Below are 47,835 nucleotides of genomic sequence, written 5' to 3' on the forward strand. Positions count from 1 at the left end.
ATAACCTGGCCAGAAGGAGGCAATATCAATATGATGCACGGCGACAGCAGGGTGATGGTGGTGGTGTGTTTGGAGACAGCCAGTTTACCAGCACCCTGTCTGTCAACTTCCACTTCCCCAAGATCCCGCGAAGAACCAAAAAAAAGGGAGGGAAAGGAAGAAACAGGAAGGCAACAGAGAACAAAGAGAGAGGCGCCTGTCACCCTGGGCCGCCCTCAACAGCAGAACACCGGCGCAAGGCCGGTGTTCTGAACAGCATGGCGGCGGGCCCGACGGGGCGCGCGGTCAGGGCGGCTTAGGCGTAGAAAGCCTCGACGGTGCCCTTGACGGTGATCAGCATGGGGTTGCCGTAGCGATCCTTGGCCTTGGGGGAGGGGATCTTCACCCAACCTTCGCTGATGCAGTACTCCTCGACATTGGTGCGCTCCTTGCCGTTCACGCGAATGCCGATCTCGTGCTCGAAGCACTCCGCCACATGGTGCGGGCTGCGCGGGTTGGCCGCCAGACGGTCGGGCAGTGCAGGTTTGTTGTCGCTCATTTTATAGACCTGAGTGTGATAAAAAGTGGGTCATTGTAGGCAATGCCCGTCATGGGCTCAAGGCTGGGTTGCGTCCCATGGGGGGGGACTAGGTCTGGCTACAGTTGCAGCTCGGGCAACAGCGTCGCCTGCGCCTGAAAATGGTGGCAACGGTGCTCAACGTCGTCTCTGTAACGTGCCAGATAAGCCAGCTCGGCGGGATTGTCTGTCTCAACCAGGGCGATGGCGGCATCAAGCTGATGCAGTATGTCGCTGGCCATCTTGTGCAAGGTCTGCTGCAACAGGCGTTTGGGCAGCTCGCATGCCTCGGCCATCTCCAGCAACTGCCATGCGTTGACCGCCTCGGGAGCAAACTCGTCGCCTATGGCCATGGCCAGATGCTGGTTGAACTCGGGGTAAAGCCCCACATTGACCAGATCGTACCAGGGGGTGGGCATCAGCCCTGCTTTTGATACGAAGAAGCTGTAGTTCTTGCCGTGGGCATCGTGATTGTTGACACAGAGGTTGAAGAGCAGCCATTGCAGCATGTCCAGTCTGGCCTGCGCCGGATTAACGCAAAGGGTGCTGAGACTGAACAGCCGTGGCAGGCTCACCCCTTCCCGAATATGGGCCACATCCCTCCCGTCACCGAAGTTGCGTTCATATTTTCGGGCGACGGGAAACCCCAGCCCCTGGCAGGCATCGATCATGTGACGACGGCGTACCCTCACCCCATCCTCGTCAAGGCGCCGATCGAACCGTTCCACCAGCAAGCCTCTGTGGGACTTATCGCCTTTGCCGACCCTGTGCAGTTCGACCTGTGCCACCGGCATGCCCAGCAGTGCGGCCAGCCGCATGGTCACAAATTCGTTGATCACCAGATGAGGATGGTGCTCGAACTTGAGGAGGTGGGTGGAACAGAGTTCGCCCTCGCCAAATCCCAACGCTCCCTCGAGTCGCAGCAGGTTAAGCTTGGCCTGCACACCCGCAACCGAGAGGCGGGGGCGAGCATCCCAGACTTCCAGCGGCCAGATCTCGGGCTGTTCGAGGCGCAGCAACAATTCCTCTGGGGTGATGGGGCGAAACCGGGTGGGGACGTCGGGCTCTGTGGGCAGGGTAAAGGTGACAGCTCCGGAGACATCGCGGCCGATGCCGTGGATCAGGGCAAAGAGATTGCTGCGCGAAACGGAGAGCGCCTCAATCAGATGGTCCAGCCCGCGATTTTCAGGCAGCAAGTTGCCGAGATACGCCCGGATCTGGGCGCTGCTGGCCGAACCATCCAGCGCCAGCGGCGGGGAGAGCGGGAAGCCACGCGCCTGCCACTCAGGTGTATAGCCGAGCTGAAACGCATCCCGGCTGGAGTCATATTCGAGATGGCCGATCAGCTGGTTACCCAGCCGAAGTTCCAGCCGATGGTGCTCAGAACCACTCATCATCACCGACCTCGGGTTGGCTGTTGCCGCTCGCTACCTGTGAGCCCATTTCCTGCACCAGTTGCAAGCGCAGCCCCAGCGCCTTCATCACCTGCAACAGGGTCGAGAGGTAGACATCCCCCCCTTTTTCAATCTTGATCAGGGTCTTCTTGGAGATACCGCACAGTGAGGCCGTCACCTCCTGGGTCATCCTGGCGGCCTTGCGTCTCTCGCGGATCGCCAGCCCCAGCGAGGCGGGATCCAGTTCTTTCGGGCCGGTTTGCAACGATGCATCTGCCATCATGATCACGAAAAAAAGGTAGGTTGTTACACCTTAACTCATGGTAAGAGCAAACAGCAATTAAAAGTGTACGATAGTGCACTTTTTATGGTCCTGGTACTGGTTGCGAGATAAAAGTGTAGAGAGGTTCACTTTTTAGAGAGGAAAAGTTGGTGGGGGATGGCCGAGGGGCCGGGAGGATGTCGCTTGTAGAGCAGCATTGCACTTCACTTCACCGAGCGATGGCCTAAATTTCCTTTCGCTGAACCAGAGTGATAGTTTTGGTTTCAGTGAAAAAACGGCTTATGGGGATGCGCAATGTTTTTCCAAACATATTACCGATTAGATCCGTGGAGATTTGAGCCGCCGCTAAAGGAATTTGGGGCAATCCAATTCGATGATCCCAAGCAGATGTTTTCGCTGTTCATGCGTTACATACATGTGTTCAGCGAGGATGAAGAACCGCAAGTGCTTGTACAAACAATTCATCGCAAGGATGACATTCCGGATTCGGTACGCGTCGTGTTTACCGGAGAGGCAGAAATCGATTGGAGTCTTGGAGGAGAGAATCAGAACGGGTTTACAAACTTGCCTGACGACTATCGCGATTTCATAGTTGCGTTGCACGGGAGTATGGACCGCATGGCGTCTGAAATATTCAATGTGGTTCGTTGGCGCATGGGAATCGTCGGTGGACCATTGGGACTTCAGAGCGAATGGTCATCTATGAGATGGCACGATGACAGCAAGGGCGAGAAGATTATCGACGAGCATGGGTTCTACCGTCAAATGATCGCCGGAGTATTCACTCTCCATATGCCAGAAGTGCAGGACGCCGATTTCGATGAGGAGTGTCGAGCGAATGTCGAAACCCTAATTCAGTTTCAATCCAAGCAACCGTTGTATCACGATCTTTTTCGTGAAGCATGGCAGAATCAACGGGACAATCCTCGAAGTGCACTTGTAATGGGGATTGCCGCAGCAGAGACCGGATTCAAGACAACTATGACGGACTTGAATCCGTCAGTGACTTGGATTGTCGAGAACTTACAGTCTCCGCCACTAGATCTGATGTTGCGCAACTACATGGCGCAACTGCCCGCAAGGAATCAGATTAACGGTGAAGTTCGTCGACCACCTAAAAAGGTAATTTCCGTGATCAAGAAGGGTATCGAATTGCGGAACAAGCTAGTGCACGGGCGTGAAGAAACAGTAACAACCGAAGATGTACGCGAAATGCTCGAAGCCGTTCGCGACTTGCTGTACATGCTGGATTATTACCGAGGACATGGTTGGGCCATGGAGAGACTGAGTCCTGAAGTAGCTGCAAATCTCCAGGAGCAGTAGCACTCGTTGGCGACAGAACAAGGAAATAGAAAAGGGAGCCTGTCAGGCTCCCTTTTACGTGGTTATGCGAATTGGCATATCAGGTCCACAGACAGCTGACCCTATTCCTAACCTTATCGATTAGTCGCCGCCTTCATCCCTTCCACAAACTCCTTCAGACGAGTGAGCATATGTTCCGGGTTCTGGTGGTGGGTTTCGATGATCTTCACCACGGCGGAGCCGGAGATGGCACCGGCGGCGCCAGCCTTGATCGCTTCACGCACCTGGGCTGGTTCGCTGATGCCAAAGCCGAGCAGGGCGGGGGGGGCATTGAACTCGCGCAGGGTGTTGATGAGCCCCTCCACCGGCATGCCGGCCTTGGTCTCGGCACCGGTCACGCCGGCGCGGCTCACCAGATAGGTGTAACCGGAGCCGAGCTCGGCAACAGCCTTGAGCGTCTCGGTATCGCCGTTGGGCGGGGCGATAAAGATGCTGTCGATGCCGAACTTGTCGGCGGCCGCCTTGTAGGGTTCGCACATCTGCACCGGCACGTCCGCCACCAGCACGGAGTCCACCCCTGCCTGCTGGCACTTCTCGTAGAAGCCGTCGATGTGGCGCACATAGACCAGGTTCGCGTAGACCAGGAGGCCAATGGGGAGCTCCGGGTACTTGGCGCGGATGCGGGCGAGCAGGCCGAAGCAGTCGTCCGGGGTGGTGTGGCTGGCAAAGGCACGCAGGGCGGCGCCCTGAATGGTGGGGCCGTCTGCCACCGGATCGGAGAAGGGAATGCCGAGTTCGAGGGCGTCGGCGCCCCCTTCGACCAGGGCATCGACGATGGCCAGGGACAATTCGGGGGTGGGGTCACCCAGCATCACGAAGGGCACGAAGGCGCCCTGATTGGCCTTGTCCAGACGGGAGAAGAGTTGTGCGTAACGGTTCATGACAAGGTTCCTTCTTTTTCAAAGATGTCGGCAACGGTGAAGATGTCTTTGTCGCCACGGCCGGAGAGGTTGACGATGAGCACCTGCTCTTTTTCCGGTTCACTGCGGGCCATCTTGAGGGCATGAGCCAGGGCGTGGGAGGACTCCAGCGCCGGTATGATGCCTTCGGATTTGGCCAGCTCCTGGAAGGCGTCCAGCGCCTCCTTGTCAGTCACCGAGGGGTACTCGGCGCGGCCGATGGCGGCCAGGTGGGCGTGCTGGGGGCCGACGGAGGGGAAGTCCAGCCCCGCCGAGACGGAGTAGGACTCCTGGATCTGGCCCTGGTTGTCCTGCATCAGGAAGGAGTGCATGCCAAAGAAGACCCCCTTGCTGCCGTGACCGAGCGGCGCGCCGTGCTCGCCGCTCTCGATGCCGTGACCACCGGGCTCGACCCCGATAAGGCGCACGGAAGGCTCATCGATAAAGTCCGCAAACATGCCGATGGCGTTCGACCCGCCGCCAACGCAGGCGATCACCGCATCCGGCAGGCGCTCTTCTTTTTCGAAGCACTGGGCTTTGGCCTCTTCCCCGATCATCTTCTGGAACTCCCGCACGATAGTGGGGAAGGGGTGGGGGCCGGCGGCGGTGCCGAGCAGGTAGTGGGCGGTTTCATAGTTGGCTGCCCAGTCCCGCAGCGCCTCGTTGCAGGCATCTTTGAGGGTGCTGGAGCCGGAGTGCACCGGGATCACGGTGGCACCCATCAGCTTCATGCGAAACACGTTTGGTTTCTGGCGCTCGCAATCCTTGGCCCCCATGTAGACCCGGCACTTGAGACCGAGCAGGGCGCAGGCCAGCGCCGTCGCCACACCGTGCTGACCGGCGCCGGTCTCGGCGATGATCTCGTGCTTGCCCATGCGCTTGGCAAGCAGCGCCTGACCCAGCACCTGGTTGGTCTTGTGGGCGCCGCCGTGCAGCAGGTCCTCACGCTTGAGGTAGAGGCGGGTCTTGGTGCCCTTGGTCAGATTGCGGGTGAGGGTGAGCGGCGTCGGGCGACCGGCGTACTCGGTCAGGAGCGCCTGAAACTCGGCGACGAAAGCCGGATCATCCTTGGCATCGACGAAGGCCTTCTCCAGCTGGAGCAGGGCGGGGATGAGGATCTGGGGCACATACATGCCGCCAAATTCACCAAAAAACGGATTGAGCAGGGTCATGGTTTTCTTCCTTTACATTCTGCAATTGAGATCAGGTATGAGCCTTGTCGGGCTGAGGCGTATGGCTGGGGCACATACATGTCATCGACGAAATTCACCAAAAAACGGGTTGAGCAGGGTCATACATTATTCCTTGTGCTTATGGGCAAACGCAGTTCATTAATTCGTTGAATGAGTCACGGGGGTGCTCACAGTTGGCGCAGGGCCCCAAAGGCGGCCGCCAGCTTGTGGGCATCCTTCCTGCCCGGGGCACTCTCCACCCCGGAGTTGAAATCAAGGCCCACACAGCCCACCCGGGCGGCCTCGAGGGCGTTGTCGGGGTTGAGGCCCCCCGCCAGCATCAGCCTGGCTTTATCGAGGTGGGCCAGCAGGGTCCAGTCGAACGCCTGGCCGGTGCCGCCGCTCTGGCTGCCAACTTTGGTATCAAGCAGCAGGCGATCCGCCGGGTAGTCGAGGGCGGGCAGGGGCTCGCCGCTTGTGACACCGACGGCCTTCCAGATCTGGCAGCCCGCCGGCAGCAGAGGGCGCAGGGTCTCGATATAGGCGGCGTCTTCATCCCCGTGCAGTTGCACGGCGGCGAGCCCCAGCGCATCCACCGTCTTGGCGATGGTGGCGGGCTGGGCATTGCGAAACACCCCGACGTAAGAGAGCGGCGCACCCGCCATCACGGCGCGGGCGGCGGGAATGTCCACGTAGCGCGGGCTTTTGGCCACAAAGATGAGGCCGCCGAACACGGCGCCCGCCTGATGGGCGGCGGCGGCGTCCTCGGGACGGGTCAGACCGCACACCTTGTTCTGGCCGAGCACGAGCTTGCGCACCGCGGCTTCCAGATCCGGCTCCGCCATGAGGGAAGAGCCCACCAGGAAGCCCTTGGCGTGGTGGCGCAGGGCCGCCACCTGGGCGCGGTGGTTGATGCCGGATTCGCTGATCACCACCCGATCCCCCGGGATCCTGGCCGCCAACTGCTGAGTGCGGGCAAGATCGACGCTCAAATCCCGCAGATCCCGGTTGTTGATGCCAATCACCGGGGCGCCGAGGTCGATGGCGCGGGTCAGCTCCTCCTCGTTGCTCACCTCGGTGAGCACCCCGAGGCCCAACTCTTTCGCCACGTTGAACAGGGCGCGATACCCCTCGTCGGTGAGCACGGAGAGCATCAAGAGGATGGCGTCCGCCTGATAGTGGCGGGCCAGATAGACCTGATAGGGGTCAATCATGAAGTCCTTGCAGAGCACCGGCTGCTGGACGCGGCCCCGTACCCGGGGCAGGAAGGCGAAATCCCCCTGGAAGAACTTCTCGTCCGTCAGCACCGAGATGGCGGTGGCGTAGTGGCCATAGATGTCGGCGATGGCCTCCGGGCTGAAGTCGTTGCGGATCAAGCCCTTGGAGGGGGAGGCCTTCTTGCACTCCAGAATGAAGCGGGTGGAGCCTTGGCGCAGATCCCCCTCGAAGTCCCGATCGCTCGGGGTGAGCGCGTCCTGGAAGCTCGCCAGGGGCTGGCTCTCCTTGCGGGCGGCGACCCACTCCTGCTTGGCCGCCACGATCTTGCCGAGAATGGTCTGGCTGATGGAGGCCATGTTCAGAAAGGCGTGGGGAGCAATGACATCTGACATCTCGTTATCCTTGCGAAGCTGGCTGTTGCCCGTCGGGCGTTCTGGGTGAGTGCCCCTGGGGCACGCTGCGGTGGTGGCTGACATCATGCCTCCTGATGGCTCAGGGTGGCGAGATCCCGGGCGAGGAGGGCGGCCTGGCCGCTTGCCAGCACCGCCAGCACCCGGGCGGCGGCCTGCCTAAAGTCCGGGGCCTCGCCCGCCATGACCAGGAGCGGCGCCACGTTGGCGGCGATGGCGGCGTTGTGGGCCGGGCTGCCGCGTCCTTCCAGGATGGCGGCGGTGATGGCGCGGTTCTCCTCGGGCTCACCGCCCTGGATGGCGCTGACCGGGTAGGTGTCGAGGCCAAAGTCCGCCGGGGTGAGCAAGTACTCGCGAATTTCGCCGTCACGGATTTCCGCCACCTGGGTCGGGCCGTGGATGGCAATCTCGTCGAGACCGGCGCCGTGCACCACCATACCGGTTTTCAGGCCGAGTGCCAGCAGGGTTTCGGCGATGGGGCGCACCAGCTCGGGGGCATAGACCCCCATCAGCTGGAAGCTGGGACGAGCGGGGTTGATGAGCGGCCCCAGCACGTTGAACAGGGTGCGGGTCTTGAGGGCCTGGCGCACCGGCATGGCATGGCGCACCCCGGCGTGGTACTGGGGGGCGAACAGGAAGCAGACCCCGAGCTCGTCCAGGCAGCGGCGGGCCTGGGTCGGGCTCATGTCGAGCTTGATGCCCATTTTATCGAGCAGATCGCTCGACCCCGACTTGCTCGAGACCGAGCGGTTGCCGTGCTTGGCCACTTTCAGGCCGCAGGCGGCGGCCACCAGGGCCGAGGTGGTGGAGACGTTGATGGTGTTGAGGCCGTCCCCTCCGGTGCCGACGATGTCGCAGAAGGCATAGTCCGGGCGCGGGAAGTCGCGGGCTTCGGCCAACAGCGCCTCGGCGGCGCCGGCGATCTCCTCCGGGGTCTCCCCCTTGATCTTGAGAGCGGTCAAAAGGCTCGCGAGCACGATGGGATCCACTTCACCACGAACCACCTGGCCGAAGGCGTCGCGGGCGGCGTCGCGGGTGAGAGACTGACCCTGATAGAGGGTGTTGAGATGTTGATGCATGGTCTCTTCCTTACCGCACGTGGCTTTCTGGACGGGTGACATGGGCGAGGGCCTGGGTGAGCAGGCGGGCCCCTTCGCTGGTCATGATGGATTCCGGGTGGAACTGGAAGCCCAGCACCCGCTCGTCACGCTGCTCGATGGCCATGGGCATGCCCTGATAGTGGGCAATCACCTGCAACTCTTGTGGCACATAGGTGGCCACCAGGGAGTGGTAGCGGGCCACCGGCAAGGGGCTCGGCAGCCCCGCGAAGGCGCCATGGCCGTTGTGCTCGATGAGGGAGCGCTTGCCGTGGACGATTTCCCCCGCCGCCCCGACGGTGCCGCCGTAGGCTTCGCACAGGGCCTGATGACCGAGGCAGATGCCGAGGATGGGCACCCGGCCCCGGGCCAGCTTGATGAGGTCGATGAGGCAGCCCGCCTCATGGGGCGCGCCCGGCCCCGGGGAGAGCACCAGGACGGCGTCCCCTTCGCAGGCGTCGATCTCACTCATGATGCGGCTCGCCTGCAGGCTGTTGCGGTAGATGCGCACCGGGTAGCCCAGGGTGCGGAACTGGTCGACGAGGTTGTAGGTAAACGAGTCGAAGTTGTCGAGCAGGAAGATGTTAGTCATGGCTCACGTCCTTGTGTTGTTCCTGCTGGGCGCTGAGGGCCTGCAGGGAGGTGCCATGGCTGGCAGCGATGGCGGCCAGCACGGCCGCCGCCTTGGCACGGGTCTCGTCCGCCTCGGCCTGGGGTTTGGAGTCATAGACCACCCCGGCGCCGGCCTGGACATGGGCTACCCCCTCTTTCACGAAGGCGGAGCGGATGACGATGCAGGTGTCCATCTCCCCCGCGCCGTTCAGGTAACCCACGGCGCCGCCGTAGCTGCCGCGACGCTTGCCTTCCACCATGCGGATAAGCTCGCTGGCGCGCAGCTTGGGGGCACCGGTCAGGGTGCCCATGTTCATGCAGGCCTGGTAGGCGTGCAGGGCGTCAAGGTCGGCGCGAAGGGTGCCCACCACCCGGGAGACCAGGTGCATGACGTGGCTGTAGCGATCCACTTTGAGCAGATCCTTGACGTAGCGGGTACCGGGGGCGGAGATGCGGGCGATGTCGTTGCGACCCAGATCCACCAGCATCAGGTGCTCGGCCACCTCTTTCTCGTCCTGGCGCAGCTCCAGCTCGATGCGGCCGTCCAGATCCAGGTTGATGCTGCCGTCCGGGTTGAGGCCACGGCGGCGGGTGCCGGCGATGGGGTACATCTCCACCTGGCGGCTGTTGGCGCAGAACTTGACCGCGCTCTCGGGGGAGGCGCCAAACAGGGTGAAGCCCTCGTCCTGCACGTAGAACATGTAGGGGCTAGGGTTGGTCTGCTTGAGGCGGCGATAGGCGGCGACGGGATCCGGGCAGGGGAGGGAGAAGCTGCGGGACGGCACCACCTGGAAGATGTCACCACGGCGGATGAAGCCCTTGAGCTTCTCGACCTCGGCGCAGAACTGCTTGTCCCCCTTGTCGACGGCCAGGACGCCGGTCAGCGGCGCCGAGCCCTGCGGCGCATGCAGCGGCTGCTGACAGGCCTGCTTGAAGGACTCGAGGCGAGCGGTCAGGCGGGCGTAGCGCGCGTCCAGCTGCTCATCCTCTTCGCCGCCGAACAGGCAGGCCACCAACTGGGTGCTCTGCTTGATGTGGTCGATGGTGATCAGGGTCTCGGCCACATAGAAGCAGTAGTCAGGGCAGTCGTTGCTCCCCTCTGGCACCTCGGGCAAGTCTTCAAAGGAGGCGATGAGGTCGTAGGCGAAGCTGCCCGCCATGAAGAGGGCCTCTTTGCCCTGCGGGCATTGCAGCTCCCGCTGCAGGGTGCGCAGCACGTCCAGCACGCTGCTGCCCTTGAGGCGGCTGTCTTCGTCAAGCTCCCGATCGGACGCCGGGAAGTCGAGGTGCAGCTCGTCCGCCACCCGGGTCTGGGTGATGACGGCGGGCAGGCGCTGCTCCAGCAGGCGCAGCAGGGCGGCGCCGTTGTCGCCGAGGGGGCGCACCTGCACGGCGCGGCCGCGGCACTCGATGCGCAGGCAGGCGTCCACCAGCAGCAGGCTCTGGGTACCGGCCTTGGAGTCGATCTCCACCGATTCGAGCAGCAGGTTGTTGGGTCTGTCCTGGCAGAGTCGGGTATAGAGTGCCAGGGGGTCTGTCACATAGGGGGCATTGAGCCGGATGGTATCGAATTCGCCCAGGGGCAAACGGGTCTTGTTGCCTGTCATAATGCCTTCCCTTGCATGTGTTGTGTGTCACCGATGGTCATGGCGCTGTCTCTCTTGAAAATGGGTCGGGTTCGGGTCACGTCAGCGAGTTCGCCATCGCCATGTCAGTGTGCTTCTCTGAATTGTCGGTTTCATCACAGGTCCATTTGCCGGATAATAAAAAAGCCCGCTGGGGTCAGCGGGCTTTTTCTTTGGGTTCTTAACTTGCTGTCAGATTACAGGTACAGCAACGACCACACGCCCGCATGTCAGGGAGTGTGCCACCACCAGATGGTCAGGATGGAAGTCGCTTGCATGAGATTGAGTCCTGTAAAAAGATGTTTGCAATGAAGTGCCTACAGAAAACGATAAAGCCGCGGCCAAGTCAAGTCGCTTTTTTGCCGGCCTTTTCCAGGCAGGTCCCAAACAAGAGCGAAACACGCCGATGAGATTCGATCTTCATTGCCACACCACCGCCTCGGACGGGGTGCTGAGCCCCGCCGACCTGGTGCGCCGCGCCGCCGAAAAAGGGGTGGAGGTGTTAGCGGTCACTGACCACGATACCCTCGACGGGCTTGAAGAAGTGCGCCAGACCATCTCGGCCGACCAGTTGCCACTGCGCCTGGTGAGCGGGGTGGAGATCTCCACCGGGTGGGAGCATCACGAGATCCACATCGTGGCCCTCGGGGTGGACGAGAAAAATCCCCAGTTGCTCGCCTTTCTGGCAGGGCAGCGGGCTCGCCGGGAGGCGCGCGCCGAGGAGATCGGGCGTCGTCTGGAGAAGTGCCTCATCCCGGGCACCTATGAAGAGGCCAAGCAGCTTGCCGGTGACGCCGCCGTGACCCGGGCCCACTTTGCCCGGGTGCTGGTGGCGCGCGGGGTGGCCGACAATATGCAGAAGGTGTTCAAGAAGTACCTGAGCCGGGGCAACAAGGGCTATGTGCCCGCCGAGTGGCCTGGGATGGGGGAGGCCATCGAGGCCATCCACGCCGCAGGCGGGCTGGCGGTGCTGGCCCACCCGAGCCGCTACAATCTCACCGCCAAGTGGATCAAGCGGTTGCTGGTGGCCTTCAAGTCCGTCGGGGGGGATGCCATGGAGGTCTCCCTGCCCCAGCAGAGCCCACAGGAGCGGGCGAATCTCGGCCAGTGGGCCAGGGAGCACGATCTCTATATTTCGGTGGGGTCCGATTTTCACTTCCCCTCCAACTGGACCGAGCTTGGCCGCCACCTCTGGCTCCCCAAGGAGGGGATGCCGCTGTGGCTCGGTCACCCCGGTCATTTCGGGCTCACCCCCGAGGAGCATGCGGGCCTGCTGGCCAGCCGCTGACCCCCCGGGCCGGCATCTTTGATGCAGGCGAGTCTGCGTCAAACAGGTTAAGGTAGTATCATGGGCCAAGGGGCCCTTGACCATGAAGCGGGCAACGAGCGTGCCCCCTATCGCGAGAAGAGCATATGAGTCAGCATTTTTACGTACATCCCGACAATCCCCAGGTTCGCCTCATCAGCCAGGCGGTGCAGATCCTGCAAAGCGGCGGCGTTATCGTCTATCCCACCGACTCCGGCTACGCCCTGGGCTGCCAGATGGGCAACAAGGATGCTTTGGAGCGCATCTGCCGCATCCGTCGCATCGAGCCGAACCACGACTTCACCCTGGTGTGCCGTGATCTCTCGGAGATCTCCACCTATGCCAAGGTGGACAACACCGCCTTCCGGCTGGTCAAGAACAACACCCCCGGACCCTACACCTTCATCTTCAAGGCCACCAAGGAGGTGCCGCGCCGCCTCATGAACGAGAAGAAGAAGACCATCGGCATCCGGGTCCCGGCCAACAACATCGCGCTGGCCTTGCTCGAGGCCCTCGGTGAGCCGCTGCTCTCCACCACCCTGATCCTGCCGGGCTCCGAGATGGCGGAGTTCGACCCCGAGGAGATTGCCGACAAGCTCGGCAAGCAGCTGGATCTGGTGGTCAACGGCGGGTATCTGGGCGAGCAGCCCACCACTGTGGTGGACTTCTCCGACGACGAGCCCGTGCTGCGTCGCCGCGGTGCCGGGGATCCGACCCCGTTTGAGTGATCTTGCCGACCCCGTGCCCGCGCTGACAACCCCCGCGGGCACGACGGGGGAGGCTTCCCTTCCCCCGCCCATCGCCACCGTGCTGGGGCAGCCCTACCATGAGCTGCCCCAGGACTTGTTCATCCCCCCCGATGCGCTGGAGGTGTTTCTCGACACCTTCGAGGGGCCGCTCGATCTCTTGCTCTACCTCATCCGGCGCCAGCAGCTCGACATCCTCAACCTGCCCATCCTGCAGATCACCGCCCAGTACATGGAGTACGTGGATCTGATGCAGGGCCTCAACCTCGAGCTGGCGGCGGAATACCTGCTGATGGCGGCCTGGCTCGCGGAGATAAAGTCCCGCCTGCTGCTGCCCAAGGCTCCGGAGCTGGAAGACGAGGAGGAGGGGGAAGATCCCCGCGTCACCCTCATTCGTCGCCTGCAGGAGTACGAGCGCTACAAGCTGGGGGCAGAGCGGGTCAATGCCCTGCCGAGGGTGGAGCGGGAGATCTTCGTCGCCGCCGCCATGGCGCCGGATTTTGGTGCCTTGAAGCCATTGGCGCCCGATGTTTCTCTGGTTGAACTCGCCCTTTACATGCAAAGTGTGGTAAAACGCGCGACTCATTTTGAACATCACCAGATCCGCCGCGAGCAGATCCCGACCCGGGTAAGGATGGCGGAGATCCTTGCCATGCTCTCCCTGGGCCAGACCCTGCGCCTGGAGCAGGTGCTGCGGGCCGAGGAGGGGCGCATGGGGGTGCTGGTGACCTTCCTGGCCCTGCTGGAGCTGTGCAAGGAGCAATTGATCTGGATCTTGCAGGCGGAGCCCCTGGGCCCCATCCATTTTGCCCTGGCGAGTCAGGGGAAAGGGGAGGAGCATGAGCATCTACACTGAGCGAGGGGCGGCGCCAGGGGTGCGGAACCGGGAGGTCCACCGTGGCGCTGCCTGCTGAACGATTGAAGACCCTGATCGAGGCGGCGATTTTCGTGGCGGGGCGTCCCCTCACGGTGAGCGAAATCAAGGGCAGCGTGCTCTCGGACTACCCGGTCACCGGCCGCTATGTCCAGCTGCTGCTGGCAGAGCTCAGACAGGATTACAGCGAGCGGGGGGTCGAGCTCAAAGAGGTCGCCTCCGGCTGGCGTTTCCAGGCCCGCCAGGAGTATGCCGAGGAGCTGTCGCGCCTGTGGAGCGAGCGGGCTCCCCGTTATTCCCGCGCCGTGATGGAGACGCTGACGCTGATTGCCTATCGTCAGCCCATCACCCGGGCGGAGATAGAAGCCATCCGCGGGGTGGCGGTGTCGAGCCAGATCGTCAACACCCTCAAGGAGCGTGGCTGGGTGCGCAGCATCGGCCACAAGGAGGTGGCGGGTCGCCCCGAGCTGCTCGCCACCACCCGTGAATTTCTGGACTATTTCAACCTGCAGAGTCTGGAGCAGCTCCCCGAGCTGGATCCCGAGCTGCAGGCCCCCTTGTCGCTCATGCCGGGCGAGGGCGGTGACGGTCAGCCTCTGGCAGGCCGTGCTGAGCATGAACATGGTGGGGAGGCCAACGGGGCCTTCCCACAAGAGCCAAGGTTGTCCGCGATGTCGGCGGGCAGCGATCAACAATCAGGTAAACCCGATGAGTGAAAAACTGCAAAAAGTATTGGCCCGCGCGGGTCAAGGCTCCCGTCGTGAGATGGAGGCCCTGATCACCGCAGGTCGGGTCAGTGTGGATGGCAAGGTCGCCACGCTGGGGGATCGCGTCGAAGTGAACGCCGTGATCCGGGTGGATGGTCACCAGGTCAAGACCCGCGCCGCAGAGGAAGTGATCTGCCGCGTGCTGGCCTACCACAAGCCCGAAGGGGAGATGTGCACCCGCCACGATCCGGAAGGACGTCCCACCGTGTTTGATCGTCTGCCCAAGATGGATGGTGCCCGCTGGATAGCGGTCGGCCGCCTCGACGTCAACACCTCAGGCCTCTTGCTGTTCACCACCGACGGCGAGCTGGCGAACCGCCTGATGCACCCGAGCCACGAAGTGGAGCGGGAATACGCGGTGCGGGTCTTTGGCGAGATCACCGAAGCCATGCTGCAGCGCCTGCGCAAGGGCGTGCAGCTGGAAGACGGCATGGCCAAGTTCAACAAGATCAAGCCGGCCGGCGGTGAAGGGCTGAACCAGTGGTTCAACGTCACCCTGACCGAGGGCCGCAACCGGGAAGTGCGCCGCCTGTGGGAATCCCAGGAAGTGCAGGTGAGCCGCCTGATGCGTATCCGCTACGGCGACGTCAAGCTGGATCGCGGCATCCCCCGCGGCGGCTGGCAGGAGCTGAAACTCCCCGAGGTGAACTACCTGCGCGGCCTGGTCAACCTGCCCAACGAGACCGAATCCAAGGTCGATCTGCAGCAGGATGGCAAGAGCACCCGCCACAAGCAGGCCGCCCAGATCCGTCGCGCCGTGAAGCGCCACAAGGAGATGCAGGGCAAGGAGCCGCGCGCCCGTGCCACCACCGCCCGTCGCAAGCCGACCTCCTCCACCCGCAATTCCGGCACCGGCAGCAAGTAATTCCGGCCGTCATCGCGAAAGAGCCTGCCCCGCAAGGGGCAGGCTCTTTTTTTATTGGCCCTTCGCCACTACAGGGAGGCGGCGGCGCGAGAGGCCTGATCATAGAGGCTGGCAAACAGCCGCAGCTGCTGCGCTATCTCCGCCGCCGAGGCATTCGCCCCCGCCAGACCGCTCTCTACTATCACCTGGATCAGACACTGTTCGCGGATCTCGCTGTATTGGTGGCACAGGGCCGCCCCGGCCGGCGTGGTGCTGAAGTGCACCTCCTTGCCCACCTTGGTGCGCGCCGCATAACCCAGGGTCACCAGCTTCTTCAGGGCATAGGTGGCGACATGGGTGTCCTCGATGTTCAGCACGAAGCAAATATCGGCAAGCCGCTTGGGGCGATCCCGGTGATTGATGTGGTGGATGAGCAGCACCTCCAGCGCGGTCAGCCCCTTCTCGCCTGCGGCCCCCATGCAGCGCACGACCCAGCGGTGGAAGGAGTTGTTGAGCACGGTCAGGCCGAACTCCAGCTCCGAGAGGGCGGGAGCCTGAGCCGAGACGAGGTGGGCCGATGAGACGATGGAGGGGGGCTTGGTCATGGAGACTCCTTTTCCTGATGAGAGGCCAGCACGACGGCTGGCGTTTCCTACGATGGCTTATTGTAGATAAATTATCGATGTTTTGTTGATATCTTTGCTGTATTTTAATTAAATGTTTTGGTTGTTGGGGGCTGTATGGGATCGAGTGAGTGTCGCCTCTACCCGCTGGGAGAGCGGGCCCTGGTGCTGGAGACGGACCAGGGGGCCGACCTGATCGGCCAGCGGCGGATCTGGTGGCTGGCACAGCGACTGCGAGAGCGGGAAGGGGACGAGCGGTGGGAGGAAATAGTGCCGGGGATGAACAACCTGACCCTGGTGTTCGATCCCGAGGTGATGGACCCCGCCGGTCTCGAGCGCTGGCTGACCGAGTTGTGGCGCCAGGGGGAGGAGCTCGACTACCGGCCGCGGGAGCGGGAGATCCCGGTGCACTACGGCGGCGAATGGGGGCCCGATCTGGAGGAGGCCGCCCGCCACTGCGGCCTGACGCCGGCCGAGCTGGTGGCGCGCCACAGCGGCGGCGAGTACCGGGTCTATTTCCTCGGCTTCCAGCCCGGTTTCGCCTATCTGGGGGGGCTTGCGCAGGAGTTGGCCGTGCCGCGGCGCAGGGAGCCCAGGCTGAGAGTCCCCGCCGGCAGCGTCGGCATCGGCGGGGCCCAGACCGGTATCTACCCGGCGGCGAGCCCCGGGGGCTGGCAGCTCATCGGGCGCACGGATCTGACGCTGTTCGACCCGGCTCGTGACGAGCCCTCCTATCTGCTGCCCGGCGATCGGGTGCGCTTCGTCCCCCTGGGAGGTGCCCCATGCTAGAGGTCATCCGACCCGGGCTTCAGAGCACAGTCCAGGATCTCGGCCGTTCTGGTGTGCGCCATCTCGGCATCGCCCAGGGAGGCGCCCTCGACAGGGAGGCGTTGATCCTGGCCAATCGCCTGGTGGGCAACCCCGCCGGCGCGGCGGGGATAGAGCTGGTGCTGGGGGCGGCCGAATTCCGCCTGCTGCGTGATGGCTGGCTGGCGCTGACCGGTGCCGACTGCGCCGCCACCCTGGACGGTGAACCTGTCTGGCACGGCTGGCGCTGGCGGGTTCGCCGGGGCCAGCGCCTGCGCCTGTCGGCCCCTCGCCATGGCATGCGCACCTATCTCGCGCTGGATGGGGGCCTGGCCGTGGCCCAGGTGATGGGATCGCGCGCCACCGAGTTGCAGGCCGGCTTCGGGGGTCATCAGGGGCGAGCCCTGCAGGCCGGGGATCGCCTGCCCCTGGGGGTGCCGCTGAGCCATGACGGTCCCCTCGGCGCCTGTCTACGCGAGTCGGACGCCTGCCTGCGTGTCTTGTCCGGCCCCGAATGTGACGAGTTCGAACCGGCCGCCGTGGCGGCGCTCTGGCAGGGGGAGTGGCGACTCAACCCCGCGAGCAACCGCATGGGCGTTCGCCTCGACGGGCCGGCGCTGGTGCGCAGCCACAGCCGGGAGCTGGCCTCCCACGGCGTCCTGCCCGGTGTCATCCAGGTGCCCCCTGGCGGGCAGCCCATCGTGCTGCTGGCCGATGGCCAGACCACGGGCGGCTACCCGCGCATCGGCTGCGTCATCGACGCGGATCTCTGGAAGCTGGCCCAGGCGCGGCCGGGGGCGCGGCTGCGCTTCTCCCCCGTGACGCGGGAGCAGGCCCTGGCGGCGCGGCGCGAGTGGCAGCAACACCTCTATCGTTTCGAATGGATGGCTTATGGAAAGACACATTGATCTCAACGCAGACCTGGGGGAGGGCTGCGACTCGGATGCCCTGCTGCTGGACCTCGTCAGTTCGGCCAACATCGCCTGTGGCTGGCACGCCGGGGATGCGTCCCTGATGGCCGAGACGGTCCGGCTGGCGCTGGCCAAGGGGGTTGCCATCGGCGCCCACCCCAGCTTCCCGGATCGGGAACACTTCGGACGGGCGCCCATGGTGCGGGAGCCGGCCAAGGTCTATGCCGACGTGATCTATCAGGTGGGGGCCCTGGCCGCCCTGGCCAAGGCGGCCGGTGGCCGGCTGGCCCACGTCAAGCCCCATGGTGCGCTCTACAACCAGGCAGCCCGGGATGGGGCCCTGGCCGACGCCATCGCCAGTGCCGTCGCCAGCCTGGATCCCTCCCTCAAGCTGATGGGGCTGGCGGGCAGCGAGCTGATCGCCGCCGCCCGGCGCCATGGTCTGACCCCCATCGCGGAGGTCTTCGCCGATCGCGCCTATCTGGCCGACGGCTCCCTAGCACCGCGGGGCCAGCCCGGCGCCGTTATCGACGACGAGGCGAAGGCGTTGAGCCAGACCCTGAGTCTGGTGACGCGGGGAGAGGTGGAGACCCTGGACGGACAACCACTGGCGCTGGTGCCCCAGAGCATCTGCCTGCACGGGGATGGCGCCCACGCCGTCGCCTTCGTCCGGCGCCTGCGGGAGGCCCTGATCGCAAACGGTATATCGATAAGGCCTCACTGAAGAGGTGAATTCAGGCCGCGTGGCCTTCACATGGAATGGAGAAGCTCATATGGATGTAAGTCTGTTATTACCCCTGATCGGGATCCCCGTGGTGGTGCTGGGGTTTGCCCTCAGGTTCAACCCGCTGCTGGTGGTGACGGCGGCGGGACTGGCGACCGGCCTGGCGAGTGGCATGTCGCTGGTCGCGCTGCTGGAAACCTTCGGGGAGAAGTTCCTCAACAGCCGGCAGCTGGCCACCTTTATCCTGATCCTGCCGGTGATCGGCCTGCTGGAGCAGTACGGGCTCAAGGAGCGGGCCCAGAGCTGGATCGCCAGCATCCGCAAGGCGACCTCGGCGCGCATCCTGATGCTCTATTTCGTACTGCGCCAGGGCACGGCCATGCTGGGCTTGCTGAGCCTGGGGGGCCATGCCCAGACGGTGCGTCCGCTGATCGCCCCCATGGCGGAGGGGGCCGCGGTGCATCGCCACGGGGATCTGCCCAAGCCGATTCGCGACAAGATCCGCGCCCATTCGGCCGCCTGTGACAACGTGGCGGTGTTCTTCGGCGAGGACGTCTTCCTCGCCTTCGGGGCCGTCCTGCTGATGAGTGCCTTCCTGCAGGAGAACGGGATCACCGATATCGAACCGCTCTACATCGGCCTGTGGGGCATACCGACCGCCCTGTGCGCCCTGCTGATACACATGGGGCGCCTGCTCCTGCTGGATGCCAGCATCGCCCGTGACGTTGCCGCCTGGCAGGCGAGCGAGCAAACCGGGACCCCCGACCAAGCCGTGCTGGAGCGTGCATGATGAGCAGCCTGATCACCATCAACGACATCTATTACCTCATCGGCCTCGTCGTCATGCTGCTGGTGGGCATGACGCTCTCTGACCGCCATAACCCCAAGCGCTTCACGACGGCTCTGTTCTGGTTCTGCTTTGGCGCCATCTTCCTGTTCGGCGATCTGCTGGTCAGCCAGCTGGGCAGCCAGATTGCCTACCGGATCGTGGGGGGCCTGGTGATCCTGATGGCCCTGCTGGCCGGCACGGGCAAGCTCGCGATGGGACGCTACGCCCAGCGCAGCGACGCCGAGCGGCAGGCGTCTGCGGGCAAACTGGGCAACCGCCTCTTCCTGCCGGCGGTCATGATCCCGGTGGCGACCGTGCTCAGCACCCTGCTGCTGGGCCATGCCAGCCTGGGGGATTACTTCGTGCTGGATCAGAAGAACGTCACCCTGACCTCCCTGGCCATCGGCACCCTGGCGGCCCTGCTGCTGGGCTGGAAACTGACCGGCGGCACCCCCTTGCAGGCGGTGCGCGAGTCGAGGCGTCTGGTGGATGCCATCGGCTGGGCCGCCATCCTGCCGCAGATGCTCGCCATGCTGGGCGGGGTCTTCGTGGTCGCCCAGACCGGGGAGTCGGTGAAGGCGGTGGTGGACTTGTTCGTCACCCCCGACAACCTGTTCCTGATGGTGGTGATTTACTGCGTGGGCATGGCGCTGTTCACCATGATCATGGGCAATGCGTTTGCGGCCTTCCCGGTGATGACGGCGGGGATCGCCATCCCCTTCCTCATCATGGGGGCTAATGGCAACCCCGCCGCCGTGGTCGCCATCGGCATGCTGTCGGGCTATTGCGGCACCCTGATGACCCCCATGGGGGCGAACTTCAACATAGTGCCCGCCGCCCTGCTCGAGCTGGACAACAAGTATCAGGTCATCCTGGTGCAGATCCCCACCGCGCTCATGATGCTCGTCTGCAACATCCTGCTGATGTACTTCCTGGCGTTTCGTTGATGTCGTCAGATGAGGGCGGCCCGCCTGGGCCCGCCCTCATCCCTCCCGGCATCCGCTGGCCGCGCGCCGGGAAAAAACAGAAGGAGATGGCCATGAAGACCATTTTACTGACCGGATTCGAACCCTTCGGCGGCGAGCCGCTCAACCCCTCCTGGGAGGCCGTGAGGCAACTCGATGGCCAGCGCCGTGGCGACCATCAGATCCGGGCGGTGCGGCTGAGCTGTGCCTTCGGCCAGGCCCTGACGGAACTCAAGGCGGCGCTGGCGCAGCACCAGCCGGTGCTGGTGCTGGCAGTGGGCCAGGCAGGGGGGCGCAGCGAGCTCAGTCTGGAGCGGATCGCCATCAATCTGGATGATGCCCGCATCCCGGACAACGCCGGGGCGCAGCCCATCGACAGCCCCATAGTGGCAGAGGGGCCCGCCGCCTATTTCACCACCCTGCCCATCAAGGCCATGGTGGCGGCCCTGCGCGAGGCGGCCCTGCCCGCCGCCGTCTCCCACAGTGCCGGTACCTATGTCTGCAACCACCTCTTCTACGGCCTGATGCACGAGATTGAGCGGGACAGGCCGGGCTGCCGGGGCGGTTTCCTGCACATTCCCTATCTGCCCGAGCAGGCGGCGCGCCATCCGGCGGGCACGCCCTCGATGAGCCTGAGCCAGATAGTGCACGGGTTGGAGGTCGCCCTCGATGCGGCGCTGCATCACGAGCGGGATCTGCCGATCACGGGGGGAGCTACCCACTGAGGGCGTGGCAAAGGTTGCCTCGACCAGGTCTCCTTGTTAGCCTCTGCGACATTGATACAGGAGAAACCAATGAGCAAGGTACTGGATGAGCTGCTGGCGTTGCTGGCGCTCGAGAAGATCGAGGAGGGCCTGTTTCGGGGCCAGAGCCAGGATCTCGGATTGCGATCCGTGTTTGGCGGACAGGTGATGGGGCAGGCCTTGTCAGCCGCCAAGCAGACGGTCGCCGCCGATCGCCAGGTGCACAGCTGCCACTCCTACTTCCTGCGCCCCGGCGATGCCAACAAGCCCATCGTCTACGACGTGGAGAACATCCGCGACGGCCAGAGCGTCTCCACCCGCCGGGTCAAGGCCATCCAGGGCGGCAAACCCATCTTCTACCTCAACGCCTCCTTCCAGGTGGAGGCCGAGGGCTTCGAGCACCAGGCCAGGATGCCGGGCGGCATCACGCCCCCGGAGCAGCTCAAGAGCGAGCTGGAGCTGGTGCGCCCCTACGAGCAGATGATCCCCCCGGCCCTGCGGGACAAGATCCTGTGCGAGAAGCCCATCGAAATTCGCCCGGTGACCCTGGTGGACCCCATCCGCCCCGATGTGCACGAGCCCCTGCGCTACACCTGGTTCAAGGCCAACGGCCCGGTGCCGGACGATCAGCGGGTCCACAACTACCTGCTGGCCTATGCGTCCGACTTCCACTTCCTGTTTGCCGCCCTGCAGCCCCACGGGGTGTCGTACTGGGAGCCGGACATGCAGGTGGCCACCATAGACCACTCCATGTGGTTCCACCGCGACTTTAGGCTGGATGACTGGTTGCTCTACGTGGTGGACAGCCCGAGCGCCAGCGGTGGACGCGGCCTGGTGCGCGGTCAGTTCTTCACCCGCGATGGCGTGCTGGTGGCGAGCACCATGCAAGAGGGTGTGATCCGTCGCCGTGCTGCGGATGCATGATGACGGCGGCAACTGCGACGGCGTGCTGGTGGTGAGCAGCATACAGGCAGGGGTGATCCGTCGCTGCGGTTGATCGCAGCTGAGTGCCATAAAAAAACGGGAGCCCTGGGCTCCCGTTTTTATTGGCGCGACAACGCGGTCAGGCCGCCTCGCGATCAAGGGCGGGCACGGCACCGTCCCGCTGGGCGAAGCGGTCTGCCCAGAGGGCGATGACGCCGTCACCGGTGACGTTGCAGGCGGTACCGAAGCTGTCCTGGGCCAGGTAGAGGGCGATCATCAGGGCGATGGAGGCCTCACCGAAGCCCAGCATGGAGGTGAGCAGACCCAGAGCCGACATGACACCGCCACCCGGGGCGCCCGGAGCGGCGATCATGATGACACCCAGCATCATGATGAAGGGCACCATGGTGCCATAACCCGGGATGGCCAGGTGTTCGGAGAGGAACATGACGGCGGTGGCACAGGTGACCAGGGTGATGGTGGAGCCGCACAGGTGGATGGTGGCGCACAGGGGGACGGTGAAGTTGGCGATGCCGTCGCTCACGCCATTGTTCTTGCTGGCCTGCAGGGCCACCGGGATGGTGGCGGCGCTGGACATGGTGCCAAGGGCGGTGAAGTAGGCGGGCAGCATGTTCTTGATGAGCATGACGGGGGAGCGCCCCTGGGCGAGGCCGGTGCCGACGAACAGCACGCAGAGCCAGATCCAGTGCATCAGGATGGCCATCACCAGCACCACGCCGAAGGTTTTCAGGGTGGCGAAGACGGTGCCTTCCACCGTCATCTCGACGAAGACGCCGGCGATGTAGAAGGGGAGCAGGGGAATGATCACCTTCGCCAGCAGGCGGTCGATGATGTCACGGCCCTGATCGGCGACCCGGCGCAGGTCGGTAGCCTGGGTGGCGCTGATGCCGATGCCGAACACGAAGGCGGCGGCCAGCGCCGACATCACCCCGAACAGCGGCGGGATCTCGAGGTTGATGTAGGAGGCGAGCTTGGTGGCCGCCTCGGCGGTGGGCTCGGCGGCCGTGGTCAGGTGCGGGATCAGGTGGCTCGCCACGGTGAAGGCGAACAGACCCGCCAGTATGGTGGAGCAGTAGGAGAGCCCCACCGTCTTGCCGAGCAGCTTGCCGGAATTCTTCGGCAGGCTGGCGATGCCGCTCATGATGAAGAACAGGATGATGAGCGGGATGGTGAAGGTGATGAGCTGGCCTATTACCGTCTTGGCGGTGAACAGCACGCGGGCGACCCATTCGGGGGCATAGAGACCGAGCAGGAGGCCGGCGAGGATGCCGGCGATCAGATTCAGAACGAGTTTCATGGGCAAATCCAGGTGTTGGTGTCTGTTTTGTTATTAAATAATGATTTTAATACCGCTTTTTAACACAAACACCGCATCTTGTCTGCCTTATGCTGGTTAATATAGAGTTAAATTTTTTTAATGGGGCGTTCCGCCACTCTTTGTTTCTATGATTATCAGGACTGGATGGGCGCTGACAGTGTCTCTGTACCGGGCAACCCGGGCGGACTGTCAGCGCGCGTTTCGCCTCCCATCGGCGCCGGGGCGTCAGCGCCGGATGAGCAGGACGTGCAGCCAGCGGCCGTTCACCTCGTCCTCACTGCGCCAGTGGCGGTGCAGTGCGAAGGGCAGGGGGGTGATGAGACGCTGCAGCCCGGGCTCGTCGAGCCGGGTCTGGAGCGGATACTCCCCCGAGCGCGGCAAGGGCTCTCCATCCCCGTGGGGGAAGGAGCAGTAGAGGGGGCCGCCGGCCTTGAGCAGGGTGGCCAGATGCCCGAGCACCGGGGCTATCTCTAGCTCGGGCAGGCAGGGGAGGGAGCCGCCGGCCCAGATGCCGTCATAGGGGACGACACTTCGCATCTGCTCGAAGCGGCAGACGCGCACCGGTTGGCCGCACAGGCGCGAGGCGGCGGCGGCCTGCTCCCGGCTCGCATCGAAGGCGGTCACGACCAGGTCCTGCTCCCGGAAGAGGTGCAGATCCTCCCCTGCGCCGCAGCCCGCCTCCAGCAGGTGGCGGCCAGTACCGAGCAGGGCGAGGAAGGGGGCATGGGCGCCGGCCAGGAGGGCCGGGCGAGGGGCGGCGTCGCCAGCCGGGGCGGGAGTGTGTGGCAAAGACATCGGGCTCATCTCGGTGGGGGGCGGCTACTCTAGCAAATTCGCCCCCGGCTGTTGAGCGTTGGCGAGGGCTTTCCCGCCATCGCCTTCATTCACGGATGCTGGCGAAGGGCGGGGGAGGCGCTGGCGAGCAGGCCAAAGAGGGTGTCGAGCAGGAAGTCCGCCTCCCGGGCGAGGTCGATGCGCTCTGGGAAGTGCAGCCAGTTGATGATGTAGCCGTCCAGGGTGCAGTGCAGCAGGGTGGTGGCGCGGCGCAGATCCAGCCCCTCTGGCAGCTGGCCCTGGCGTACCGCATTGGCCAGGGTGACCTCCAGATCCTGGAAGAAGTCGATGGAGCGCTGACGCATGTGTTCCCGCAGGGCCGCGGCCTCCCCTTCCATCGGCTCCAGGTTGAAGATGATGGTGAACATCTGCTGGTGGGCGGGCTCGGTGCTGATCTTGAGCATCACCTCCTTGAGGAAGACCCGCAGCTTGCCGAGGGGATCCGGCTCCGCCTCGTCGACGCAGGCGTCGAGCTGGTGGGAGAGGGGGGCGCACAGCGCCTCCCACAGGGTGACGAACAGCTCTTCTTTATTCTTGAAGTGCCAGTAGATGGCCCCTCGGGTGAGATCCACGGCCTTGGCGATGTCGGTCAGGCTGGTCTTCGCCAACCCTTGCTGGCAGAAGAGATCCAGCGCCGTGCTCATGATGCGGCAGCGGGTCTGCTGTGCCTCTTCTTTGGTACGTCTGGCCATTGGCTCCGATCCTGTCTAAATAGTGATAAAAGTTTCTTACATACATACATTCATGAATGTATGTATATTGCCTCATCTTCGCAGTTTTACCAACAGGGGCCTTATAAACCCTGTGGTTTTTGTCACTTTTTTTGATTGAAACAGAGGCTCAGAGATTTCATGCATAAACATATTCTCGCACGTTCGGTCGGCCTTGCCTTGCTGGCAAGTGGCCTGCTGGCTGGTTGTGGTGACAAGGGAGAGGCCCAGCAGGCCATGGGGGAGATGCCTCCCGCCGCCGTGGACGTGGTCACCCTCCATACGGCCCCCCTGCAACTGTTGTCCGAGCTCACCGGCCGCACCGCCCCCCTGCGGGTGGCCGAGGTGCGTCCCCAGGTGAACGGCATCATCCTCAAGCGCCTGTTCACCGAGGGGAGCGACGTCAAGGCCGGTCAACTGCTCTATCAGATTGATCCCGCCGTCTATCAGGCCGAAGTGGCTTCCGCCAAGGCCAACCTCGCCAAGGCCGAGGCCAACGAGCGCAGCGCCCGCCTCAAGGCCCAGCGCTACGCCGAGCTGGTGAAGGTGAAAGCCATCAGCAGCCAGGAGTATGACGACGCCGACGCGGCCTGGAAACAGCAGCTGGCCGAGATCGGGGCCGCCAAGGCCGCATTGCAGACCGCCAACATCAACCTGGCCTACACCCGCATCACGGCCCCCATCAGCGGCCGCATCGGCAAGTCGGCAGTGACCGAGGGTGCCCTGGTGACCGCCCAGCAGGCGGACAGCCTCACCTCCATCTCCCAGCTCGATCCCATGTACGTGGACGTGCGCCAGTCCACCGCCGACCTGCTGCGCCTCAAGCGCCTGGTGGCCGAGGGCAAGCTGACCCAGGGGGAGAAGGACGGGGCCGGTGTTAGCTTCCAGCTGGAAGATGGCAGCCAGTATGGCGAGAAAGGAGCCCTCCAGTTCTCCGACGTGACCGTGGACGAGGCGACCGGCATGGTGACCCTGCGGGTGATCGTGCCCAACCCGGATCAACTGCTGCTGCCCGGCATGTTCATGCGCGCCACCTTGCAGGAGGGCGAGCGCCCGCAAGGCCTGCTGGTGCCCCAGACTGCCGTGACCCGTACCCCCAAGGGCGGTGCCACCGTCATGGTGGTGACGGCGGACAACAAGGTGGAGCTGCGTGAAGTGCAGGTCGGCCGCATGTCCGGCGACAGCTGGGTGGTCGAGTCCGGTCTCAAGGCTGGCGAGAAGGTGATCGTCGCCGGTCTGCAGAAAGTCAAACCCGGGGTCGTGGTGGCGCCCACTGAACGTGCCGGTAACAGCGCACAACAGACCCCGGCAACCAAGCAGTAGGATGGAGTAGTCGCCTCATGGCACGTTTTTTCATAGATAGACCCATTTTCGCCTGGGTGATCGCCTTGGTGATCATGCTGGCTGGGGCCATGGCCATCATCGGCCTGCCGGTGGCCCAGTACCCGACCATCGCCCCGCCGGCGGTTGGCATCTCCGCCAGCTACCCGGGGGCCTCCGCCAAGACGGTGGAAGACTCGGTGACCCAGATCATCGAGCAGAACATGACCGGGCTGGATCACCTGCTCTACATGTCGGCGCAATCCGACTCGTCAGGGAACGTCAGCGTGACCCTCACCTTCAAGCCGGGCACGGATCCCGACATCGCCCAGGTGCAGGTGCAAAACAAGCTGCAACAGGCCATGTCGCTCCTGCCCCAAGAGGTGCAGCAACAGGGCGTGCGGGTACAGAAGACCTCCAGCAGCTTCCTGATGGTGGCCGCCTTCATCTCCACCGATGGCGCCATGACCAACGATGACCTGGCGGACTATGTGGTAGCCAACATCAAGGAGCCCCTGAGCCGTCTGGACGGGGTCGGTGACATCACCTTGTTCGGCAGCCAGTACTCCATGCGCGTCTGGCTCGATCCCCACAAGCTCAACCGGGTGCAGATGACCCCGGCCGACATTCAGGCCGCCATCAAGGCCCAGAACGCCCAGGTTGCCTTCGGCAAGCTGGGGGGGACCCCTGCGGTGAGCGATCAGCAATTTACCGCCACCATCATGGGCCAGACCCGGCTCTCCACCGTGGAGGAGTTCAACAACATCCTGCTGCGGGTGAACCAGGACGGCTCCAAGGTCCAGCTCAAGGACGTGGCCCGGGTCGAGCTTGCCGGTGAAAACTACGACGCGACCGCGCTCTACAACGGCCAGGCCACCGCCGCCGTCGCCATCAAGCTGGCGACCGGTGCCAACGCCCTGGACACCGCCGAGCACGTGCGGACCAAGCTGGGTGAACTCTCCGAGTACTTCCCGGCCAACATGGAGATCGTCTATCCCTACGACACCACGCCGTTCGTGAAGATCTCCATCGAGGAGGTGGTGCAGACCCTGATCGAGGCGATCTTCCTGGTGTTCTGCGTCATGTATCTGTTCTTGCAGAACTTCCGGGCGACCCTGATTCCGACCATCGCGGTGCCCGTGGTCCTGCTCGGCACCTTCGGGGTGATGGCGGCCTTCGGCTTCTCCATCAACACCCTGACCATGTTCGGTCTGGTGCTCGCCATCGGCCTCTTGGTGGATGACGCCATCGTGGTGGTGGAGAACGTGGAGCGTCTGATGAGCGAGGAGGATCTCTCCCCCCTCGAGGCGACCCGCAAGTCCATGACCCAGATCACCGGCGCCCTGGTGGGCATCGCCCTGGTGCTGTCGGCGGTGTTCGTGCCCATGGCCTTCTTCGGTGGCTCTACCGGTGCCATCTATCGCCAGTTCTCCCTCACCATCGTCTCGGCCATGGTGCTCTCGGTGCTGGTGGCCCTGATCCTGACCCCGGCCCTGTGTGCCACCCTGCTCAAACCCATGAAGCACGGTGAATTCGGCGCCCAGCGCGGCTTCTTCGGCTGGTTCAACCGCTTCTTCGACACCAACGCCAACCGTTACCAGAACGGCGTGCGCAAGGTGATCAAGCAGGGCACCCGCTACGGCATCATCTATCTGGCCATGCTGGCGGTGCTGGCGGTGCTCTTCATGCGCATGCCCACCTCCTTCCTGCCGGAAGAGGATCAGGGGGTCATCATGTCCATGGTGCAGCTCCCGGTGGGGGCGACCAAGGAGCGGACCGAGGTGGTGCTCGGGGAGATGCGCGACTACTTCCTCGAGAACGAGAAGGAGAACGTGGACTCCGTGCTGACGGTGGCGGGCTTCAGCTTCGCCGGTAGCGGTCAGAACAGTGGCATGGCCTTCATCAAGCTCAAGGACTGGAGCGAGCGCAAGGGAGAAGAGCGCAGCGCCAATGCCATCATCGGCCGCGCCATGGGGTTCCTGTTCAGCATCAAGGAAGCCCAGGTCTTCGCCTTCAACCTGCCCCCCATTCCGGAACTCGGCACGGCCACCGGCTTCGACTTCTTCCTGCAGGACCGCGGCGGTCTGGGTCACGAGAAGCTGATGCAGGCGCGCAACCAGTTGCTCGGCATGGCGTCGCAGGATCCCAACCTGGTGCGGGTACGCCCGAACGGGATGGAAGACACGCCCCAGCTCGACATCAAGATCGATTACGAGAAGGCGCTGGCCCAGGGGCTCTCCATCACCGACATCAACAACACCCTGTCGGCGGCCTGGGGCTCCTCCTATGTGAACGACTTCGTCGACAGAGGCCGGGTCAAGAAGGTCTATCTGCAGGCGGATGCCCCTTTCCGGATGAACCCGGAAGATCTGAAGCTGTGGTACGTGCGCAACAGCGCGGGCCAGATGGTGCCCTTCTCCGCCTTTGCCAGCACGGAGTGGAGCTTCGGCTCGCCCCGTCTTGAGCGCTACAACGGTGTCTCCGCCATGGAGATCGTCGGTGAGGCGGCCCCGGGCAAGAGTACGGGTGATGCCATGGCGGCCATCGAGGAGATGGTGAAGCAGTTGCCGGAAGGGATCGGCATCGAGTGGACCGGCCTCTCCTTCCAGGAACGTCAGGCAGGCTCCCAGGCGCCGGCCCTGTACGCCATCTCGCTCCTGGTGGTCTTCCTCTGTCTGGCGGCCCTCTACGAGAGCTGGAGCATTCCGTTCTCGGTCATGCTGGTGGTGCCGCTCGGGGTGCTGGGGGCCATTTTGGCCGCGACACTGCGCGGGCTTGAGAATGACGTCTACTTCCAGGTGGGCCTGCTCACCACGATCGGGCTGTCGGCCAAGAACGCCATCCTCATCGTCGAGTTCGCCAAGGAGCTGCACGACAAGGGGATGAGGCTCGGGGATGCGGTGGTGGAGGCCTCGCGTCAGCGCCTGCGCCCCATCCTGATGACCTCGCTCGCCTTCATCCTGGGGGTACTGCCCCTGGTGATCAGCACCGGGGCGGGCGCCAGCAGCCGAAACGCCATCGGGACCGGCGTGATGGGGGGGATGATCAGTGCCACCGTGCTCGCCATCTTCTTCGTGCCGCTGTTCTTTGTGCTGGTGATGCGCTATTTCACCGAACGCAAGCATGCCGGGGAAGAGAGTGTCCACACCAAGGAGATCAACCATGACTAAGACCCTGATCGCCCTGGGTGTGACCCTGATGATGGGGGGCTGCTCCATGGCCCCCGACTACCAGCGCCCCGAGCTGCCCCAAGGCGCCTCCTGGCAAGCTGACCTGGCCGCCAAGGGGGAACTTGCCCCCTGGCGCCAGCAGTTCCAGGACCCGGCCCTGCAGACGCTGATCGGCACCGCCCTTGAGAGCAACCGGGATCTGCGCCTGGCAGCCCTCAACGTCGAGGCCTACGAGGCGAAATACCGCATCCAGCGGGCGGCCCAGTTGCCGACCCTGGCCGCCAGTGGCAGCGGCACCCGCCAGCAGGGATCCGACGATCTCAGTAGTACGGGGCAGGGCACCATCAGCAGCCAGTACGGCGCCAACATCGGCATCACCGCCTATGAGCTGGATCTGTTTGGCCGGATCCAGAGCCTGAAAGATCAGGCCCTTGAGACCTATCTGGCGCAAATCGAGACCCAGCGCAGCACCCAGATTGCGCTGGTGGCCTCGGTGGCCAATGCCTACTTCACCCTGCTGGCGGATCAGGAGTTGCTGGCCCTGAGCCAGGCGACCCTCGCCACCGAGCAGGAGAGCTATGCCCTGACCGAGCACAAATACCGCCTGGGCGCCGCCTCCGAGATGGAGCTGGCCCAGGGGCGCACGGCACTGGAAAACGCCAAGGTCAGCCAGGCGCAATACCAGCGTCTGGTGAAGCAGGACAGAAACGGTCTGGCCCTGCTGCTTGGCACCGATATCCCGGTGCTGGCGGCACAACCGGCTACCCTGGCCGAGGTGAAACTGGCGCCGATCCCGGTGGGGGCTCCCTCCAGCCTGTTGCAGCAACGCCCGGACATCCTGGCGGCGGAGCACAACCTGAAGGCGGCCAACGCCAATATCGGAGCGGCCCGTGCAGCCTTCTTCCCGACCATCTCGCTCACCGCGACGGCGGGCACCGCCAGCAACCAGCTGAGCGGTCTGTTTGACGGCGGCACCGGCACCTGGACCTTCATGCCCCAGATCAATCTGCCCATCTTCGATGGCGGCAAGCGCGTTGCGGATCTGGACGTGGCCGAGGTGGGGACCAGGCAGGCGGTGGCGAGCTACGAGAAGAGCATCCAGACAGCCTTCAAGGAGGTCGCGGACACCCTCGGTGCCCAGGCGGACTACGCGCAGCAGTTGCAGGCGCAACAGGCGCTGGTGGATGCCAACCAGACCTACTTCAGGCTGGCGGAGGTGCGTTACGAGCAAGGGGTGGACAGCTACCTGACCCGCCTCGATGCCCAGCGCTCCCTGTTCAGCGCCAAGCAGGGGCTCATCAGCACCCGGCTCGCCCAGCTGAGTAACCAGGTCGCCCTCTACAAGGCCGTCGGTGGCGGCTGGCAGGCGCCGAAGGACGCAGAGCCGGCATCAGACAAACAGGGTTGACCCCTCGGGGTTGACGTAAAAAGCATCAGGGGCGAACCACTAGGTTCGCCCCGTTTTTTTATCTGTCATGTCGAGAAGCCAAATCGAGGCAGGTGACAACGGCGCTCCCTGCCCGTGGCAGGGCGCGAGCAGGAGGAGCCCCACGCTCATGGGCGCCGTCCTCGGCAGCCATCATGGCCCGCCTGGAGGTGACCACCTCATCGCCGTCATCCGTTGCGCCGGACCCAGGAGATGCCATTTATCGCATAAGCTGAGCAGTAATTATTCTTTCAAAGAATAAATGGTCGGCTCTTATAGTCAGTCACTCGCCCCTCATTCCAAGGATGTGAAATGAAACGACTCGTGCCCGCCACCCTGCTTGTTGCAGGACTGGCTCTCGCCCCGCTGGCCCAGGCGGCCACCCTGCTCAACGCCTCCTATGACGTGATGCGCGATTTTTACAAGGAGTACAACGGAGCCTTCCTGAAGCACTGGCAGGCCGAAGGCGGGGAGCCACTGCAGATCAACATGTCCCACGGCGGATCGAGCAAGCAGGCGCGCGCCGTCATCGACGGCCTGCCCGCCGATGTCATCACCATGAACATGGCCACCGACATCAACGCCCTCGCCGAGCATGGGGGCCTGGTGCCCAAGGGGTGGGCGGATCGCCTGCCGGATCACAGCGCCCCCTTCACCTCGGCCACCGTGTTCATCGTGCGAAAGGGCAACCCCAAGGGGTTGAAGGATTGGCCTGATCTGCTCAAGGAGGGGGTACAGGTCATCGTGCCCAACCCCAAGACCTCGGGGAACGGCCGCTACACCTACCTGTCTGCCTGGGGCTATGTGCTGGAGCAGGGGGGAGATGAAGAGGCGGCCAGGGCATTTGTCGGCAAGTTGTTCAAGCAGGTTCCCGTGCTCGACACCGGCGGCCGCGCCGCCACCACCACCTTCATCCAGAACCGCATAGGGGACGTGCTGGTCACGTTCGAAAACGAAGCCGAAATGATTGCCCGGGAGTTTGGTCGTGGCAGCTTCGAGGTGGTCTATCCGAGCGTCACCGCCGTGGCCGAGCTGCCGGTGTCAGTGGTGGACAAGGTGGTCGACAAGCAGGGTACCCGCAAGGAGGCCGAAGCCTATCTGGCCTATCTCTGGTCCGACGAAGGCCAACGCATTGCTGCCAGCAACTATCTACGCCCGCGCAACCCGGCGATCCTCGCCGAGTTTGCAGACCGTTTCCCGAACGCCACCTTCCTCGACGTGGTGAAGACCTTCGGCGAGTGGCCTGTGATCCAGCGCACTCACTTCAAGGAGGGCGGGGTGTTCGACCAGGTCTATGCCCAGCGCTGAGGGGCCTCTGGATAACGATGCTCACCCAGGTGCAGCCGGGGCGTGGCTGCCTGGCTGCCCTCTCTGATGGTGGGGCCAGGTTGGTGCGTCAGGCTCTGAAAGATGAACAGGACCGTCGCGGATGGTGGTGTCCTGGAAGGGGAGGGTGTTCTGGCGCAGTCACACCGGCGTCTTGGCCCGAGACCCGGGACAAAAAGCACAAAGGGGTAGCCTCGTAATGAAGCTAACTTTTTGTTTTATTTGGTGCCGGTAATAGGAGTCGAACCTACGACCTTCGCATTACGAATGCGCTGCTCTACCAACTGAGCTATACCGGCGGTTTGATGTTCAGAGTCGTGAAAAAAGCCGGACAAGTCAATTGAGCCAACTCGATTTTATGAGTTGGCTCATGATGTTAAGGCATATCAGAGGTCAATGAACTCCGGGATGTGAGCACGGCCGCGGCTCTCGAGAAAATCGAGCAGTGCGCGGGGGGAGCGGGCCAGGATCCGCTCATGTGGGAAGTTGGCTTCGGTGACCAGCCGATGGCAGTGATCAAAGTCGCCGAGGCTGAATGCCACGTGGGAGTCGGAGCCGAAAGTGAGGCAGGCACCCAGATCTCGCGCCGCCTCGACGATGGCGCGGCAGTTGCTTTCGCTGCCTGCACGGGAGTGACTGAATGAGGAGTTGTTGACCTCCAGCGCCACTCGATACTCTGCCGCTGCCTTGACCACCGCCTGGATATCGATGGGGAAGGCGGGGTTGCCGGGGTGGCTTATCATGTCGACCCGACCACTTCGAATGGCGTTGATCATGGCCTGGGTGTGGGTCGCCTGATCGCAGGGGGGGAACACCGGTTCGTGAAAGCCCGCCATGATCATGTCGAGCCGCGATTCGTAGCGCTCGGGGAAGTCTATTTCACCGTCGATGTTCTTGATGTTGGCTTCTATGCCGCGCAGGATGCCGACCCCGTCCACGACTCTGGGCAACACGTGCAGATTGACGAAATGCCAGTAATGCGGGGCATCTGCCATGTCCGGGCCATGGTCCGTGGTGGCAAACAGCTTGATCCCCTTGGCTTTGGCGATGGGCAGGTAATCGTGAATGGTGCTGTAGGCGTGGGTGCTGGCGACGGTGTGCGTGTGGGTATCGACCGTATACTTCATCTTCTCTCCCCTCTGGCATGAGGCGACAGCATAGCAAGATTGGCGAAGCCGGGCCATGTGGCTGGTTGCCATACTTTGTCACAATTTTGGTCTGTGCTGACAAAGTCTGATGACGTTTCACTGCGAGGATGGCGACATCGATGCAAGCCTGAACACCCATCGATGGGTCGACACTGGATGGTCAGACCCGTTTTCCCCGCCGTCGCCCCTGCGACGGTTTTTTTTGGTTCTCTGTCGGCGCATCGGGTGACGGCAGGCCAAAAAAATGCCCAACTAGCATGGCGCAGGTTGGGCGAGACTTAATGTTTAATTGCAGTGGCATAGATATAGAGTGCCGTCTCGCCGCGAAGTTCCCGCCATCTTCCCTCTTTTTTGATTAAAAACATTTAGCCAACACTTGTTCACATTCTCTTGACATGAGTGGGCGTGAAACGTACTTTTTAAACATTCGTTTAAGTGAGGTGTCCAGTGAGTAAAATCGATACCAAGAACCGTATTCTCGACGCCGCCGAGGTGCTGTTTGCCGAGCGGGGGTTCGCCGATACCTCGTTGCGTCTGATCACCAGCGAGGCCGATGTGAACCTGGCTTCGGTCAATTATCACTTCGGCTCCAAGAAGGAGCTTATCCAGGCGGTGCTCGACCGTTATCTGAGCCTCTTCATGCCGGCACTGGACGGGCGGTTGCAGACGTTGATGGCGCAGGATCAGCTGACCCTGTTGCAGGTGTTCGAGAGCTTTGTCGAACCTCTGATGAAACTGTCGGCCGTCAGGGCGAATGGCCCGGCGCTCTTCATGCAGTTGCTGGGGCGCGGCTATATCGACAGTCAGGGCCACCTGCGCCGCTTTATTACCACCCATTATGGGGCGACCCTGCACGGGATCACCCAGGCCATCTCCAAGGCCAATCCGGATTTGTCGCCAGCGGATCTCTTCTGGCGCCTGCACTTCACCCTGGGCACCGTCGTCTTCACCATGGCCTCTGCGGATGCCCTGCGTGACATCGCCCAGGCCGATTTTGGCCAGCAGCTCGATGTGGAAGGGCTGGTGCGCAACGTCATTCCTTATCTGGCGTCCGGTGTCGGGGCGCCCGTGGAGTCGACCAGGCTCTCCCTGGCCGTGTAACACCTAACAATAATCAACGGAAACAGTGAAATAGAAGGAACTTCGGTATGATCACATTGCTTGTCCTGCTGGTGCTGGCGATAGCCGTGGTGCTCGGTGTCCCCGCCATCCGTAAAAAGGTGGTGACCCGCCCCGTGTTCGGCATCTTCAAGAAGATACTGCCGCCCCTGTCGGCCACCGAGCGGGAGGCCATGGAGGCCGGCTCCGTCTGGTGGGACGGGGAGCTGTTTCGCGGTAACCCGGACTGGAAGAAACTGCACGGCTACGGCAAGGCCGAGCTGAGTGCAGAAGAGCAGGCCTTTATCGACAACCAGGTCGAAACCCTGCTCGCCATGGTGGACGACTTCAAGATCGTCAACGAGACCAAGGACCTGCCGGAGCCGGTGTGGGACTATCTGAAGAAAGAAGGCTTCTTCTCCCTGATCATCCCGAAATCCTACGGCGGCCGCGAGTTCTCGGCGATTGCCAACTCCACCATCGTCACCCGTATCGCCACCAAGAGCCTGAGCGTCGCGGTCACCGTCATGGTGCCCAACTCTCTCGGCCCGGGCGAGCTGCTGATGCATTACGGCACCCAGGCCCAGAAAGATTTCTGGCTGCCGGGGCTGGCCAACGGCAAGGAGGTGCCCTGCTTCGCCCTGACCGGGCCGGAAGCGGGCTCCGATGCGGGCGCCATCCCGGACAAGGGGATCGTCTGCAAGGGGATGCACAAGGGTGAAGAGGTGCTGGGCATTCGCCTGAACTGGAACAAGCGCTACATCACCCTGGCGCCGCGTGCCACCGTGCTGGGGCTGGCGTTCAAGCTCTATGACCCGGAAAAACTGCTGGGTGACAAGGAAGAGATCGGCATCACCTGTGCGCTGATCCCGACCAGTCACCCTGGCGTGCGCGTCGGCGATCGCCACTACCCCATGGGGCTGGCGTTCCTGAACGGCCCGACCTTCGGCAAGGATGTGTTCATTCCGCTCGACTGGATCATCGGTGGCCCGGATTACGCCGGCCGTGGCTGGCGCATGCTGGTGGAGTGCCTCTCCGCCGGTCGCGGCATCTCGCTGCCTGCCCTTGGCACCGCCTGTGGTCACATGGCGAGCCGCACCGTGGGCGCCTACTCCTACGTGCGCAAGCAGTTCGGCATGTCCATCGGCAAGTTTGAAGGGGTACAGGAAGCGCTGGCCCGCATTGGCGGCCTCACCTATCAGCTCGAAGGCGCTCGTCGCATGACCGCAGGTTCCCTGGATTTGGGTCAGGCACCGGCCATCGTCACCGCGATTTCCAAGTACCACATGACCGAGATGGCCCGCCAGGTGATGGATGACTCCATGGACATCCACGCCGGTCGCGCCATCCAGCTGGGCCCGAAAAACTACACCGGCTACGCCTACATGGGCATTCCGGTGGCCATCACGGTGGAAGGGGCCAACATCCTGACCCGCAACCTGATGATCTTCGGGCAAGGGGCCACCCGCTGCCATCCGTATGTGTTTGCCGAGCTGGAAGCGGCGGCCGACACCGATGTGGAGCGCGGTCTCGAGAAGTTTGACGCCCTGCTGATGAAGCACATCGCCTTCGGTACCGGCAACTTCTTCGGTGCCCTGTTCCAGGGGCTGACCCTGGGTCAGTTCAACAGTGCCCCGGTGGCCGGCGAAACCGCCCGCTACTACAAGCAACTCTCCCGCATGAGCAAGGGGCTGGCCCTGTGCGCCGACGTCTCCATGCTGATGCTGGGTGGCGATCTCAAGCGCAAGGAGATGATCTCCGCCCGTCTGGGTGATGTGCTGAGCCACCTCTACCTGGCCTCCGCCACCCTCAAGCATTACGAGGATCAGGGCCGCATGGTCTCTGACCTGCCGTTCGTGCAGTATGCGGTGGAGCGCAACCTCTACCTGATTGGCAAGGCGTTCGAGGGCTTCTTCCAGAACTTCCCGAACAAGGTGGTGGGTGCCGTACTCAAGCGGGTGGTGTTCCCGTTCGGCGTTGGTTACAAGATGCCGGCGGACGATCGCTGCCATGCCATCTGTCTGGCCATGATGACGCCGGGCGAGTTCCGGGATCGTCTGACCGCGCTCTGTTATGTGGGCAAGGACGAGGCGGATCCGGTGGGGCTGATGGAGCGTGCCTTCCAGGCCATGGTCTCGGTGCAGCCCATCGAGAAGAAGCTGGTGCAGGCCCAGAAAGAGGGCAGACTGCCCCGCAAGCTGGCGCTGCCTGAGCTGGTGGCTGCGGCCCTGTCCCAGTCCATCCTCGGCAAGGAGGAGGCGGACAAGCTGCTGGCCGCCGATGCCCTGCGCTACGAGGCTATCCAGGTGGACAACTTCGCTCCTGGCGAGCTGGAAGGATTGTCTCAACCGAACCCGGTCGAGCATGCAGCCTGACCCCGAGCATAAACCGACAACCGGCCCTAGTGGCCGGTTTTTTGTTGTTTAACCAGGCATTTACAAGGTCGATTAATTCCAGTTTAATGCAATGGCCCCCACCCTTGGGGCAGGAAGCAAGGCCATCGGAATGGCCGATAACAACAACTCAGGAAGAGTGAATGAACCTCGCCAAAACGGCGATCGAACGCCCCATCTGGGTGGCGGTCTCGGTCGTGCTGATTTTTTTGCTGGGCCTGCTCAGCATCCGTGGACTGCCCGTCCAGCTGTTTCCCGACATAGACCGTCCTCACCTCAACATCACGGTGGACTGGCGTTCGGCCTCGCCCCAGGAGATGGAGTCGGAGATAACCGATCCCATCGAGCAGGAGATGCAGGGGGTACAGGGGCTCAAGAGCCTCAGCAGCAACAGCTACCCCGGCTTCACCGAAATCGACATGGAGTTTGCCCTCGGCACCGACATGCAGCGGGCCCAGCTTGACGTCATCTCCCGCCTGAACCGGGTCTCGGGGCTGCCGGACAACATCGGTGGTCCTTACGTCAACAACTACAGCAGCAACGACACCCTGACCTTCTTCTTCATCCAGCAGCTGCCCGGCGCCAAGGGGGAGATAGACGATCACCAGGCGCTGATCGAGGCGCGGGTCAAGCCCGAGCTGGAGCGGATCCCCGGGGTGTCCACGGTCGACATCGAGGGGATCAACGAGCGCCAGATCCAGATCCGCTTCGACCCTTACCGCGCCGCTGAGCTGGGGGTGGAGATCCCGGTGCTCGCCAGCCGGGCAACGACGGGCTGGGATGTGTCGGCCGGCACCCTCGACATCGGACGCTGGGAGTACAAGCTGCGCTTTGCCGGTCGCTATGACGTGGCGGCCCTGGGGGACAAGGTGGTGGACTGGCGTGACGGCCTGCCCATCTATCTGCGGGACGTGGCCGAGATCAGAGTGGCCCGGGAGGAGAACCCGGTGCTGCGCATCCAGAACGGCAACACCGCCATCGCGGCGCAGATCTTCAAGGAGAGCGGCGCCAATGCCCTGGCGGCGCTCGAGGGGATCAAGGCCAAGGTCGGTGAGCTCAACCGGGAGGTGCTGGAGCCGGTCGGCCTGCACATGGAGCAGTCGTTTGACGCTTCCCTCTACATCAACCGGGCGGTGAGCATGGTGACCGCCAACCTGGGGCTCGGGGTGCTGCTCTCTTGCGCCATCCTCTGGGTCTTTCTGCGCCAGCTCAAGGCGACCCTGATGATCGCGATCGCCATTCCTATCAGCATCATGCTCACCTTCTGCCTGCTCAAGGTGATGGGGCGGACCCTCAATATCATCTCCCTGGCGGGCATTGCGTTTGCGGTCGGCATGGTGCTCGACGCCGCCATCGTGGTGCTGGAGAGCATCTACCGGCGCCATGAGCGGGGTGACATCAGCAAGGGAGAGGCAGCGCTGGAGGGTACCCGCCGGGTGTGGACCGCTCTGGTGGCGTCCACCCTGACCACGGTCGCCATCTTCCTGCCGGTGCTCCTGCTCAACGATGTGGAAGGGCAGTTGTTTGCCGATCTTGCGCTCACCATCGCCTGCGCGGTGACCGTCTCCATGGTGGTGGCGGTCACGGTGTTGCCTGCGGTGGCGGCGCGCTGGATGGGGCACGAGCGGCTGATTGATCCCTTTGAGCGCCTGTGGTGCCGCGCCACCCGCCATGTGATCCGCTGGACTGCCACCGCCCCCAGGCGCTGGGCCATCATCGTCCTGATGATGACGGGGCCTGTGCTGGCGAGCTGGTTGATGTTGCCCAAGATGAACTACCTGCCGGATGTGAAGCGGGACGCCATCGATGTCTGGATGAGTTTCACCCCGGGGGTCAATCTCAAGGCCCAGCGGGAAGAGGTGATCGATACCCTGATTGCCCGCCTCGACCCCTATATGAAAGGGGAGAAGGATCCTGTCCTCAAGAACTACTACATCCTGCGCTACCCGGGCGGTGCCCAGATCGGGGTGCGGCCAAAGGAGGATAACCAGATCAAGGTGCTGGAGCAGCTCTTGATGAAGCAATTGCTGGTGGGCATTCCCGACACCCGGGTGTTTGGCGGTCAGGGGTCCCTGTTTGGCGGTTTTGACAGTGAAAACAGCATCTCCCTGCTGATCCAGGGGGGTGGGCTGCCCGAACTCTATCAGGCGGCCCGGGAGAGCATGACCATAGTGCAGCGGGACTTGCCCGGCGCCCAGGTCAGGCCAGAACCCGGGCTCGATTTCACCGCTCCCGAGCTTCGGCTGGTGCCCCAGGACAGGCGCCTGGCCGAGGTGGGCTGGGATCGCTCCCCCATGCCCGCCATCATCCAGACCTTTGGCGATGGTCTGCGGGTCGGCGAATATTTCGACGGGGATGAGCGGCTCGACATCCTGCTGATTGGGCAGGCCTCCGCCAACCCGGACGAGCTCAAGGCGGTGCCGCTTGCTACCCCGTCCGGGCGCATCGTTCCCCTTGGGGAACTGCTGCGGGTGGAGCCGCAACTCGGGCCTGAGAGCATCTTCCGATCCGATGGGCGGCGCAGCATCAGTCTGCAGATTTCGCCCCCGGCGGGGATGAGCATGGAGCAGGTGCTCGACACCCTGCAGCACAAGAGCTTTGCCGCCATCCGGCCGTTGCTGCCGGCCGGGGGGGAGCTGCGGGTCGCCGGCAATGCCGACAGCCTGCAGCAGGCGCTCGGCAACCTCGGCAGCATCTTCCTGTTCGCCGTGATGATACTGCTCATTCTGCTGTGGGGGGTCTTCGCCTCCCTCAAGGATGCCGTGCTGGTGCTGCTCACCTTGCCGCTCGCCACCGTAGGCGGCGTGCTGGCGCTGCACCTGAGCGGTCTGGTGGCGCCGCTGCCGATGGACTTGCTCACCATCATCGGCTTCGTCATCCTGCTCGGGTTGGTGGTCAACAACGCCATTCTGCTGGTGCACCAGACCAGGATGGCCGAGCGGGAGGGGATGAGCCGACAGTCGGCAGTCACCGATGCTCTGCAAAGCCGGATGCGTCCCATCGCCATGACCAGCCTCACCAGCATCTTCGGCATGCTGCCCCTGATGCTGAGTCCGAGCGAGGGGAGCGAAATCTACCGGGGGCTGGCCACCGTCATCGTCGGCGGCATGAGTTGCAGCACCCTCTTCACCCTGATCCTGTTGCCCGCCTTCCTGCGGTTGGGGGAGCAGACCGACATACCGCACGCCCTTCGGCAGCGTGCCTGAGCAAGGAGCTCATCGATGACACAAGGTTTCACAAGGATGGTGGTGGGGGCCCTGCTGCTGGCTGGCGGGCTGCCTGCGCTTGCACAAAGCAAGATGGTGACGCTGGCGGAGGTGGCCCAGGGAGAGGCGGGGGCCAGCATCTGGGTCAGCGGCACGGTGGCGAGCCGCCAGCAGGCGGCGCTCAGCGCCGAAGTGAGCGGTCGGGTGGAGTGGATAGCCGAGTTTGGCAGCCGGGTGAAGGCGGGGGACGAGTTGCTGCGCCTGGACAGCGCTACCTTACGCCTCTCGCTGGAGCAGGCGAGAGCGGAACAAGCCAGAGAGGGGAGCAACCTGCGTTACGCTCGCGCCGAGTTCCAGCGCCTGGATCGTTTGCACCAGCAAAAGAGTGCCTCCCAGAGCCAGTATGACAAGGCGCGCTATGACGTGGAGCAGGCTGAGCTGGCCGATCAGTTGGCGCGGGTGCAGGTGCGCCAGATTGAGGAGCAGCTGCGCAGAAGCCGCATCTTTGCCCCGTTTGACGGGGTGGTGAATGAACACTTCATCCAGCCGGGGGAGCATGTGGATGCGGGCGAACAGGCGCTTGAACTGGTCAATCCGGATCAGCCGGATATCCGGTTGCGTGCGCCTATTGCCTGGGCCCGGCAACTGGCCACCCAGACCCGGTTGCGGGTGGAAGGGGAGCAGCTCAGCAGCCACGCCATCTATTACCAGCGGGCGGCGAGCGCCGATCCCAAGTCCCGGCTCATCGAGCTGCGCCTCAAGCCGGAAGCGGGTACCTTCATCATCGGCTCGCCAGTGCGGGTGGCGCTGCCGATGGGAGAGCAGCACACCATGCTGCTGCCACGGGATGCCCTGGTGCTCGGCACCGAGGGAAGCGTGGTCTATCAGGTGGAGCAGCGCGGCGAGGCGCTCACGGTGAACCGGGTGCCGGTCACCGTGCTCTTTGGGGACAGCCGGGAAGTGGCGGTGAGCGGCGCTCTCAGGCAGGGAGACAAGGTGGTGGTGCGCGGCGCCGGCAGCCTGCAGGATGGAGACAAGGTGGAGCTGTTTCGCAGTTGAACCTGGGCAGATCCCATAAAAAACGGCTCCCGTGGGAGCCGTTTTTGTTGCAGGGAGGAGGGGCGATTACTCGACCATCATCACCTTGCAGGTGTTGGTGCTGCCGACGGTCTCCATCTTGTCGCCGTGGGTGAGCAATACCATGTCGCCGCTTTGCAGCAGTCCCTTGGCCTTGAGCACGTCCAGCGCGTCGCGGCACACCTCGTAGACCGGCTTGGTCTCGTCGCCATCAAACAGCACGGGGGTGACGCCGCGGTAGAGGTTGGCCCAGGCCAGGGTCTTGTTGTGAGGAGACATGGCGAAGATGGGCAGGCCGGAGCTGATGCGGGACATCAGCAGCGGGGTGGTGCCCGACTCGGTCAGCGCCACGATCGCCTTGACCCCTTCCAGGTGGTTGGCCGCATACATGGTGGACATGGCCACCGCCTCTTCCACCGAGGTGAAGGTGTAGCTCATGCGGTGGTTGGAGACGTTCAGGCTCGGGTGCTTCTCGGCGCCCACGCAGACGCTGGCCATGGAGGTGACTGTCTCGATGGGGAACTGGCCGGCGGCAGTCTCGGCGGAAAGCATCACCGCATCGGTGCCGTCCAGCACGGCGTTGGCCACGTCCATCACTTCGGCGCGGGTCGGCAGCGGTGCGTTGATCATGGACTCCATCATCTGGGTCGCGGTGATGACCACGCGATTCAGGCGGCGGGAGTGGCGAATGAGCTTCTTCTGCACACCCACCAGTTCGGGGTCGCCGATTTCGACGCCGAGATCGCCACGGGCCACCATGACGGCGTCGGAGCCGAGGATGATGTCCTCCATCGCCTCGTCGCTGGCGACGGTCTCGGCGCGTTCGACCTTGGCCACTATCTTGGCGTTGGAGCCGGCTTCGCGGGCCAGCTCGCGGGCGTAGCGCAGGTCATCGCCGCTGCGGGGGAAGGAGACCGCCAGGTAGTCCACGTTCATGCGGGCGGCGGTCTTGATGTCTTCCTTGTCCTTCTCGGTCAAGGCCGGGGCGGAGAGGCCGCCACCTTTCTTGTTGATGCCCTTGTTGTTGGAGAGAGGGCCGGCCACGGTGACCGTGGTGTGGATGCGGGTGCCTTCCACCTGTTCCACTTTCAACTGTACCCGGCCATCGTCCAGCAGCAGGATATCGCCTGGCACGACGTCGTTTGGCAGGCTCTTGTAGTCGATGCCGACCTGCTCCTGGCAGCCTTCTCCCTTGCCGAGGGCGGCGTCGAGGATGAACTTGTCACCGATGGCGAGGTAGATCTTGCCATCCTTGAAGGTGGAGACGCGGATCTTGGGACCTTGCAGGTCTCCCATGATGGCCACGTGGCGGCCGAGCTTGGCGGCGATTTCACGCACCTGGTTGGCGCGCTGGATATGGTCTTCAGGAGTGCCGTGAGAGAAGTTCATCCGCACCATGTCGGCACCGGCGCGAATGATCCCCTCGAGAATGCCGTCGCGATCGGTCGCCGGACCGAGTGTGGTTACAATCTTTGTACGTCTTGGCATGAAAGACTCCAATGTGAAGTTGATATGACTTGAAATACTGCCCCGTCAAGCATGTGGCATGGCGCCGGCTTGCAGGCCATCTGGGTGGCCTTGTTTGATTGAATTTCGATACTACACCAAGCCCGGTGGCTTAGACAGTCGGGGGCGAACCCCCGAATGATCAGGAGGAGTGCGGGGTATCAAAGCGGGATTCGCGCAAACCTTCTTTGACTTTTTTCAGGTTTTCGCGAAATTTCATGCCACGGCGCAGGGTGAAGCCGGTGGCCAGCACATCCACCAGGGCGAGCTGGGCGATGCGCGACGCCATGGGCATGTAGACGTCGGTGTCTTCCGGCACGTCCATGGAGAGTACCAGGTTGCACTCGCGGGCCAGGGGGGAGTCCTTGGCGGTCATGCCGATCACGGTGGCATCGTTTTCACGGGCCAGGGCGGCAATTTCCACCAGCGCCTTGGTGCGGCCGGTGTGGGAGATGAGCACCACCACGTCCCCTTCGCTGCTGTTGATGCAGCTCATGCGCATCATGACGATGTCGTCGAAGCTCACCACGGGGATGTTGAAGCGGAAGAACTTGTTCTGGGCATCCCGGGCGACGGCGGAGGAGGCGCCCAGACCAAAGAAACTGATCTTCTTGGACTGGGTCAGGATGTCGACGCAGCGGTTGATGGCGGAGATGTCCAGGCTGTTCTTGGCGGCATCGAGACAGGCCATGGTGGACTCGAAGATCTTGGCGGTGTAGGTGTCGGGCCCGTCTTCCGCTTCCACGTGGCGGTTCACATAGGGGGTGCCGTTGGCCAGGCTCTGGGCGAGGTGCAGCTTGAAGTCGGGAAAGCCCTTGGTATCGAGGCGACGGCAGAAACGGTTGACGGTCGGTTCGCTCACATCGGCCAGCTTGGCCAGGGTAGCAATGCTGGAGTGAATGGCGGTTTGGGGTGAGGCCAGGATCACTTCAGCCACCTTACGCTCTGATTTACTGAAACTTTCCAGATTGTTCGTAATTTTATCGAGGGTATTCATCATTACCACCAGGCATTTTTGTAATTTAACTTCAGTGTCTGTGCACTAAATTCACAGCTCAAGCAGGTTTCCAATCTCCGCGATGACTATACAAGACAAGCGCTTATCGGAACTAATCTCGGCCCTGCAAAGTATGACTCATGTCTAATTATTTCGTGTTTTTAGTTACAAACTTCCATTCCGCCCTTGAAAACGCTTACAAATGTTGCAAAGCAACAACACTGTGAGCGGGCGCACAGTTGCATTCATAAAACGCGCCGCCGGGAAGCGGGCTCGAGTAGTATTGCAGCCAAATAACAAGGTCGGGACGGTCAGTGTCGTCCCGAGTCGGTAACGAAGGAGTTTGTTATGCAGCATACCCATGCGCTGGTGGGCGACGTAGGCGGTACCAATGCCCGGCTGGCCCTCTGCGAGCTGGCGACCGGCGCCATTTCCCAGGCAAAGACCTATTCAGGGCTGGCCCACCCCAGCCTGGAGGCCGTGGTGCGCCTCTATCTGGAAGAACATGGTGCCAAGGTGGGCGAGGCCTGCATCGCCATCGCCTGTCCCATCAATGGTGACTGGGTCGCCATGACCAACCACAGCTGGGAGTTTTCCATCAGCGAGATGCAGGCCAATCTGGGCCTGGATCGCCTGCAGGTGATCAACGACTTCACTGCCGTCTCCATGGCGGTGCCCGTGCTGACAGAGGCTGATCGCATCCAGCTGGGCGGCGCGGCCCCGGTGGCGGGCAAGCCCATCGCCATCTATGGCGCAGGGACCGGCCTCGGGGTCGCCCACCTGGTGCAGGCCGGTGAACAGTGGCTCAGTCTGCCGGGTGAGGGCGGGCACGTGGACTTCGCCGCGAACACGGAAGAGGAGGATGCGGTGCTGCAGGTGATGCGCGGCGAGCTGGGCCATGTGTCGGCCGAGCGCTTCCTCTCCGGCCCGGGTCTGGTGAACCTGTACCGCGGGCTGGTGAAGTCCGACGGCCGGGAGCCCGAGGCGTTCGAACCCAAGGACATCACGGAGCGGGCGCTGGCGGGGGAATGCCTGGATTGTCGCCGTACCCTGAGCCTCTTCTGCGTGCTGATGGGGCGTTTTGCCGGCAACCTGGCCCTCAACATGGGCACCTTCGGCGGCGTCTACATCGCCGGCGGCATAGTACCGCGCTTCCAGGAGTTCTTTATCGCCTCCGGTTTCCGGGTGGCGTTCGAGGACAAGGGGCGCTTCAAGTCCTACCTCAAGGACATCCCCGTGTTCCTCATCACCCACGAAGGTCCGGGCCTGCTCGGTGCGGGCGCCTATCTGCGCCAGTCCCTCGGGATCCGTCTCTGACAGGCTAGGGAAACGATTTCATCGCGGTTCAGCCCTGATTCAGTGGCCCTGGCGTAGAGTAGGCTCACGTACTCAAGAGGACAGGGTTTCACAGGGAATTGGAAGCTGTCTTCATCCGCTGGGTGCGAATTGTCACCTGACAAGCCTGAACTGTTTCACCGGCCCTCGCGGCCGGTTTTTTTATGCCTACCGTTTCTGCGCGAGCATGGGGCTGAGGGGAGCGGCAGACCAGCTTCTGATGGGAGTGCAAGCTCGTCAGCCTCGCTGCCATGTGCTTTGCTTTGTCGAAGCATAAGGAGTGAGGCGTGTGACAGGGCAAGCACCGGGATGGCAATGCCCTGCACTGTCAGGGGAGGGTGATGTGGAATCTCGCGCCGCCGAGCGGGGAGTCATCCACCCGGATCTCGCCGCCGTAGCTGTGCACGATTTCGGTCACCACGGCGAGGCCAATCCCCTGGCCGGGGGAGCTGTCAGCCCGCACGCCGCGCTGGAAGATCTGCTGCGATTTGCCGGGGGCGATGCCGGGGCCGTCGTCTTCCACCACGATGAGCAGACCGCTCTCCCGGTGGCGGACATGAACCCGGATCTCGCTGATGGCAAACTTGCAGGCGTTGTCCAGCAGGTTGCCCATCAGCTCCATCAGATCGCCCTGCTCGCCGTGGAAGAAGACATCGTCGTCAAACTGGAAGCTGGTCTGCAGCTTCTTGTGGCGATAGACCTTGGCGAGACTGGCCAGCAGCTTCTCGATGAGGGGAACCGGTTCGGTGCCCTTGCTTGCGAGGCGCTTTCGCCCGGTGACGGCGCGGCGCAACTGGTACTGGATGATCTGATCCATGGTGGTGATCTGTTCATTGATGTTGTCATGGATGTCGTGGCCGAGCTTGAGCTCCTGGGCGGTGATCTGGATGAGCGCCAGCCGGGTTTTCAGGCTGTGGGCGAGATCGTTGAGGGCGTGCTGGTAGCGCTGGGTCTGCTGGCGTTCGTTCTCCAGCAACTGGTTGACCGAGCTTGTCAGGGGGGTCAGTTCGCGCTCGTAGTCGTTTGACAGCGCCTCTCGCGTACCGGCACGGATCTCGTCAATCTGGCGCGCCATGGTGCGCAGGGAAGAGAGACTCCAGAAGCTGGTGAGCAGCAGCAGGGCGCCGAGCAGGCTGTAGGCGAGCAAGGCCTGGCGAATGCACCGGTAGAGATAGTCCCGGGTCTGGGCCTGGTAGCGCTTGGCGGAATCGACCATCACCACGTAGTAGGTCGTGGGGCCGGCGCCATGATTGCGCAGGAAACGCAGGCTGTAGATGAAGTAGCTCTCGCCGTTTTTGATGGTATGCAGCTTGAAGAAATAGTCCTGATCCAGTCCCCCCAGGTATCTCATCAGATCCCGGCAGATGGTCTCCTTGATAGAGACCACCTCCGGCATGTGCAGGCTGGACCAGCTCAGCTCTCCATCGGAGCGGCAGATGAGGGTGTCGAGATTGGGGTCGATGGCATCCGGGGTCAGGCCGCCGAGATCCGTGATGGCGTGGGGCTCCGGCTGCTTGGAGGAGAACAGCTTGGAGAGGTTCTCCTGCATGCGGATGCTGGCCTTCTGGGCCTGCTCCTCGGCGTGGCCGAGGTAGAGGATATAGACGGAGAAGGCCATGATGAGCGCGATGACCAGCATGGCGCTCAGCATCAGCTTGAGGTGCAGTGAGCGACGGATCAGTGTCATGGGGTGCAGCATGGCAAGGGGCATCAACTGCAGGAGAGGTTGAAGATGTAACCCTGGCGCCGGATGGTGGAAATGGGCTGGATGAGCCCCTCCGGATCCAGTTTCTTGCGCAGTCGGCTCACCATCACCTCGATGGTGTTGGGATCCCCTTCGCCATCTCCGTAGAGCTGGTCCAGCAGTTGCTGCTTGGAGACCACCTGGCGGGCGTTGCGCATCAGGTACTCCAGGATCAGATACTCGAAGCTGGTTAGCACGGTGACTTCGCCGGCGATGGTCAGCTCCTTGCGGGAGAGATCCAGCTCGTAGTCACCCGCCTTCACCCTGGGGGAGATGAAACCGGCGCTGCGGCGCACCAGGGCATTGAGGCGGGCAAGCAGCTCGTCCTTCTGGAAGGGCTTGACCAGGTAGTCATCGGCACCGGCTTCCAGCCCTTCCACCTTGTCCTGCCAGTTGCCCCGTGCGGTCAACACTATGATGGGGAAGGGGATCTGCTGCTCGCGCAGGCGGCTGATGAGCTGTAGGCCGTCCATGTCCGGCAGGCCGAGATCGATGATGGCCACGTCGATGGGGTAGTCGGTCGCATAGTGCAGCGCCACCTGGGCGTTGTCCGTGCTGTGAACCTGATTCTGGGCCTCGGTCAGCAGCGTGGTGAGGTGGTGATTGAGCAGCTTGTCGTCTTCGACCAAAAGGATTTTCATAAGATGCATGATGATAAGGGTCCAGGCTGTCAATTAGAGGGTGTCTAAAGGGGAGAGTCAACGAGGATCCTACATAACCCCCCTGTATCGGGACTGAATCGAGCCTGTCTTTGTTTCCGGCCCTTATTTTTGCAGCGGTAACCATGCCGCCTGAGCTTCCCTGTGATCAATACCATCAAATCAGACGAGGAATGTTGGGTTCCATTGGTGACAACTTGCGACTGTTCTGATCGCATTGATGGGGATGGAGATGCGTTGTTCTGTCGAATCATTGCGCGTCATCACGACTGGTAGAAGTCATTCCGGTTGTCAGGTTGCAGCAGGCATGCTGTTGTCACCTGAACGGATTCAGTTTTATCGTTTGGCTCGGATGATTGGGACAGCTCCGAGCGTGGTGCAGAGAGGAATGTTTAGCGTGAAAGGCCGGAAGGCTGAATGGGAGGTTTTTTTGAATCCCTACCCTACGAGAGGTTTTCTGCGGTTATGACTATTCATCCCAGCACCAAACAAGATAGAATCTGGTCCAAAATCGGGTTTAGGGCTCTCTGTTGCCCAAGATATGAACAATGCTGCCGCCAGGAATCCCTGGCCAAGCAATGGATGCAGCTCCATTGTGAGACATCAACCAAAACAAAAAGCTGGAGGATATGATGACCAACAGCGCGCACAATCAGGTTAAAAGCAGCGTGTTGGGAGCTGTAACTCAGGGGCGGTAGCGTGATCATTTATCCATCTCAATCTTGCGTTGGTTCATAGTCGTTAATCCTCTTGCCTTGAGGACCTTTCTTCGTGCTTCGTGCAGACAGACAGACAGACAGACAGACAGACAGACAGACAGACAGACAGACAGACAGACAGACAGACAGACAGACAG

The 47,835-nt window shown here is 63.0% G+C and carries 40 protein-coding genes and 1 tRNA gene; 22 read left to right on the plus strand and 19 right to left on the minus strand.

Annotated features, from left to right (window positions below; all coding sequences use genetic code 11):
- Window positions 1–295: 295 nt before the first annotated feature.
- From J9892_RS18535 to J9892_RS18545, 3 genes are all read right to left on the minus strand, one after another.
- Window positions 296–538 (minus strand): DUF3297 family protein, encoded by a 243-nt coding sequence (locus J9892_RS18535; RefSeq protein WP_010673692.1) that lies wholly within the window; start codon window positions 536–538, stop codon window positions 296–298.
- 98 nt (window positions 539–636) lie between these two features.
- Window positions 637–1,953 carry a HipA domain-containing protein gene (locus tag J9892_RS18540; protein WP_200163688.1) on the minus strand — a complete coding sequence of 439 codons (1,317 nt, stop codon included), beginning with the start codon at window positions 1,951–1,953 and terminating at the stop codon, window positions 637–639.
- Complete coding sequence (locus tag J9892_RS18545; RefSeq protein WP_234035411.1) at window positions 1,937–2,230, minus strand: helix-turn-helix domain-containing protein; 294 nt, start codon at window positions 2,228–2,230, stop codon at window positions 1,937–1,939. The genes J9892_RS18540 and J9892_RS18545 overlap by 17 nt, the downstream gene beginning before the upstream one ends.
- Before the next feature lie 297 nt (window positions 2,231–2,527).
- Between J9892_RS18545 and J9892_RS18550 the strand changes: the two genes are divergently transcribed.
- Window positions 2,528–3,556, plus strand: a complete 1,029-nt coding sequence (locus J9892_RS18550) for a hypothetical protein (RefSeq protein WP_210538672.1) — start codon at window positions 2,528–2,530, stop codon at window positions 3,554–3,556.
- A gap of 113 nt (window positions 3,557–3,669) precedes the next feature.
- Here J9892_RS18550 and trpA read toward each other — a convergent pair whose 3' ends face one another.
- From trpA to J9892_RS18580, 6 genes are all read right to left on the minus strand, one after another.
- Window positions 3,670–4,476 (minus strand): tryptophan synthase subunit alpha, encoded by an 807-nt coding sequence (trpA, locus tag J9892_RS18555; protein WP_210538673.1) that lies wholly within the window; start codon window positions 4,474–4,476, stop codon window positions 3,670–3,672.
- Complete coding sequence (trpB, locus tag J9892_RS18560) at window positions 4,473–5,666, minus strand: tryptophan synthase subunit beta (protein WP_041214833.1); 1,194 nt, start codon at window positions 5,664–5,666, stop codon at window positions 4,473–4,475. The genes trpA and trpB overlap by 4 nt, the downstream gene beginning before the upstream one ends.
- Before the next feature lie 188 nt (window positions 5,667–5,854).
- On the minus strand, window positions 5,855–7,360 hold the full coding sequence (gene trpCF / locus J9892_RS18565; protein ID WP_210538674.1) for a bifunctional indole-3-glycerol-phosphate synthase TrpC/phosphoribosylanthranilate isomerase TrpF: 1,506 nt from the start codon (window positions 7,358–7,360) through the stop codon (window positions 5,855–5,857).
- Entirely contained in the window at window positions 7,360–8,373 is a 1,014-nt protein-coding gene (gene trpD, locus J9892_RS18570; RefSeq protein ID WP_053288294.1) for an anthranilate phosphoribosyltransferase, read from the minus strand. The genes trpCF and trpD overlap by 1 nt, the downstream gene beginning before the upstream one ends.
- Before the next feature lie 10 nt (window positions 8,374–8,383).
- The gene (locus J9892_RS18575) at window positions 8,384–8,983 is read right to left on the minus strand and encodes an aminodeoxychorismate/anthranilate synthase component II (protein WP_069785302.1); all 600 of its coding nucleotides are present in this window, start codon (window positions 8,981–8,983) and stop codon (window positions 8,384–8,386) included.
- Window positions 8,976–10,610 carry an anthranilate synthase component 1 gene (locus tag J9892_RS18580; protein ID WP_210538675.1) on the minus strand — a complete coding sequence of 545 codons (1,635 nt, stop codon included), beginning with the start codon at window positions 10,608–10,610 and terminating at the stop codon, window positions 8,976–8,978. The genes J9892_RS18575 and J9892_RS18580 overlap by 8 nt, the downstream gene beginning before the upstream one ends.
- A gap of 424 nt (window positions 10,611–11,034) precedes the next feature.
- Here J9892_RS18580 and J9892_RS18585 point away from each other — a divergent pair, with 424 nt between their 5' ends.
- The 5 genes from J9892_RS18585 to rluB all read left to right on the plus strand — a co-directional run bounded on the left by J9892_RS18585 (window position 11,035) and on the right by rluB (window position 15,186).
- On the plus strand, window positions 11,035–11,916 hold the full coding sequence (locus tag J9892_RS18585) for a PHP domain-containing protein (RefSeq protein WP_010673701.1): 882 nt from the start codon (window positions 11,035–11,037) through the stop codon (window positions 11,914–11,916).
- 125 nt (window positions 11,917–12,041) lie between these two features.
- Entirely contained in the window at window positions 12,042–12,662 is a 621-nt protein-coding gene (locus J9892_RS18590) for an L-threonylcarbamoyladenylate synthase (protein ID WP_210538676.1), read from the plus strand.
- Window positions 12,655–13,536: a ScpA family protein gene (locus J9892_RS18595; RefSeq protein ID WP_010673703.1), complete on the plus strand. Its 882-nt coding sequence runs from the start codon at window positions 12,655–12,657 to the stop codon at window positions 13,534–13,536. Before J9892_RS18590 ends, J9892_RS18595 begins: the two co-directional genes overlap by 8 nt.
- A 41-nt stretch (window positions 13,537–13,577) precedes the next feature.
- On the plus strand, window positions 13,578–14,270 hold the full coding sequence (gene scpB / locus J9892_RS18600; RefSeq protein WP_042014199.1) for an SMC-Scp complex subunit ScpB: 693 nt from the start codon (window positions 13,578–13,580) through the stop codon (window positions 14,268–14,270).
- A complete protein-coding gene (gene rluB, locus J9892_RS18605) occupies window positions 14,263–15,186 on the plus strand; it encodes a 23S rRNA pseudouridine(2605) synthase RluB (protein WP_039039190.1) in 924 nt (307 codons plus the stop codon). Before scpB ends, rluB begins: the two co-directional genes overlap by 8 nt.
- Window positions 15,187–15,254: 68 nt before the next feature.
- On the opposite strand, the gene J9892_RS18610 is transcribed toward rluB, so the two are convergent.
- Window positions 15,255–15,770, minus strand: coding sequence for a winged helix DNA-binding protein (locus J9892_RS18610; RefSeq protein WP_043759284.1), 516 nt, complete (start codon window positions 15,768–15,770; stop codon window positions 15,255–15,257).
- 135 nt (window positions 15,771–15,905) lie between these two features.
- On the opposite strand from J9892_RS18610, the gene pxpB reads away from it, so the two are divergent.
- The 7 genes from pxpB (at window position 15,906) to tesB (ending at window position 21,691) form a co-directional block, all read left to right on the plus strand.
- The gene (gene pxpB, locus J9892_RS18615) at window positions 15,906–16,577 is read left to right on the plus strand and encodes a 5-oxoprolinase subunit PxpB (protein WP_210538677.1); all 672 of its coding nucleotides are present in this window, start codon (window positions 15,906–15,908) and stop codon (window positions 16,575–16,577) included.
- The gene (locus tag J9892_RS18620) at window positions 16,571–17,503 is read left to right on the plus strand and encodes a biotin-dependent carboxyltransferase family protein (RefSeq protein ID WP_210538678.1); all 933 of its coding nucleotides are present in this window, start codon (window positions 16,571–16,573) and stop codon (window positions 17,501–17,503) included. The genes pxpB and J9892_RS18620 overlap by 7 nt, the downstream gene beginning before the upstream one ends.
- Window positions 17,487–18,230, plus strand: a complete 744-nt coding sequence (pxpA, locus tag J9892_RS18625; RefSeq protein ID WP_210538679.1) for a 5-oxoprolinase subunit PxpA — start codon at window positions 17,487–17,489, stop codon at window positions 18,228–18,230. Before J9892_RS18620 ends, pxpA begins: the two co-directional genes overlap by 17 nt.
- Before the next feature lie 49 nt (window positions 18,231–18,279).
- Entirely contained in the window at window positions 18,280–19,020 is a 741-nt protein-coding gene (locus tag J9892_RS18630) for a DUF969 domain-containing protein (RefSeq protein WP_210538680.1), read from the plus strand.
- Window positions 19,020–20,006: a DUF979 domain-containing protein gene (locus J9892_RS18635; protein WP_210538681.1), complete on the plus strand. Its 987-nt coding sequence runs from the start codon at window positions 19,020–19,022 to the stop codon at window positions 20,004–20,006. Before J9892_RS18630 ends, J9892_RS18635 begins: the two co-directional genes overlap by 1 nt.
- Window positions 20,007–20,098: 92 nt before the next feature.
- Window positions 20,099–20,749, plus strand: coding sequence for a pyroglutamyl-peptidase I (gene pcp / locus J9892_RS18640; RefSeq protein ID WP_210538682.1), 651 nt, complete (start codon window positions 20,099–20,101; stop codon window positions 20,747–20,749).
- Window positions 20,750–20,818: 69 nt separating this feature from the next.
- A complete protein-coding gene (gene tesB, locus J9892_RS18645) occupies window positions 20,819–21,691 on the plus strand; it encodes an acyl-CoA thioesterase II (protein ID WP_210538683.1) in 873 nt (290 codons plus the stop codon).
- A 139-nt stretch (window positions 21,692–21,830) separates the two neighbouring features.
- Here the strand turns inward: tesB and J9892_RS18650 are convergent, their stop codons facing one another.
- The 3 genes from J9892_RS18650 to J9892_RS18660 form a co-directional block, all read right to left on the minus strand.
- Window positions 21,831–23,009 (minus strand): dicarboxylate/amino acid:cation symporter, encoded by a 1,179-nt coding sequence (locus tag J9892_RS18650; protein WP_210538684.1) that lies wholly within the window; start codon window positions 23,007–23,009, stop codon window positions 21,831–21,833.
- A 246-nt stretch (window positions 23,010–23,255) separates the two neighbouring features.
- On the minus strand, window positions 23,256–23,825 hold the full coding sequence (locus tag J9892_RS18655; RefSeq protein ID WP_326938022.1) for a class I SAM-dependent methyltransferase: 570 nt from the start codon (window positions 23,823–23,825) through the stop codon (window positions 23,256–23,258).
- An 89-nt stretch (window positions 23,826–23,914) separates the two neighbouring features.
- Window positions 23,915–24,556 (minus strand): TetR family transcriptional regulator, encoded by a 642-nt coding sequence (locus J9892_RS18660; RefSeq protein WP_210538686.1) that lies wholly within the window; start codon window positions 24,554–24,556, stop codon window positions 23,915–23,917.
- Between the two features lie 159 nt (window positions 24,557–24,715).
- Here J9892_RS18660 and J9892_RS18665 point away from each other — a divergent pair, with 159 nt between their 5' ends.
- The 4 genes from J9892_RS18665 to J9892_RS18680 all read left to right on the plus strand — a co-directional run bounded on the left by J9892_RS18665 (window position 24,716) and on the right by J9892_RS18680 (window position 31,798).
- Entirely contained in the window at window positions 24,716–25,897 is a 1,182-nt protein-coding gene (locus J9892_RS18665; protein WP_210538687.1) for an efflux RND transporter periplasmic adaptor subunit, read from the plus strand.
- Window positions 25,898–25,914: 17 nt separating this feature from the next.
- Entirely contained in the window at window positions 25,915–29,064 is a 3,150-nt protein-coding gene (locus J9892_RS18670) for an efflux RND transporter permease subunit (RefSeq protein ID WP_010673711.1), read from the plus strand.
- Window positions 29,057–30,472 (plus strand): efflux transporter outer membrane subunit, encoded by a 1,416-nt coding sequence (locus J9892_RS18675; protein WP_043155092.1) that lies wholly within the window; start codon window positions 29,057–29,059, stop codon window positions 30,470–30,472. Before J9892_RS18670 ends, J9892_RS18675 begins: the two co-directional genes overlap by 8 nt.
- A 330-nt stretch (window positions 30,473–30,802) precedes the next feature.
- Complete coding sequence (locus J9892_RS18680) at window positions 30,803–31,798, plus strand: sulfate ABC transporter substrate-binding protein (protein ID WP_210538688.1); 996 nt, start codon at window positions 30,803–30,805, stop codon at window positions 31,796–31,798.
- 241 nt (window positions 31,799–32,039) lie between these two features.
- Here the strand turns inward: J9892_RS18680 and J9892_RS18685 are convergent.
- Together J9892_RS18685 and J9892_RS18690 are read right to left on the minus strand one after the other, a co-directional pair.
- Window positions 32,040–32,115: transfer RNA gene (locus J9892_RS18685), tRNA-Thr, on the minus strand.
- A gap of 87 nt (window positions 32,116–32,202) precedes the next feature.
- Window positions 32,203–32,943: a phosphatase gene (locus tag J9892_RS18690; protein ID WP_128296966.1), complete on the minus strand. Its 741-nt coding sequence runs from the start codon at window positions 32,941–32,943 to the stop codon at window positions 32,203–32,205.
- A gap of 468 nt (window positions 32,944–33,411) precedes the next feature.
- Here J9892_RS18690 and J9892_RS18695 point away from each other — a divergent pair, with 468 nt between their 5' ends.
- The 4 genes from J9892_RS18695 (at window position 33,412) to J9892_RS18710 (ending at window position 40,720) form a co-directional block, all read left to right on the plus strand.
- Window positions 33,412–34,065: a TetR/AcrR family transcriptional regulator gene (locus tag J9892_RS18695; protein WP_005324182.1), complete on the plus strand. Its 654-nt coding sequence runs from the start codon at window positions 33,412–33,414 to the stop codon at window positions 34,063–34,065.
- 47 nt (window positions 34,066–34,112) lie between these two features.
- Window positions 34,113–36,437 (plus strand): acyl-CoA dehydrogenase, encoded by a 2,325-nt coding sequence (locus J9892_RS18700; protein ID WP_041213197.1) that lies wholly within the window; start codon window positions 34,113–34,115, stop codon window positions 36,435–36,437.
- Between the two features lie 161 nt (window positions 36,438–36,598).
- On the plus strand, window positions 36,599–39,661 hold the full coding sequence (locus J9892_RS18705) for an efflux RND transporter permease subunit (RefSeq protein WP_210538689.1): 3,063 nt from the start codon (window positions 36,599–36,601) through the stop codon (window positions 39,659–39,661).
- A gap of 15 nt (window positions 39,662–39,676) precedes the next feature.
- Window positions 39,677–40,720, plus strand: a complete 1,044-nt coding sequence (locus J9892_RS18710; protein WP_210538690.1) for an efflux RND transporter periplasmic adaptor subunit — start codon at window positions 39,677–39,679, stop codon at window positions 40,718–40,720.
- Window positions 40,721–40,786: 66 nt separating this feature from the next.
- Here the strand turns inward: J9892_RS18710 and pyk are convergent, their stop codons facing one another.
- Together pyk and J9892_RS18720 are read right to left on the minus strand one after the other, a co-directional pair.
- Complete coding sequence (pyk, locus tag J9892_RS18715; RefSeq protein WP_202007565.1) at window positions 40,787–42,226, minus strand: pyruvate kinase; 1,440 nt, start codon at window positions 42,224–42,226, stop codon at window positions 40,787–40,789.
- 160 nt (window positions 42,227–42,386) lie between these two features.
- Window positions 42,387–43,241, minus strand: coding sequence for a MurR/RpiR family transcriptional regulator (locus J9892_RS18720; RefSeq protein WP_029314760.1), 855 nt, complete (start codon window positions 43,239–43,241; stop codon window positions 42,387–42,389).
- Between the two features lie 348 nt (window positions 43,242–43,589).
- Here J9892_RS18720 and glk point away from each other — a divergent pair, with 348 nt between their 5' ends.
- A complete protein-coding gene (gene glk, locus J9892_RS18725; protein WP_210538691.1) occupies window positions 43,590–44,558 on the plus strand; it encodes a glucokinase in 969 nt (322 codons plus the stop codon).
- Between the two features lie 346 nt (window positions 44,559–44,904).
- On the opposite strand, the gene J9892_RS18730 is transcribed toward glk, so the two are convergent.
- Together J9892_RS18730 and J9892_RS18735 are read right to left on the minus strand one after the other, a co-directional pair.
- Window positions 44,905–46,287, minus strand: a complete 1,383-nt coding sequence (locus J9892_RS18730) for an ATP-binding protein (protein WP_210538692.1) — start codon at window positions 46,285–46,287, stop codon at window positions 44,905–44,907.
- Entirely contained in the window at window positions 46,287–46,961 is a 675-nt protein-coding gene (locus J9892_RS18735; protein ID WP_171273528.1) for a response regulator, read from the minus strand. The genes J9892_RS18730 and J9892_RS18735 overlap by 1 nt, the downstream gene beginning before the upstream one ends.
- Window positions 46,962–47,835 lie beyond the last annotated feature (874 nt).

This window comes from Aeromonas sp. Prich7-2, assembly GCF_017939255.1.
GTDB lineage: Bacteria > Pseudomonadota > Gammaproteobacteria > Enterobacterales > Aeromonadaceae > Aeromonas > Aeromonas caviae.

Excerpts from the sequence above, each read along its gene's own strand:
- J9892_RS18535 (WP_010673692.1), bottom strand. The coding sequence starts at position 538 with ATGAGCGACAACAAACCTGCACTGCCCGACCGTCTGGCGGCCAACCCG.
- J9892_RS18540 (WP_200163688.1), bottom strand. The coding sequence starts at position 1,953 with ATGATGAGTGGTTCTGAGCACCATCGGCTGGAACTTCGGCTGGGTAAC.
- J9892_RS18545 (WP_234035411.1), bottom strand. The coding sequence starts at position 2,230 with ATGGCAGATGCATCGTTGCAAACCGGCCCGAAAGAACTGGATCCCGCC.
- J9892_RS18550 (WP_210538672.1), top strand. The coding sequence starts at position 2,528 with ATGTTTTTCCAAACATATTACCGATTAGATCCGTGGAGATTTGAGCCG.
- trpA (WP_210538673.1), bottom strand. The coding sequence starts at position 4,476 with ATGAACCGTTACGCACAACTCTTCTCCCGTCTGGACAAGGCCAATCAG.
- trpB (WP_041214833.1), bottom strand. The coding sequence starts at position 5,666 with ATGACCCTGCTCAATCCGTTTTTTGGTGAATTTGGCGGCATGTATGTG.
- trpCF (WP_210538674.1), bottom strand. The coding sequence starts at position 7,360 with ATGTCAGCCACCACCGCAGCGTGCCCCAGGGGCACTCACCCAGAACGC.
- trpD (WP_053288294.1), bottom strand. The coding sequence starts at position 8,373 with ATGCATCAACATCTCAACACCCTCTATCAGGGTCAGTCTCTCACCCGC.
- J9892_RS18575 (WP_069785302.1), bottom strand. The coding sequence starts at position 8,983 with ATGACTAACATCTTCCTGCTCGACAACTTCGACTCGTTTACCTACAAC.
- J9892_RS18580 (WP_210538675.1), bottom strand. The coding sequence starts at position 10,610 with ATGACAGGCAACAAGACCCGTTTGCCCCTGGGCGAATTCGATACCATC.
- J9892_RS18585 (WP_010673701.1), top strand. The coding sequence starts at position 11,035 with ATGAGATTCGATCTTCATTGCCACACCACCGCCTCGGACGGGGTGCTG.
- J9892_RS18590 (WP_210538676.1), top strand. The coding sequence starts at position 12,042 with ATGAGTCAGCATTTTTACGTACATCCCGACAATCCCCAGGTTCGCCTC.
- rluB (WP_039039190.1), top strand. The coding sequence starts at position 14,263 with ATGAGTGAAAAACTGCAAAAAGTATTGGCCCGCGCGGGTCAAGGCTCC.
- J9892_RS18610 (WP_043759284.1), bottom strand. The coding sequence starts at position 15,770 with ATGACCAAGCCCCCCTCCATCGTCTCATCGGCCCACCTCGTCTCGGCT.
- pxpB (WP_210538677.1), top strand. The coding sequence starts at position 15,906 with ATGGGATCGAGTGAGTGTCGCCTCTACCCGCTGGGAGAGCGGGCCCTG.
- J9892_RS18620 (WP_210538678.1), top strand. The coding sequence starts at position 16,571 with ATGCTAGAGGTCATCCGACCCGGGCTTCAGAGCACAGTCCAGGATCTC.
- pxpA (WP_210538679.1), top strand. The coding sequence starts at position 17,487 with ATGGAAAGACACATTGATCTCAACGCAGACCTGGGGGAGGGCTGCGAC.
- J9892_RS18630 (WP_210538680.1), top strand. The coding sequence starts at position 18,280 with ATGGATGTAAGTCTGTTATTACCCCTGATCGGGATCCCCGTGGTGGTG.
- J9892_RS18635 (WP_210538681.1), top strand. The coding sequence starts at position 19,020 with ATGAGCAGCCTGATCACCATCAACGACATCTATTACCTCATCGGCCTC.
- pcp (WP_210538682.1), top strand. The coding sequence starts at position 20,099 with ATGAAGACCATTTTACTGACCGGATTCGAACCCTTCGGCGGCGAGCCG.
- tesB (WP_210538683.1), top strand. The coding sequence starts at position 20,819 with ATGAGCAAGGTACTGGATGAGCTGCTGGCGTTGCTGGCGCTCGAGAAG.
- J9892_RS18650 (WP_210538684.1), bottom strand. The coding sequence starts at position 23,009 with ATGAAACTCGTTCTGAATCTGATCGCCGGCATCCTCGCCGGCCTCCTG.
- J9892_RS18655 (WP_326938022.1), bottom strand. The coding sequence starts at position 23,825 with ATGTCTTTGCCACACACTCCCGCCCCGGCTGGCGACGCCGCCCCTCGC.
- J9892_RS18660 (WP_210538686.1), bottom strand. The coding sequence starts at position 24,556 with ATGGCCAGACGTACCAAAGAAGAGGCACAGCAGACCCGCTGCCGCATC.
- J9892_RS18665 (WP_210538687.1), top strand. The coding sequence starts at position 24,716 with ATGCATAAACATATTCTCGCACGTTCGGTCGGCCTTGCCTTGCTGGCA.
- J9892_RS18670 (WP_010673711.1), top strand. The coding sequence starts at position 25,915 with ATGGCACGTTTTTTCATAGATAGACCCATTTTCGCCTGGGTGATCGCC.
- J9892_RS18675 (WP_043155092.1), top strand. The coding sequence starts at position 29,057 with ATGACTAAGACCCTGATCGCCCTGGGTGTGACCCTGATGATGGGGGGC.
- J9892_RS18680 (WP_210538688.1), top strand. The coding sequence starts at position 30,803 with ATGAAACGACTCGTGCCCGCCACCCTGCTTGTTGCAGGACTGGCTCTC.
- J9892_RS18690 (WP_128296966.1), bottom strand. The coding sequence starts at position 32,943 with ATGAAGTATACGGTCGATACCCACACGCACACCGTCGCCAGCACCCAC.
- J9892_RS18700 (WP_041213197.1), top strand. The coding sequence starts at position 34,113 with ATGATCACATTGCTTGTCCTGCTGGTGCTGGCGATAGCCGTGGTGCTC.
- J9892_RS18705 (WP_210538689.1), top strand. The coding sequence starts at position 36,599 with ATGAACCTCGCCAAAACGGCGATCGAACGCCCCATCTGGGTGGCGGTC.
- J9892_RS18710 (WP_210538690.1), top strand. The coding sequence starts at position 39,677 with ATGACACAAGGTTTCACAAGGATGGTGGTGGGGGCCCTGCTGCTGGCT.
- pyk (WP_202007565.1), bottom strand. The coding sequence starts at position 42,226 with ATGCCAAGACGTACAAAGATTGTAACCACACTCGGTCCGGCGACCGAT.
- J9892_RS18720 (WP_029314760.1), bottom strand. The coding sequence starts at position 43,241 with ATGAATACCCTCGATAAAATTACGAACAATCTGGAAAGTTTCAGTAAA.
- glk (WP_210538691.1), top strand. The coding sequence starts at position 43,590 with ATGCAGCATACCCATGCGCTGGTGGGCGACGTAGGCGGTACCAATGCC.
- J9892_RS18730 (WP_210538692.1), bottom strand. The coding sequence starts at position 46,287 with ATGCCCCTTGCCATGCTGCACCCCATGACACTGATCCGTCGCTCACTG.
- J9892_RS18735 (WP_171273528.1), bottom strand. The coding sequence starts at position 46,961 with ATGAAAATCCTTTTGGTCGAAGACGACAAGCTGCTCAATCACCACCTC.